Source organism: Streptomyces sp. NPDC047042, assembly GCF_040644035.1.
Lineage (GTDB): Bacteria > Actinomycetota > Actinomycetes > Streptomycetales > Streptomycetaceae > Streptomyces.
Window position 1 is genome coordinate 340,372 of record NZ_JBEYVP010000001.1, and the last position, 43,114, is coordinate 383,485.

Annotated in this window: 33 protein-coding genes (1 of these 33 cut by a window edge); 21 read left to right on the top strand and 12 right to left on the bottom strand. The window is 70.7% G+C overall.

The annotated features are described in order from the left end of the window. A protein-coding gene (locus ABZ855_RS01645) for a hypothetical protein (RefSeq protein ID WP_360799145.1) crosses the window boundary here: on the top strand, positions 1 to 3,357 show its 3' portion. 795 nt of this gene lie to the left of the window's left edge; only the last 3,357 of its 4,152 coding nucleotides appear in the window; its start codon lies beyond the left edge, outside the window; its stop codon occupies positions 3,355 to 3,357. A 182-nt stretch (positions 3,358 to 3,539) separates the two neighbouring features. Beyond that, positions 3,540 to 7,355 (top strand): hypothetical protein, encoded by a 3,816-nt coding sequence (locus tag ABZ855_RS01650; RefSeq protein ID WP_360799148.1) that lies wholly within the window; start codon positions 3,540 to 3,542, stop codon positions 7,353 to 7,355. 49 nt (positions 7,356 to 7,404) lie between these two features. On the opposite strand, the gene ABZ855_RS01655 is transcribed toward ABZ855_RS01650, so the two are convergent. Beyond that, entirely contained in the window at positions 7,405 to 7,953 is a 549-nt protein-coding gene (locus ABZ855_RS01655) for a hypothetical protein (protein ID WP_360799151.1), read from the bottom strand. Between the two features lie 191 nt (positions 7,954 to 8,144). Here ABZ855_RS01655 and ABZ855_RS01660 point away from each other — a divergent pair, with 191 nt between their 5' ends. Next, on the top strand, positions 8,145 to 9,242 hold the full coding sequence (locus tag ABZ855_RS01660) for a helix-turn-helix transcriptional regulator (RefSeq protein ID WP_360799154.1): 1,098 nt from the start codon (positions 8,145 to 8,147) through the stop codon (positions 9,240 to 9,242). A gap of 85 nt (positions 9,243 to 9,327) precedes the next feature. On the opposite strand, the gene helR is transcribed toward ABZ855_RS01660, so the two are convergent. The 3 genes from helR to ABZ855_RS01675 all read right to left on the bottom strand — a co-directional run bounded on the left by helR (position 9,328) and on the right by ABZ855_RS01675 (position 13,356). Further along, positions 9,328 to 11,547 (bottom strand): RNA polymerase recycling motor ATPase HelR, encoded by a 2,220-nt coding sequence (helR, locus tag ABZ855_RS01665; protein ID WP_360799157.1) that lies wholly within the window; start codon positions 11,545 to 11,547, stop codon positions 9,328 to 9,330. After that, positions 11,544 to 12,869 carry a glycosyltransferase gene (locus ABZ855_RS01670; RefSeq protein ID WP_360799160.1) on the bottom strand — a complete coding sequence of 442 codons (1,326 nt, stop codon included), beginning with the start codon at positions 12,867 to 12,869 and terminating at the stop codon, positions 11,544 to 11,546. The genes helR and ABZ855_RS01670 overlap by 4 nt, the downstream gene beginning before the upstream one ends. A 247-nt stretch (positions 12,870 to 13,116) precedes the next feature. Continuing rightward, the gene (locus ABZ855_RS01675) at positions 13,117 to 13,356 is read right to left on the bottom strand and encodes a hypothetical protein (RefSeq protein ID WP_360799163.1); all 240 of its coding nucleotides are present in this window, start codon (positions 13,354 to 13,356) and stop codon (positions 13,117 to 13,119) included. Between the two features lie 212 nt (positions 13,357 to 13,568). Here ABZ855_RS01675 and ABZ855_RS01680 point away from each other — a divergent pair, with 212 nt between their 5' ends. The 6 genes from ABZ855_RS01680 (at position 13,569) to ABZ855_RS01705 (ending at position 20,375) form a co-directional block, all read left to right on the top strand. After that, positions 13,569 to 15,119: a cytosine permease gene (locus tag ABZ855_RS01680; protein ID WP_360799167.1), complete on the top strand. Its 1,551-nt coding sequence runs from the start codon at positions 13,569 to 13,571 to the stop codon at positions 15,117 to 15,119. A 119-nt stretch (positions 15,120 to 15,238) separates the two neighbouring features. Continuing rightward, entirely contained in the window at positions 15,239 to 15,799 is a 561-nt protein-coding gene (locus ABZ855_RS01685) for a Uma2 family endonuclease (RefSeq protein ID WP_360799170.1), read from the top strand. A 294-nt stretch (positions 15,800 to 16,093) separates the two neighbouring features. Then, positions 16,094 to 17,437, top strand: a complete 1,344-nt coding sequence (locus tag ABZ855_RS01690; protein WP_360799178.1) for a helix-turn-helix domain-containing protein — start codon at positions 16,094 to 16,096, stop codon at positions 17,435 to 17,437. A 51-nt stretch (positions 17,438 to 17,488) separates the two neighbouring features. Then, positions 17,489 to 18,094 (top strand): sigma-70 family RNA polymerase sigma factor, encoded by a 606-nt coding sequence (locus ABZ855_RS01695; RefSeq protein WP_360799181.1) that lies wholly within the window; start codon positions 17,489 to 17,491, stop codon positions 18,092 to 18,094. After that, entirely contained in the window at positions 18,091 to 18,768 is a 678-nt protein-coding gene (locus ABZ855_RS01700; RefSeq protein WP_360799184.1) for a hypothetical protein, read from the top strand. The genes ABZ855_RS01695 and ABZ855_RS01700 overlap by 4 nt, the downstream gene beginning before the upstream one ends. A gap of 65 nt (positions 18,769 to 18,833) precedes the next feature. After that, positions 18,834 to 20,375, top strand: coding sequence for a hypothetical protein (locus ABZ855_RS01705; RefSeq protein WP_360799187.1), 1,542 nt, complete (start codon positions 18,834 to 18,836; stop codon positions 20,373 to 20,375). Positions 20,376 to 20,381: 6 nt separating this feature from the next. Here ABZ855_RS01705 and ABZ855_RS01710 read toward each other — a convergent pair whose 3' ends face one another. After that, a complete protein-coding gene (locus ABZ855_RS01710) occupies positions 20,382 to 21,020 on the bottom strand; it encodes a hypothetical protein (protein ID WP_360799289.1) in 639 nt (212 codons plus the stop codon). A 337-nt stretch (positions 21,021 to 21,357) separates the two neighbouring features. Here ABZ855_RS01710 and ABZ855_RS01715 point away from each other — a divergent pair, with 337 nt between their 5' ends. Further along, positions 21,358 to 22,062 (top strand): ANTAR domain-containing protein, encoded by a 705-nt coding sequence (locus ABZ855_RS01715; protein WP_360799190.1) that lies wholly within the window; start codon positions 21,358 to 21,360, stop codon positions 22,060 to 22,062. A 229-nt stretch (positions 22,063 to 22,291) separates the two neighbouring features. On the opposite strand, the gene ABZ855_RS01720 is transcribed toward ABZ855_RS01715, so the two are convergent. Further along, complete coding sequence (locus tag ABZ855_RS01720) at positions 22,292 to 23,290, bottom strand: hypothetical protein (RefSeq protein WP_360799192.1); 999 nt, start codon at positions 23,288 to 23,290, stop codon at positions 22,292 to 22,294. 165 nt (positions 23,291 to 23,455) lie between these two features. Here ABZ855_RS01720 and ABZ855_RS01725 point away from each other — a divergent pair, with 165 nt between their 5' ends. Continuing rightward, on the top strand, positions 23,456 to 24,451 hold the full coding sequence (locus tag ABZ855_RS01725; protein ID WP_360799195.1) for a nucleoside hydrolase: 996 nt from the start codon (positions 23,456 to 23,458) through the stop codon (positions 24,449 to 24,451). 72 nt (positions 24,452 to 24,523) lie between these two features. On the opposite strand, the gene ABZ855_RS01730 is transcribed toward ABZ855_RS01725, so the two are convergent. Further along, positions 24,524 to 25,489 carry an LAETG motif-containing sortase-dependent surface protein gene (locus tag ABZ855_RS01730; protein ID WP_360799198.1) on the bottom strand — a complete coding sequence of 322 codons (966 nt, stop codon included), beginning with the start codon at positions 25,487 to 25,489 and terminating at the stop codon, positions 24,524 to 24,526. A 331-nt stretch (positions 25,490 to 25,820) separates the two neighbouring features. Here ABZ855_RS01730 and ABZ855_RS01735 point away from each other — a divergent pair, with 331 nt between their 5' ends. Continuing rightward, positions 25,821 to 27,509 (top strand): glycoside hydrolase family 13 protein, encoded by a 1,689-nt coding sequence (locus tag ABZ855_RS01735; RefSeq protein WP_360799201.1) that lies wholly within the window; start codon positions 25,821 to 25,823, stop codon positions 27,507 to 27,509. A 20-nt stretch (positions 27,510 to 27,529) separates the two neighbouring features. On the opposite strand, the gene ABZ855_RS01740 is transcribed toward ABZ855_RS01735, so the two are convergent. Both ABZ855_RS01740 and ABZ855_RS01745 read right to left on the bottom strand, forming a co-directional pair. Then, positions 27,530 to 29,161: an IS200/IS605 family accessory protein TnpB-related protein gene (locus tag ABZ855_RS01740; protein WP_360799204.1), complete on the bottom strand. Its 1,632-nt coding sequence runs from the start codon at positions 29,159 to 29,161 to the stop codon at positions 27,530 to 27,532. A gap of 191 nt (positions 29,162 to 29,352) precedes the next feature. Beyond that, positions 29,353 to 30,099 (bottom strand): DUF4142 domain-containing protein, encoded by a 747-nt coding sequence (locus ABZ855_RS01745; RefSeq protein ID WP_319205960.1) that lies wholly within the window; start codon positions 30,097 to 30,099, stop codon positions 29,353 to 29,355. A gap of 231 nt (positions 30,100 to 30,330) precedes the next feature. Here ABZ855_RS01745 and ABZ855_RS01750 point away from each other — a divergent pair, with 231 nt between their 5' ends. The 4 genes from ABZ855_RS01750 to ABZ855_RS01765 all read left to right on the top strand — a co-directional run bounded on the left by ABZ855_RS01750 (position 30,331) and on the right by ABZ855_RS01765 (position 33,200). Further along, on the top strand, positions 30,331 to 31,542 hold the full coding sequence (locus ABZ855_RS01750; protein ID WP_360799292.1) for a helix-turn-helix transcriptional regulator: 1,212 nt from the start codon (positions 30,331 to 30,333) through the stop codon (positions 31,540 to 31,542). A gap of 104 nt (positions 31,543 to 31,646) precedes the next feature. Continuing rightward, entirely contained in the window at positions 31,647 to 32,186 is a 540-nt protein-coding gene (locus ABZ855_RS01755; RefSeq protein WP_360799207.1) for a hypothetical protein, read from the top strand. A 17-nt stretch (positions 32,187 to 32,203) separates the two neighbouring features. Further along, positions 32,204 to 32,734 (top strand): hypothetical protein, encoded by a 531-nt coding sequence (locus ABZ855_RS01760; protein WP_360799210.1) that lies wholly within the window; start codon positions 32,204 to 32,206, stop codon positions 32,732 to 32,734. Positions 32,735 to 32,738: 4 nt separating this feature from the next. Continuing rightward, a complete protein-coding gene (locus ABZ855_RS01765; protein WP_360799213.1) occupies positions 32,739 to 33,200 on the top strand; it encodes a hypothetical protein in 462 nt (153 codons plus the stop codon). A gap of 192 nt (positions 33,201 to 33,392) precedes the next feature. Here ABZ855_RS01765 and ABZ855_RS01770 read toward each other — a convergent pair whose 3' ends face one another. The 3 genes from ABZ855_RS01770 to ABZ855_RS01780 all read right to left on the bottom strand — a co-directional run bounded on the left by ABZ855_RS01770 (position 33,393) and on the right by ABZ855_RS01780 (position 38,854). Then, positions 33,393 to 36,746, bottom strand: a complete 3,354-nt coding sequence (locus ABZ855_RS01770) for an NACHT domain-containing protein (RefSeq protein ID WP_360799216.1) — start codon at positions 36,744 to 36,746, stop codon at positions 33,393 to 33,395. Positions 36,747 to 37,006: 260 nt separating this feature from the next. Further along, positions 37,007 to 37,759 (bottom strand): ABC transporter permease, encoded by a 753-nt coding sequence (locus ABZ855_RS01775; RefSeq protein WP_360799295.1) that lies wholly within the window; start codon positions 37,757 to 37,759, stop codon positions 37,007 to 37,009. A 183-nt stretch (positions 37,760 to 37,942) separates the two neighbouring features. Then, positions 37,943 to 38,854, bottom strand: a complete 912-nt coding sequence (locus tag ABZ855_RS01780; RefSeq protein ID WP_360799219.1) for an ATP-binding cassette domain-containing protein — start codon at positions 38,852 to 38,854, stop codon at positions 37,943 to 37,945. Between the two features lie 175 nt (positions 38,855 to 39,029). On the opposite strand from ABZ855_RS01780, the gene ABZ855_RS01785 reads away from it, so the two are divergent. From ABZ855_RS01785 to ABZ855_RS01805, 5 genes are all read left to right on the top strand, one after another. Beyond that, the gene (locus ABZ855_RS01785; protein WP_360799222.1) at positions 39,030 to 39,716 is read left to right on the top strand and encodes a TetR/AcrR family transcriptional regulator C-terminal domain-containing protein; all 687 of its coding nucleotides are present in this window, start codon (positions 39,030 to 39,032) and stop codon (positions 39,714 to 39,716) included. A gap of 120 nt (positions 39,717 to 39,836) precedes the next feature. Further along, complete coding sequence (locus ABZ855_RS01790) at positions 39,837 to 40,031, top strand: hypothetical protein (protein WP_360799225.1); 195 nt, start codon at positions 39,837 to 39,839, stop codon at positions 40,029 to 40,031. A 337-nt stretch (positions 40,032 to 40,368) separates the two neighbouring features. Next, positions 40,369 to 40,572: a cold-shock protein gene (locus ABZ855_RS01795; protein WP_006373337.1), complete on the top strand. Its 204-nt coding sequence runs from the start codon at positions 40,369 to 40,371 to the stop codon at positions 40,570 to 40,572. A 310-nt stretch (positions 40,573 to 40,882) separates the two neighbouring features. Then, positions 40,883 to 42,544, top strand: coding sequence for a DEAD/DEAH box helicase (locus ABZ855_RS01800; RefSeq protein ID WP_360799230.1), 1,662 nt, complete (start codon positions 40,883 to 40,885; stop codon positions 42,542 to 42,544). A 120-nt stretch (positions 42,545 to 42,664) separates the two neighbouring features. After that, positions 42,665 to 42,952 (top strand): SCO5918 family protein, encoded by a 288-nt coding sequence (locus ABZ855_RS01805; protein ID WP_360799233.1) that lies wholly within the window; start codon positions 42,665 to 42,667, stop codon positions 42,950 to 42,952. Positions 42,953 to 43,114 lie beyond the last annotated feature (162 nt).

Genomic DNA, 43,114 nt, shown 5'->3' on the forward strand with positions numbered 1-43,114 from the left:
GTGCTCGCCTCGGCCGGGCTGCTGGTCGGGGCGATGACGGCGGACGAGCTGCGGGAGGCGGTGACCCGGCCGGCGGCGGCCGTCGGGCTCCTGGTCGAACGGGAGCTGACCGCGCGGATCGTCGAGGAGGTCCTCGACCGGCCGGGCGCGCTGCCGATGCTGTCGCATGTGCTGCTGGAGACCTGGCGCCGCCGCCGGGGCCGACTGCTGACCCTGGCCGCGTACGAGGCGGCGGGCGGGGTGCGCGGGGCCATCGCGGCGAGCGCGGAGGAGGTGTACGGGCAGCTGACGCACGCGCAGGCGCGCAGCGCACGCCGGTTGCTGCTGAGGATGGTCGAGCCGGGGCAGGGCGGCGCCGACACCCGGCGTCCGCTGACCCGGGCCGAACTGGCCGAGTCGACGACCGACGACCATGTGCCCGTGGTGGTGGAGCGCCTGGCCCGCGCCCGGCTCCTCACTGTCGACGAGGACGGTGTCCAGCTCGCCCACGAGGCGCTGATCACCTGCTGGCCGAGGCTGCGGGACTGGATCGAGGCGGACCGGGAGTGGCTGCGCCACCATCGACGGCTGGCCGAGGAGACCCGGCTCTGGCTGGAGCACGACCGCGACCCGGGCGCGCTGGTGCGGGGCAGCAGGCTGGCCCGGGCGGAGGAACTGTTCGCCGGTGAGCCGGCCGGGGAGGGGGGCCGGCTCACCCTGCCGGAGCGGGAGTTCCTCGAGGCCGCGCTCGCGGCCCGCGCGGCGGAGTCCCGGGCCGCCGCCGATGTCACCCGGCGCTCCCGTATGCAGGTGGTCGCGCTGTCCGCCGTACTGGCGCTGGCCCTGATCGGCGGGCTGGCCTCCTGGCATCTGGGCGTCGACAACGCGCGTCGGCGCACGGACGCCGCCGCGCGCCGGGTCGCGGACATCGCCGACGCGATGCGGACGACGGATCCGCGTACGGCGATGCTGCTGGGCGTCGCCGCCTGGCGGATCTCCCCGCTGCCCGAGGCCCGCCGTGCCCTGCTCGGCTCCCTCGCCCAACCGGAACACGCCGTCTTCACCGACCCGGCCCCGGGCAACGGCCCGACCCGCTTCCTCACCGACTCCGGCCGCACACTCCTCAGCATCGACGCCAGAACCTGGCGAACCTGGGATGTCACGGGCGCCGGCCCGGTAGCTCCCGAGGGATCCATGACCGGTGAGGCGATCGCCGTCGAACCCGAGGCAACGACGAGCCCTCGGGACACGACAGGCGGCCGCCCGGCCGGTTCCGGCCGACTTCCGTCTGACGGGGTACTCGGGTCCGGGCCCGATGCCGGGACTCCTGCGGTCGCCGGTGAGGACGGCGTGCGTCGGTCCGACCCGGTCACTGTGAGGTCTGGGGACGGGGGCGGTGTCCGTCCCGTCGTGTCCGGGGGGCATGCGGCGGGAGGGGTGCTTGGGCCCGATGCCGGGGCTCTCGCGGTCGCCGGGGAAGACGGTCTGCGGACGGCGGAGCCCGTCGCCGGGAAAGGCGGGGGTGGTGTCCGGCTCATTGGCTCCGGGCCGCTTCCTGTTGGGCGGGTGGTTGGGGCCGGGCCCGGGGGTCGGGTTCTCGTGGTTGTCGGGGGAGACGGTGTTCGGCTCTGGGACACGGTCGGTGGGCGTTGGACCGGGGGGCCGGGGCCCCTTCCCCTCGACTCCGTCGTCCGTGTCGTGGACGGCGGTTATCTCGTCAGCGTGCCCGGTGACGACCGGGTGCGGTTGCGGTCGGTCAGCGACGGCCGGGTGTTGTTCGAGGTTCGGGTGGCGGGTGGGACCGTGGTTCCGGCCGTGAGTGCGGACGGGCGGCTGGTCGCCGTCTGTGCTGCGGGGCGCTCTCCGCAGGTCTGGGATGTCGCCCGTCGATCCATTCGTGCCGGGGCCTGGAGCGGGGGCCGCGGTCTGTGTGACACGACGGAACGTTCCGCCTTCGTTTTCGGTGGCGGCAGCGGCGGCGACCGGCTCGCCGGGCTCTCCGCCGCGTCCGGCGTGACCGTGTGGGACACCGGGTCCGGGCGCGAGGTCGCCCGCTTCGGTGAACGCGGCGCGCAGCAGGCCGCGTTCACTCCGGACGGCGGGTTCCTCGCCACGGCCGGCGGTACGGAGATCCGGGTGTGGCGCCTCACCGACCCGGCGGCCCCCGTGTTCCGGCATCCCCTCAACAACCAGCACCTGTACGGCCTTTACTGGGACCCCCTCCGCCCGACCGCCCTGCGCTACCTCGAGGGCGGCGCCGTCCACTGTCTGGAGCTGGGACCGGCGGTCACCCCTTCCTGGCGTCCGCACCCGATGGCCGTCGTACGGATGAGCCCCGACGCCCGTACCTTCGCCACCGCCGAACTCCTCGCCGACGGCTATCGGTTCGCGCTTCGCGCCACCTCCGACGGGCGCCTCCTGCGTACCCTCCCCGCCCCGCCCGTGCCCGTGCCGGCGGGCGACACGACTGCCCTCCTCGCGTTCAGCCCCGACGGCGAGGCGCTCTCGTACGGTGTCTCGGCGCCCGGCGGCAAGGCGTCCCCGCAGCCCGTCACCGTCTGGGACCTGCGCCGGGACCGGGTCCGGGCGACCCTGGAACTCGCGACGCCCGAGTCCGCCGCCTCGGTGGTCGCCCTGGCGTTGGGGCCCGGCGGCGCCCTGTTGTACGCGGCCCGGGTGCCGGCGGACCAGAGCGAGGTGAGCGACGAGGTGTGGGACACCGGCACCGGACGCCGGGTGGGTGTCCTCGCCGGTATGGCCAGCACCCACCTGGCTGTCCGTCCCGACGGAGGCCTCCTCGTCGGCGACAACCGCACCGCGAACCTCCGCCCCGCGGATCTCCGCGCCGGGAAGGCCTCGGGCACGGTCACCGGCAAGGGGCTCGTCCAGGGCGAGCAGATCGGTGCCCTCGCCTTCGCCGCCGACGGCTCACACCTCGCCGCCGGTGACCTGACCGGCCGAGTCGCCCTGTGGGACGGGGAGTTGAAGGACCGTACGAGCGTCCTGCGCAACGTCTTCCCCGCTCCCCTGGGCGAGGAACCCGAAGCGGTCAGTGCCCTGGCCGTCAGTCCCGACGGCGCCACCCTGGCCGTCGGGGGCGCCTCCGGCACGCTCCAGCTCTGGGACATCGCCACCCAGCAGCGCCTCGGCGGCCCGCTGACCACACCCGGCGAGGCGATCGACACCCTCGTCTTCAGCGCCGACAGCGGCACCCTGTACGCGGGCAGCGCCCATGTCCCCCTCCAGCGGTACGCGGTGCACCCGCAGCAGGTCGCCGCCCAGGTGTGCGCCCGGGCCGGCGCGGGGGCGGACCTCACACGGGAGCAGTGGCGGACGTACGTGCCGGAGGTCGCGTACCGGAAGGTGTGCACGGGCTGAACGGGCCGGTGCGGGCAGGTGAACGGGCCGGGTACGGCCGGTCGGTTGCGTCCCGGCGCTGTCATTAACGCCACATCCGGGACGGTTTACGCCCCCCGCGTCGCAAACGTAAATTGGCGTTCCTGAACATCGTTTTCACCCGCTGTGTCCGCACACGACGGGACAAGGGATGGTGATGGTCCGTGGGGCGTCCCGAGAGACCGCTGGACCCCGGCGCCGGCCCCGTGCAGCGACTCGCCCATGATCTGCGCGAGCTGCGCCGGGCCGCGGGCGGACCCTCGTACCGGGCGATGACCGAGACGGCCGGCTGTTCGGTGAGCTCGCTGTCCGAGGCGGCGGCCGGGCGGAAACTGCCCTCGCTGGCCGTCTTCCAGGGCTATGTACGGGCGTGCGGCGGCGACCTCGGCGAGTGGGAACCCCGGTGGAAGGACGCCGACGCGGAGGCCACCGGGACCGTCCGCGAGGAGGCGGTGGAGGACGCCCCGCCGCCGTACCGGGGTCTTGCCCGCTTCGAGCCCGACGACCACGCCCTGTTCTTCGGCCGGGACCGGCTCGTGGACGAGGTACGGGAACTGGTGTGCACCCACCGGTTCGCCGTGCTGTTCGGCGCCTCGGGCAGCGGCAAGTCGTCGCTGCTGCGGGCCGGCCTGATCCCCCACCTGCGCGACGAGATCGCCCGCGGCGGCTGCCCCGCCGTACTGCGGATCCTCACCCCGGGGGCCCGGCCGGCGCAGACGTACGGGCAGCTGCTGGCCCCGAAGGAGGGGGAGCCGGAGAGCTGGGTGGTGGTCGACCAGTTCGAGGAGGTCTTCACCCTGTGCCGGGATCTCCGGGAGCGCTCCCGCTTCCTCGACCTGCTGCTCGCCGCCCGCGACCCGGAAAGCCGGCTGAGGGTGGTCATCGCCGTACGCGCCGACTTCTACGCCCGCTGCACCGAGCACCGCGAACTGGCCCACGCCCTGCGCGGCGCCGGTCTGCCGGTCGGCCCGATGAACGCGGACGAGCTGCGCGAGGCGGTCGTCGGACCGGCCCAGGCCGCAGGACTGCTCGTCGAACGGGAACTGACCGCGCGGATCGTCGACGAGGTCCTCGACCAGCCCGGCGCGCTGCCCATGCTGTCGCACGCCCTCCTGGAGACCTGGCGGCGCCGCCGCAGCCGTCTGCTGACCCTGGCCGCATACGAGTCGGTCGGCGGTGTCCTCGGCGCCATCGCCGCGACCGCCGAGGACGTGTACGGGGAGCTCTCCGCGACGCAGGCCGGCACCGCACGCCAGCTGCTGCTGCGCCTGATCGAGCCAGGTCAGGGCAACGTCGACACCCGGCGCCCGCTCCTGCGCGCCGAACTCGACGAGTGGGACCGCGAGGACGTGCCCGTGGTGGTGGACCGGCTGGCCCGCGCCCGCCTCCTCACCGCCGACGAGGACGGCGTCCAGCTCGCCCACGAGGCGCTGATCACCTGCTGGCCGAGACTGCGCGGCTGGATCGAGGAGGACCGCGAGCGGCTGCGCCACCACCGGCGCCTGACCGACGCCACCCGTGTCTGGCTCGACGACCGCGACCCCGGCGCCCTCTACCGGGGCAGCCGGCTGGCCCGCGCCGAGGAACTGTTCGCGGACGAGTGCAGCGGGCTGACGGTCCCGGAGCGGGCGTTTCTGACCGCCGCCGTGGAGGCCCGCGAGGCGGAACGCCGGGCCGCGACCCGCAGCGTCCGCCGCTCCCGCACTCTCGTCGGCGCGCTGTCCGCCGTACTGGCGGTGGCGCTCGTCGTCGGCCTCGCGGCCTGGACCCAGCACACGGACAACGAGGAGCGGCGCACCGACGACGCGGCCCGCCGGGTCGCCGAGGTCGCCGACGGCCTCCGTACGACCGACCCGCGCACCGCGATGCTGCTGGGCGTCGCCGCCTGGCGCGTCTCCCCGCTGCCCGAGGCCCGGCGTGCCCTGCTCGCCTCCCTCACCCAGTCCGAACGGGGCACCTTCACCGACCCCGCGACCGCCGAGTCCACTGAGCGGTTCCTTCTCGACTCCGGCCGTACGCTGCTCAGTTCGGACGGCCGTGACTGGCGGACCTGGGACGTGGCGACGGGCCGGCGCGTCGCCTCCGGCCGGCTGCCCGAGAACGACGATCTCGTCTCCGCCGGGCCGGGCGCCCGGATGCTCGCCCTCGGCGGTACGCACGGAGTCAGGCTGTGGGACACGGTCGCCGGGCGCTGGATGGGCGGCCTCGACCGGGAGCCGGAATTCGTGGCGAACGTGAGCGTCAGCCCCGACGGCACCACCTTCCTCCTCGGTGACGCCGACGACCGGGTGCAGCTGCGGTCGGTGACCGACGGCCGCCTCCTCTTCACGACGCGCGGCTCCGCCGACATGACCGACGTGGCCACGGGCCCCGGCGGCCGACTGGTGGCGGTCTGCGCCGCCGGAGAGGCTCCGCGCGTGTGGGACGTCCGTGCCGGACGTGCTGTGCACGGATCATGGGAGCGCTCCCTGAAGCTGTGCGACGAGGACTCGGCGGTGGTGTTCGGAGGCGGCCAGGGCACGCGCGGTGGTGGTGGAGGCCGGTTCGCCGTCATCTCCGGCACCGGTCGGCGGGTCGAGGGCACCGGGACCACGGGCAGCAGCGGGAACACCGGTGTCCGTGTCTGGGACGTGGACACCGGGCGCCAGGTCGCGGACATCCGCTCGCTGGGCGTGGACTCCGTCGCGTTCAGCCCGGACGGCACGATGCTGGCGACGGCCGACGACAGCGAGATCCGGATCTGGCGCCTCGACGACCTGACGAACCCGGTGTTCCGGCACCCCCTGAACAACCAGACCATCTCCGTCTCGGGCAGCCTCGCCTGGGCCCCGGGCCCGCACCCGGCCCTGCGCTATCTGGAGGGCGCCACCGTCCACACCCTCGACATCGGCCCCGTCGCCACCTCCGCCTGGCGCACGCACACCGTGGAGAACGTCCTGCTCAGCCCGGACGGCCACACCCTCGCCACCGTCGAACGCACCACCGGCACCCACTACCGCTTCCGCCTCCTCGACACCCGCGACGGCCACACCCTGGGCACCCTGCCGTCCCCGCCCGACCCGGTCTCCGACGACCCCTCCTCACCGCTGCACCAGCTCGACACGTTCTCCGTGGCCTCGTTCAGCCCGGACGGCACGGCGTTCGCGTACGGGGTCGCCGCGCCCCCCGTGCAGAAGACAGCGCAGCGCTACACGGTCTGGGACATCGCACGCCACCGCGCCCGGGCCGTCCTCCGCCTGCGCAACTCCGACAAGGTCGGAGCGGTCGACGGACTGGCCCTGGGCCCGGCGGGTCACCGCCTCCACGTCGCACGCCTCATCGGCATCGGCACAACGGACGAGGAGATCTGGGACGTCGCCCGGCACCGCAGAACCGGCGTGCTCGAGGGACTGGAGAGCACGGTCCTGGCCGTCCGCCCCGACGGCCGCCTCCTGGTCGGCGACAACCGTGCCGGCCGCCTCCCCTCCGGCCGCGTCACAACGACCCCCCTCGTTCAGGGAGCCGAGATCGGCGCCCTGGCCTTCTCCCCCGACGGCTCCCTGCTGGCCGTGGGCGACTGGGCCGGCCGAGTCGCCCTGTGGGACGGCGACCTGCGCCGCGACACGGGCGTGATGCGCAGCGTCTTCCCCACGCCTCTCTCAGGGCGACCCGAAAGCGTCGGCGCCCTGGCCGTCAGCCCCGACCTCCGCACTCTGGCCGTCGCCGGGACCGAGGGCACCCTCCAACTGTGGGACATCCCGACCCGCCAGCCCCTTGGCGGCGCCCTCACCACCCCCGGCGACCCGATCAGGACGCTCGCCTTCGGTCCCGACAGCACGACGCTGTACGCGGGCAGCGCCCACGTCCCGCTCCAGCGGTACTCGATCGACCCGGCGGGAGCGGTGAAAGCGGTGTGCGGACGGGCGGGGGGTGCGCTCAGCAGGGACCAGTGGCGGACGTACATCCCGGACACAGGGTTCAGGAGGGTGTGCGGGAGGTGAGGACGACGGGTTGCTGTGTCGCCCGGGTCATGGCGACCTACCCCTGCTGTCAGCGGGCGCTCGTGGTCTCGATGGCGGAGATGTGGTTGTACCGCTCCAGCAGCACGAAGAGCTTGATCTTCTGCGTCGTTTCCCCGCTGCCGAAGGTCAGGGTGACAACGACCTCATGGCTGTGCCCCATGCTGCCGTTGTCGGTCACCGTCCACCGCGCCGGGACGTTCTGGGCCCGCAGGACGCCGTCCGCCCCGTTCTTCTTCTCCCAGGCCGCCAGGCGCTTGGCGAAGTCGGGCGTCAGGTAGTGCTTGCGGAGCGCCGTGGCCAGAGCGGCGTCCGGGTCCGTGTAGTCGCCCTTCGCGTCGATGTACGCGCCGTAGAAGTCGGCGACCCGGGTCACCGCCTTGCCGGGTGTGCCGCTGACCGACTGCGGTGCGGCGGTGGCCGCCTTCGCGGGGGCAGGGACGGACGCCTGTGCCGACACCTGGGTCGACACACCGAGTCCGACAGCCAGCACGAGGCCGGCGGCGACGGCCGCGCGGCGTCCCCGGCGCCGACGACGGGTCTCGGAGGACTTCTTGTTCATGTTGTTCATGTCGTTCATGTGCGTGTTCCTTTTCGCGGTCATGGAGTTCGGCCCTGTGGCCGTGGTCGGTGCGACACCCAGAGCATCAGCGGTCACCGGAGCGCGGGACAACGACCGCCGACGGTGGAACCATCCCGGCCCCTTTGACGTGCAGGGACATGAGTGCCTGGGATACGGGAACGCGGGCGGACGACGGAGGAACGGTGCCGATGCGGGACGAGATCGAGGAGGTCGAGGAGTTCGCGGCGCTCCTGCGCGTGCTGAAGGACCGCACGGACCGGAGCTACGGCTCGCTGGCCCGCCGCGTCAACATGAACACCTCCACGCTGCACCGGTACTGCGCGGGCGAGGCGGTGCCGCAGGACTTCGCGCCCGTGGAGCGGCTCGCGGCGTTCTGCGAGGCGACCCCGGACGAGCGGCTCGAACTGCACCGGCTGTGGTTGTCGGCGGTGGCGGCTCGGCAGCGGGTGAGTTCGGCCGGGCCGGCCCGGGCGGCGATTCCGGCACCGGCACCGGAACCGGAACCGGACGAGCCCGCACCCTCTCCCGCTCCCCGCCCCTGGTTCCGCCGCCGACGGGTCCTGGCGCCCACCGCCGTCGCCTGCGCGCTGCTCGCCACTCTGGGCAGTGTGTCCGCCCTGTCGGGCGACCGCTCCCCCGCCCGGAACTCCGCGTTGCCCAGCCCCCTCGCCTGGAGCACCGACTCCGTCGTCTGGGACAAGGGCTGCGACCACGACTACGTCATCGGCAAGCCGCCCGCACAAGTGCCTCCGCCCCCGGTGGAGCAGGACGCCGGGGCGTGGGTGGCGACTCAGAGTGCGGTGCAGGGGCGGCAGACGAGGGTGCGGATCTCGGTGCAGGGGCGGTCGTCCACGGCCGTGGTCCTGACGGCACTCCACGTCCGCGTCGTCGGCCGCGGTACCCCGGCCGTCGGGAGCGCGTACGCCATGGACCAGGGCTGCGGCGGCGACCTCAGGCCCCGCAGCTTCACCGTGAACCTGGATGTCGACCGCCCCACCGCCCGCCCGAAGGACGGCGCCGACATCGAACACACCATCCCGGCCGTGCACTTCCCCTACCGCGTCTCCGCAGAGGACCCGGAGGTGCTGCTGGTCGACGCGACGACACAGGCGTACGACGCCCACTGGTACCTCGAACTCGACTGGTCCTCACAGGGCCGCACCGGCACGATCCGCATCGACGACCACGGCCGCCCGTTCCGCACGACCAGCATCAAGGGAATGCCGCACTACTGGTTCGGCACGAACGCCGCGGGCGAGCGGGCCTGGGTGCCCTACGACAGCTAGTTCTCCAGGAGTCCACGCCCACGTTCCTCATCCACAGCTGTGGAAGACTTCGGGCCCCGCCGTTCCGTGTCGGTGGCCGCGTTCGTCAACTGGCGCCGCTGAGGATCACGAGTTGCCGCGTCGCGCGCGTCATCGCGACGTAGCGATCCACCGCCCCCTCGACCCCCTCCCCGAACCGTTCCGGGTCGACGACGACCACGAGGTCGAATTCGAGCCCCTTGGACAGTTCCGGGGTGAGTGACCGTACCCGGGACGTCGGACGGAACCCGGGACGGCCGATGACGCACGCGATGCCGTCCGCGTGCGAGGCGAGCCACGTGTCGAGGACGTCGTCCAGGTCGGACACCGCACCGTGGCCGACAGGAACCCCGCCGCTGCGGATGGACGTCGGGACGTTGGCGTCGGGCAGAGCGGCCCGGATGACCGGCGCGGCCTCTGCCATGATCTCCTCAGGCGTCCGGTAGTTGATGGTGAGGGATGCCATGGTGACCCGGTCAAGACCGACCCTCGCCAGCCGTTCCTCCCAGGACTCCGTGAACCCGTGCCGGGCCTGGGCGCGGTCCCCGACGATGGTGAAACTCCGCGACGGGCACCGCAGCAGCAGCATCTGCCACTCCGCGTCGGTCAGTTCCTGGGCCTCGTCCACGACGATGTGGGCGAAGGGGCCGGCGAGCAGGTCGGGGTCGGCGGTGAGCAGTTCCGACTCGTCGACGAGGCTGACCTTGGCGTCCTGGCCGCGCAACATCCGTACCAAACCGACCCCTTCGTCACCGTCGGCGCCGGAGGCGGACGCGGCGTCGATGAGGTTGTCGACGACCTGATCCATCCGCTCGCGCTGGGCGGCGAGGACGGTGTCGTGCCGACGCTTGCGCCGGGCCGCCTCGGGGTCGCCGAGGCGCTGACGGGCCGCGTCGAGGTACGGCAGGTCGGACACGGTCCAGGCGGTGGCGTCCGCGCGCTGGAGCAGCCGTACGTCATCACGGCTGAGCCAGGGCGCGCACATCCGCAGATAGGCGGGGACGGACCACAGGTCTCCGACCACGTCGGTCGCTTCGAGGAGCGGCCAGGCACGATTGAACGCGGCGAGCAACTCACCGTCCCGGGCAAGGGACTTGCGGAGTCGGTCGGGCGAGACACCGAGGTCGTTGTCGGGGTCGGCGCCCTCGTATGTGCTCTCGTGCTTCTCGGCGAGGATGGTGATGATCTCCTCCCAGACCTGGTCGCGGGCCTCGTTGTGCGGCACACCGGGGGCGGACTCGAAGGCGACGGCCCAGTCACCGGCGGTCAGCCGTACGTCGGACCAGGGGGTGGAGACCGTCATCCCCCGGGTAGGCGGCTCCTCGTAGAACGCGACGGCCTTCTCGATCGCCCGCACCAGCGCCGCCGACGACTTCAGCCGGGCCACCTCCGGGTCGGCCTCGACGGCCGCCGAGGCACCCTCGTCGACGAGGTCCCGCAGGGTGCAGGTCTGCACGCCCTCCTCGCCGAGGCTGGGGAGGACATCGGCGACGTACGCGAGGTAGGGCCGGTGCGGACCGACGAACAGCACGCCGCCGCCACGGCGATGGTGACCGAGGCGGGGGTCGGCGTAGAGGAGGTAGGCGGAGCGGTGCAGGGCGACCACGGTCTTGCCCGTGCCAGGGCCGCCGTCGACGACGAGCGCGCCGCGCGATCCGGCACGGATGATGGCGTCCTGGTCGGCCTGGATGGTGCCGAGGACGTCCCGCATGCGCGGCGAACGGTTGGTGCCCAGGCTGGCGATGAAGGCGGACTGGTCGTCGAGGGCCGCCGCGTGCCCGTCGAACCCGTCCGAGGCGAACACCTCGTCCCAGTAGTCGCTGATCAGGCCGTCGGTCCAGCGGTAGCGGCGGCGGCTCGTCAGGCCCATCGGGTTGCCGTGGGTGGCCCCGAAGAACGGCTCGGCGGCGGGGGAACGCCAGTCGAGCAGCAGTCGGCGGCCCGTGCTGTCGGTGAGGCCGAGGCGTCCGACGTACACGGGCTGCTCGGGATCGTCGGCACTGACCATGTGGCCGAGACACAGGTCGAGTCCGAAGCGGCGAAGCGCGCGCAGGCGGGCGGTCAGCCGGTGGATCTCGGTGTCCCGGTCCATCGCCTCGCGGCCGGTGCCGCCGGGGGCCCTGCGCTCGGCGTCGAGACGGTCGGACAGCTCGGCGATCGACTGCTCCAGACACTCCCCGATGGCGGCGAAGTGCCGCTCGTCGCGCGCGATCAGCTTCGGGTCGGCCTTGGCGGAGAGACGGTCGGGGAGGGCGAACGCGCTGGTGGCGGTGGTCCGGATGTTCACGGCATCGGCTCCGAGCGGGGGTGGGAATGCGGGGAGGGGGCAGGCCTGTTGCCTGCGTCTTTTCGGGCGACCGTGTCGAGCAGCAGCCTCGCGGCGATCGTCGCGCCGTCCGTGCGGATCGTGGCGGCGACGGTGGCGGCTCGTTCGCGGGTCCCGGGGGACAGGGCGATGTCGAGTACGGCGGACAGTGAGTCGAAGGTCGGCGTCGGGCCGTCGTGGGCCGCGCCGATGCCCAACTCGGCCACCCGGGCTGCCCAGTAGGGCTGGTCGACGATCTGCGGCACGACCACCTGCGGTGCCCCGGCCCGGGCGACGGTCGTCGTCGTGCCCGCGCCGCCGTGATGCACGACGGCGGCCACGCGCGGGAACAGCGCCTGGTGGTTGACGTCGCCGACTGCGAGGCAGTCGTCCTGGTCGTCGATCAGCGCGAGGTCGGCCCAGCCGCGCCCGACGAGGACGCGCCGGCCCTGCGCGCGCACCGCCTCGACGGCCACCCGGGCGACGTCCGCCGACTCCCGCATGGGCATGCTGCCGAAGCCCACGTACACCGGCGGCTCACCGGCGTCCAGGAACGCCGACACCTCGGCGGGCAGCGGCCGTTCGTCGGGCAGGATCCAGGCGCCGGTCTGTACGACGGCCGGCCCCGCCCCCGCGTCCGAGGGATACGGCGGCTCCTTCGGCTTGGTCGGCCCCGTCGGCCAGGGACCCAGGACCGGGTCGGCCGCCAGCAGCGGCCGGTCGGTGAAGACATGGCGCAGGGTGTCGTCCACGACCGGCTGGCCGATCGACGTCCGGTGGGCGTTGACACCCGGCCCGTACAGGAGGTCGAAGCTCTCGCGGGTCAGGTCCCACAGCACCCGGTTGTCGGTCTCGTCCGGCGGGAGCGGACGGCCGGGGAGGGCGTGCGGCCTGTGGTGGGGCGAGGGCAGCATGGTCGGGAAGTAGGCCACGTACCGGAACGGGACGCCCAGCTTCTCGGCCACCGAGCGGGCCGCGGCGACCGCCGGTACGAGCCCGGTCGCCACCACCGCATCGCATCCCTCGGCCGCCGCCACGACCGCCTCGTACTGCGCGGCCGTCAGCGCGGCGGCCCGCTGGGGCAGGGCCTCCGGTGTCATCGGGGCCGCCCCGGTCACCACCGCGCGCACCGGCTCGGCGGCCGGCACGAACTCCACGCCGACCCCGGCCAGCAGCCTCGCGAATTCCTCGTCCGACGGCGCGCACACCCGCACCCGCACACCGAGCTCCCGCAACGCCACCGCGAGAGCGGCCATGGGCTGGACATCGCCGCGCGACCCGTAGGTCGTCAACAGAACACGCACTTCCAAGCTCCCCGTTTCCGCAGATTCCGGCCTCAGGCCGGAGATTCTGCGGCACGACGGGGGCCTTGCCGCAAGCCCCCCGGTGCGCTATACATTGAATATGGCAAGGAGTTGCGAAACTCCCTGCCTTTTGTTTTTGCCGCGCGAACTTCCCCGCGCGAACTTCCCCGCGCGAACTTCCCCGCGCGAACTTCCCCGTTCGGACTTCCGCCGGGCGACCTTCCGCCGCCCGCCCGAACGCCGAGGCTCAGCCCTGAGCTCGCCGGCGCCTCCTTCTCTCCCTGACCCAGAAGACGCCCACGGCGAGCGCGGTGATGACCGCCGTGCGGACGGCCAGTTCCACCAGCGCGCCGATCAGGTTGTCGACGGAGTGGTGGAAGACCACGGTGGCCAGGAAGTGAGTGAGGCCGACGGCGTAGAGCGTGAGGACGACGTGGGTCAGCGAAATCCCGCGCTTGCCCCTGGTCTCGCCGGTCTCTTCGGTCATCCCGGTCACCTCCTGGGGGCAGATTCGCACATCCGCCTTTTGGGCCATACATGGGGGCGATCGGTACGGCCTCGTTTCGTTCAGCGGAAGAAAACTTCCATTGACGAGGCAGTTACGTGTCCGGCATTTGGCGGAAACCTCCGGGCCGTTCCCTTTACGCCAACCGGCGCCAACCGGCGCCATCGTGGCGACCCGCACAGGAAGAGAACGCGATGACGGAAGCGGACAGAGGCTCGGAAGTGGAAAGAGGCTCGGAGGCCACAGGCCCCGAGGGCTACTCCCCCCGCCTCTACAACGAGGACCTCGCCCCGGCCACCGAGCGCCGATGGGGCGCGTTCAGCATCTTCAACGTGTGGACCTCCGACGTACACAGTCTGTACGGCTACTTCCTCGCCGCCAGCCTGTTCCTGGTCGCCGGAAACACCTTCAAGTTCCTGATCGGCATCGGTGTCGGATCGCTGATCATCTACTACCTGATGACGCTGATCGGCAAGGCGGGCGTACGGACGGGCGTCCCCTACCCCGTCCTGGCCCGCGCCTCGTTCGGCACCTTCGGCGCCAACGTCCCCGCACTCGTACGGGCCGTGGTCGCCACCTTCTGGTACGGCGCCCAGACCAGTGCGGCGGCCGGCGCGATCGTGGCCTTCCTGATCCGCTACGACGGCCCGAAGCACCTGCACGAGACGACCCACCTCTTCGACCACAGCGGGCTCGAGGTCATCTGCTACCTCGCCGTCTGGGCGGCCCAACTGCTCATCATCAGCAAGGGCATGGAGACGGTCCGCCGCTTCCAGGACTTCGCCGGCCCGGCGGTCTGGCTGATGATGCTGGTGCTGGCGGTGGCCCTGTCGGTGAAGGCGGGCACGCTCTCCTTCTCCGTGGACATGCCGGCCAAGGACCTGGCCGCGCTGGCGAAGAACGCGACCGGCCTGGACGTGACGCCGGGTTCCTTCGCCGCGATCGCGGCCATCGCGGCGACCTGGGTGACGTACTTCGCGGCGCTGTTCCTGAACTTCGGCGACTTCGCCCGCTTCACGCCGGACGAGAAGACCCTGAAGAAGGGCAACGTCTGGGGCCTGCCGGTCAACCTGATCCTGTTCTCGCTGGTCGCGGCGATGACGACGGCCTCCGCCAGCAAGGTGTACGGCGAGGTCATCCTCGAACCGGCGGCGATCTCGGCGAAGTTCGACAGCGCGTTCCTCGTGCTCCTGGCCGCCCTGACCTTCGCGGTCGCGACCCTCGGCATCAACGTCGTCGCCAACTTCGTCAGCCCGGCCTTCGACTTCGCCAACGTGGCCCCGAAGCACATCACGTTCAAGCGGGGTGGCCTGATCGCCGCCGTCATCGCGCTGCTCCTCTACCCCCTGCACCCCTGGGACAACGCCCCGAGCTTCGTCAACGCCATCGGCTCGACGATGGGCCCGATCTTCGGCGTGGTCGTCGTCGACTACTACCTTCTGCGCAGGGCCCAGCTGAACGTCCCCGACCTCTACCGGGAGGACGGCGAGTTCCGCTTCCAGGGCGGCTGGAACGTACGCGCCTTCGTGGCGGCGGCGATCGGCGCGGTCTTCTCCAGCATCCTGCCGACCTACGGCCCGACGGGGTACGGGGCGACGCTGGGCCCGTACTCGTGGTTCATCGGGGTACTGGTCGCGGGCGCGATCTACTTCGGCGTGAGCGGAGGGAAGAGCCCGCTAACGGGACGGACAGGGGCTACGGCGACTCCGGAGGCCGCGGAGGCTTCGGAGACACCTGCGGCCTGACAGGGGGACGGGCGGCCTGCGGAAACGTAACAGCACACTCGTTCGAAGGAATGGCTCAGGGTTCCGTATCCGGGCTGCCCGTCTACTCTGATTCTGTCGCGCTGAGCGAAGGAGGTCGTATGCGTGAGTACCTGGGTGGCGCGAGCGTCGAGCAGGCCTTCGATGTGTTCAGTGCGACTGCCCCTGAGGGCTGGCGCGTGGAGCTGGTCGAGGGGGAGATCTACGTGGTGCCACCGGCGAGCGGGGAACACGAGGAAATCGTGTCGGAAGTCGCGGATCAGGTGACCGTGCGCCGCACGGACCGTGCCCTGCGCAATTACACAGGCATCGGCCTGAACGTTCCCGGAGCCTCCGAGACCGGCCATGTCGTCCCTGACCTCGTGGTCGCCCCCAAGGGCAGCTTCGACGACGAGGAGGAGTGGCACGACTCGGCCCCCGTGCTCATGGTCGCCGAGGTGACCTCCTCCTCGACCGCCGCGCGTGACCGTGACAAGAAGATCCGCGGCTACGCCCGGGCCGGTATCCCCGTCTATCTGCTGATCGACCGGGAGGAGGGCGAGGTGCTGGTGCACTCCGAGCCGTCGGGCGACGACTACGCCACGAGCCTCAAGCACAAGCTGGGCCTGACCGTGTCCCTGCCCGCACCCCTGGGGTTCGAGCTGGACACGGCGGAGTTCTGACCTGCCCTGACCTGACCTGCCCGACCGACCCCGCGCCTGCCCCGGTTCCTACCTCGAGCCCTGCCCCAGTTCCTGGCTCAGTGGCCCGGCATGATGCGGCTCCGCCGCTCTCGCCGGGCCGGTGTTCGCTGCGATGATGAGTGTGGCGGCGGCGATGATCGCCGCGCAGACCGCTCTGAAGTGTGAGAGCACGGCAACCTCGCAACAACAGCGACGTATTAAGCACGCTTAACCCGTGGCTTAACGTAGAGGTTGACGGACCTCAACGGCAAGTGGGCACAGGGGAGTTGGCCGATGGCGGAGCGGGACGACCCGGAAGTCATCGGGCGCAGGGTGCAGCGGCTGCGCGTCGAGCGGGGGCTGACACAGCGGCAGTTGGCGGAGCCCGCCTACACCCCCGCGTACGTCTCCACCGTGGAGGCTGGCCGCGTACGGGCCTCCGACGAGGCGCTGCGGCACATCGCCGAGCAACTCGGGGTGGAGTACGAGGAGTTGGTGACCGGCCGACCGGCCCATCTGGCGACGGACGTCCGACTGCGCCTCACCGACGCCCAGCGCACCCTCGCCACCGGCGAGACCGAGGCGGCGGCCAAGCAGTACGCGGAGCTGCGGGCGGAGTCCGCGCGGCTCGGGCTGGTCGCGGAGGAGGCGACCGCGCTGCTCGGGCTCGGGGAGTGCGGGGTGGAGACCGGCGATCTCACGGCCGCCCAGGAGTACTTCGAACTCGCCGAACGACGTCTCGCCGACGAACCGCTGACCGGCCGGGTTCCGGCCCTGCGCGGCCGGGCCGTCACGCACTATCTCGCCGGTGAACTCCGCTACTCCGTCTACCTTTTCGAGTCCACGATCGACGAGCTGAACCGCAGCGGGCTGCACGATCCCGACGCTCTCGTCCTCCTCTACGCCAGCTCCATCGGCCCCTACATGGACATGGGCGCCCACGCCCGCGCGGCCCAGGCGGCCGAACTCGCCCTCGCCCTCGCGCCGCAGGTGCGCGATCCGGCGCTGGTCGCCCGGATGCACCGCCAGGTGGCCCGCACGATGCTCGCCGAGGGCCGGTACACGGAGGCCGACGCCTCGCTGGCGAAGGCCTCCGAGCTCTACCGCCAGCTCCAGATCCGTACCGAGCTGGCCAACTGCCACTGGATGCGCGGTTACCTCCACGCCCAGCAGAACGAACTCGCCCTCGCCGAAGCCGAGTTGCGGGAAGCGCAGGCCATGCTGTCCGCCAAGCGCGCCGCCCTCTACAGCAGTCAGGTCACCGTCGAGCTGGCCGACGTACTGCACCGGCGCGGCAAGTCGGAAGAGGCGGCTGCCCTGCTGCACGACGTACTCGGCGACCTGTCCTCGGAACGCGGTGCCGTGCACTCGGCCGCCGCGCACCGGCTGCTCGGCATCATCGCCGAGGACGCCCGCGACACGGACCGGGCGGAGGAGCACTACGTACGTGCCCTCAGTGTCCTGGAGCGCGCGGGCGCCGCCGGTGACCTCGCCGACCTGTGCCGGCTGCTCGGCGACCTGCTGCGCCGGACGGGCCGGGTGGAGGCCGCGCTCGACGCCTACCGGACGGGGCTGGGGCATCGCACGGCCCCCGGCACCACGACACTCGGCCCGGCACCCGCCCAGCCTCCTCTTTGAGCGTGAGTGAAAGGATCCCCGCGGTGCCGGACAGGGCAGGTCGTGGAATCCATGACGGAAAAGAGGGCCGCCCCGGATCAGCGGGCCCGCTTCGAGGCGCTGGCGCGCATTGTGGTGGACCCCCTGCACCGCTATCTCTTGCGGCGCGCGGAGCCGGACCAGGTCGACGACGTCCTCTCGGAGACACTGCTGGTGCTGTGGCGCCGTATCGACGACGTCCCCGGGCTTGACACGGAGGACATCCCCGACCCCGACGCCGTACTGCCCTGGTGCTACGGCGTGGCCCGCGGCTGCCTCGCCAACGCCCGCCGCGCGGACCGACGCAGACGCTCGCTCCTGGAACGCCTGTCGACATGGCGGACGGAGTCGCCGGAGCCGGCGGACCCCGACCACACCGCCCTGCACGCGGCGCTCGCCCAACTCCGGTCGCTGGACCGGGAGATCGTCCTCCTCTGGGCGTACGAGGAACTCACCCCGAGCCGGATCGCCGAGGTGACCGGTCTCAGCGCGAACGCCGTGAGCATCCGGCTGCACCGGGCGAAGAAGAAGCTGGCGGCGCGACTGGAACGAAAGACCGGCGCACCCCCAGGACATGAGACGACCGAAGGAACCCAAGGAACCCAAGGAACCGAAGGAAACGGAAGGAGCAGTCGGTGAACGACGAAGAGCTGCTGGCCCGCCTCAAGGCCACGGACCCGGCACTGACCTCGAAGGCTCCGCGACCTGACGTCCCCCGTCTCGTGGAGGCCACGATGAACACGCCCACGACCACGACCACCACCACGACCACCACCGCGACTACGCCCGGGGCGGCGCCGCGCCACCGCCTCGTACCGGCACTGGTGTTCACGGCGTTGCTCTTGGTGGCCGGCGGGGGCATCACCTGGGGAGTGGCGCGGGGCGGAGAGGAAGCGAAGGCGCAGGCCGCCCCACCAGCGACGACGACAACCCCTGGCGTCCACCCCCAGCCCCAAGCCGAGCCCAAGCCCCTGACGCTGACTTTCCCGGACAGCGGCGCGATGGCGGCGAAGTGCGTGGAACCCTCCCCCGATCTCCTGCGCCGGCACCAACTCGCCTTCGAGGGCACGGTGATCGCCGAGCAGGACGACCGGGTGGACCTCAGGGTCGACCACTGGTACCGCGCCACCACCGACCCCGCCGACCGCCCCACCGAGGTCCGCCTCACCAACGACGAGGCCTACTCGGAGGCCCCGGCATTCGAGATCGGCGGCCACTACCTGGTGACCGCAGAGAACGGCACCGTCCCGATGTGCGGCGGCACCACCGAGGCCACGGACGAGGCGCGGGCCATGTTCGACGAGGCCTTCTGACCTTTTCGGCCGTGTCGGGTTTTTATCGGTCGCGCAGGTGGGCCGGGTTACATATTTTCGTGATCATGTCATCCCCAACTGGCGTGCTGCGGCGCCGATTACACGTCTGGCTGATCCCGTTGATCCCGATGATGTGGACTGTCGGCCTCGGCCTGTGGGGACTGTCGCGGCAGGACAGTGTGTGGCGGGACGAGGCCGCGACCTGGCAGGTGGCCGAGCGTTCCACGGCGGAGATCTGCCACTTGCTGGAGAACGTGGACGTCGTGCACGGCTGCTACTACCTGCTGATGCACGGCCTGTTCATCACCTTCGGGCCCGGCACCACCACCCTCCGGCTGCCCTCGGTGCTGGCCATGGCGGTGGCGGCGGGCTGCGTGACGGTGATCGGCCACCGGCTGGCCGGCAGCTGGGCGGGCCTCGCGGGCGGAATGGCGCTCGGGCTGCTCCCGGCCGTGCAGTTCTACCTTCAGGAGGGCCGCCCGTACGCCCTGGTCGCAGCCGGGGCGGGGATCGCCACCTGGCTGCTGGTGCACCTCCTGGACGGGCGTGACAACCGTCCGGCGTACGGGACCTGGGCCGCGTACGGCGGCACCCTTCTGCTGAGCGCTCTGCTGAACTGGCTCGCCCTGCTGATCCTTCCGGCGCATCTGGCGACTCTGCTCTGGACGCGAGCCGGACGCGGGGTGTGGACCCGCTGGGCGGTGTCCTCCGCCGCCGCCACGGCGGGGGTGCTGCCGCTGATCCTCTTCAGCCGGGGCCAGTCCGAACAGGTGTCATGGATACCGCCGTTGACCTGGCACATGCTGATCGGCCCGGCCATCCTTCTCCTGATCGGTGGCGTGGGCGCCTTACTGGACCGTCCCCGGGCGGGCAGCCGCCGACTGTCGGTGACGGCCGTCGCGTTACCGCTGCTCACGGTGCCGCACCTCGCCCTCCTGGGCCTCTCCCTGATCCAGCCGCTGTTCCTGGACCGGTACATCCTCTTCAGCCTGCTCGGTCTGGCGCTGCTGATCGGCACACTCATCGGCTCGGCGGTACGGGCCGCCCGACCCCGGCTCCCACGGGCGTCGACGTGGATTGTCCCCACGGTGATCGTCATGGCGACGGCTGCCCTGCTCCCCCAGTCACTGGCCAAACGGTCCCCGGGAAGCCGGGTGGACGACGTCCTGGCGATCACATCGGACATACGACGCCTGAAGGAGCCAGGCAACGCGGTGCTCTTCATCCCGGCGGCCCGCAGGGACACCGAGTCCGTCTCCCCCGACTCCTTCACCGGCCTGCGCGACATAGCCCTGGCCAGGACCCCGAAGGAATCCGGAACCCTGAAGGGCGTGGAGTCGACCCCGGCCCGCATACGCACAGCGATGCTCACCCAACAACGAATCCTGCTGGTGACGGACGCCCCCGGGGCGGCGAAACCCCCGACAGCAGCCCGCGACAGAACAAAACTCTCGGTCCTGAAGAAGCACTTCACCGCGACAGCCGACAAACAGGTCAGGGGCCGCCGGGTCACGGTGTACGAACGCCGGCCTGCGTCGGCGCCACACACCGAGGCGCCCGACTTGGCAGGCGGGCGCCGTGATGGTCGTACGGGGGAACGCCGTTGAGGTGGTTCAGGTCTTCTTCGTGCCGCTGCGGTACGTAGAGATGCCCAGGGCCAGCAGCCAGTAGCTGAGGATCGCGCCCACCGAGGCCGTCGTGCCCCAGCCGTTCGCCGCGTAGAAGTCGGCCGGGGTGTTGCCGAAGAACAGGGACGGCACGAAGGCCAGGTTGATGCCCGCCAGGACATAGGCCGAGCGGGACGTCCAGCGGGGGAGGAGGTTCGTGCGGGCGATCGTGCGGCCGGTCGCCGCCAGGAAGAGGGCGAGCAGGACGCGGCTGATCGAGCCGTAGAGGATGTACGTGCCGTTCACCTCGATCGTCGGGTCGATCGAGTGGTCGGTGGCGATCACCGCGCCCGCCTCCAGGCCCATGGAGACCAGGGTGATCGTCGCGTAGACGAGGCCCGTCGAGTAGGCGAGCGAGGCGGCCCACTCGTATGCCGGGTTCACCCGCCTCACCAGCTCCCGGAAGCTCGTCACGAAGACGATCAGGAAGGCGAGCGCGAAGATCCCGACCAGGAGGCGGGCCAGGACGTTCGCGTCCGGGGGCGGGCCCGAGTAGACGAAGTACAGGGGCACTTCGACGATCAGGGCGACCGCGGTGGCGATACCCGCGACGCCGGTCAGTCGGCGGATGGTCGTCTCGCTCATACCGGTCGTCTCGCTCATGGCGGTCGGGTGGGTGGAGTCGGTGGCGTTGTCCGGGGTGGTCGTGCGCTGCGTGTTCGTCGTTTCGTTGGTCATGTAAGGGATCGTGCCGGGCGCGGCGTTCTTCGTCCCTGGGCCTGAGTGGCCGATGTGGGGGTGGTGTCAGGTACACCCCACCCCTGCGCCCAACCCCTGCGCCTACCCCGCTGTGCCGGACGGAGAGTGACCAGTTAGTTGCTGTGTGTGCATGCGTGAACGGGGTGATCGGGGTACTCGGGACATCCGGAGAACGCGGAGAACGCGGAGAGCCCGGAGGCCTGAAAGGGGTCCTAGGGAGGCGATGACCGTGCGGTTCGGCGACCGGCCGGGCGACGAGCGGATGGTCGACGTGATCGCCGAGCGGGTGCGGGGCACCCGGCCCGGTGAGATTCCCGCGCGTCTCTGTGATGTCGCCGTCGAGCTGTTGCCGGTGATCGGCGCGAGCGTCTCGCTGCGCGCCCGCGGTGTGCCCGTCCGGCTGTCCTCGACCGACGACCGAGCCGCCCAACTCGCCGAGATCCAGGCGACCTTGGGGGACGGGCCCTGTCAGTCCGCCGGTGCCTCGGGCATTCCGGTCCTCGCGTCCGACCTGACGTCCGGCCTGGACGCGCGCCGCTGGCCCGTCTTCGCCCAGGAGGCGACGGCGGTGGGCATACGGGCGGTGTACGCGTTGCCGCTCGGCACCGACCGGGTGTGCGTGGGCACGCTGGACCTGTACCGCGAGACCGTCGGTCGGCTGACACCCGGCGAGCTGTACACCGCCGGATGCGTGGCGAGGGTCATGACGGTGTCGCTGACGGACCTGTCCAGGATGGCCGGGCTGGGGGGACTGGTCGCGGATCACGACGAGATCAACCAGGCCACCGGGATGATCATGGCCCAGCTCCGTGTCAGTGCGAACGAGGCCCTGGCCCGCCTGCGCGCCCACGCCTTCGCCCAGGGCCGCACGGTGCTGGCGGCGGCACGGGAGGTGGTGGGGCGCCGGAAGCGGTTGGACAGACCCTAGGGCCGGGGCGTGCTAGAATTGATCTTGAGCTGGTCGCCACAACTCGGGGCGCCTGGTTACGCGTTGGTGGTCCAAGGAAAGACGCCCCGCTTCCTGCGGGGAAATGCAGGTGCAAGGCCTGCCCGGCGCTCGATGGATAGATGCATGGGGCCCGTCCGTACGTCGGACGGGCCCCGTTCGTTTGCCACTTGCCACCTCCGGTGGGAGGTCGTCAGCGTCAGCGCCAGCGTCAGTACGTGTTCTCGTCCTGGTAGTCGTCCTGCCCCTGATCCTGTTCCTGGTCCTGTGCCTGCTCCCAGTCCTGCCCCTGCCCTTCCTGCTGCTGAGGTTGCTGGGGTCGCTGCGGCTGAGGCCGCGCCGGCACACGGGTCGGGCTCGGACTCGTCGTCGGGCTCTGGCTCGCGTCCCGTACCGGGGTCTGCGGCGGGGCCGCCGGATCCTCTCTGGTCTGCTTCAGGCGGTCGGCGCCCACCTCGAGCGCACGGACCGTGTAGTCGGTGCGGGGCTCCTTCAGACCGCCGTTGGTGAGGACGATCGCGTCGTCGCCGACCCGTACCGCGGCGAGGTCCAGGGTGAGCGTCGCCCGGGCGCCGTCCAGCTTGCCCCGCGTCGACAGCCGTAGACCCTGTCTGGCGTCCCCCGCCGCGGGCAGACCCACCTCCTTCACCCGCACCTCCTGTTTGGTGCCGCCCGGCCCGACCGCCGTGAACCGGGCGCACTTCTTCGGCATCGTCCTCAGCCAGGCCAGCCGCTTGTCCACGTCGGCGCGGTGGCCGGCGCTGACCTGGTAGTGGAGCTGGCCGCCCTGGTCGTAGTCGTCGAAACCGGCGGCGGCCCGGGCGCCGGACGGTTCGCCCAGCAGCTCCTCCGTGTACACGGCGTCGAGGAGGCGCCCGCAGTCGGCGTCGTCCGCCTTCGCCTTGAGCAGCGCGTCCCGCCAGAGCGCGGCGCCCTCGGTGGGGGCCCACGGCGCCCCGAGGTCGCCGCCGGTGAGGAGCGCGCCCCGGGCCTGGGCGTCGGTGAGGGCGGCCGGGGCGGCGGAGGCCTGCTGTGCGGCGGGCGCGGCCGATGCGGTGGGGGAGGCGGCGGACCCGTCCGGCCGGCGTTGCGAGGAGTTCCCGGTGTCGCCGTTCCCGCCGAGCGAGCACGCGGCCGTCGTCAGCAGGGTGACCGTCCCGAGGGCCGAGGCCAGCAGCCTTACCGCGCGGGGAGAGGGCCGACGGGTCATCAAGGGGTTCCTCCAGAGGTGCCGGTACGTCAGATCTCTCCTCGACGGCATCATCGGCCGCGCGATCCCACCAGCGGGCCGGGCCCGTACGGGTGAGCGGGGCCGGTGGTCGGGTGAGAGGGAGGGCGTGGGACTCTGTGCGGCCCCGGAAAAGGAGCCCTCACCGTGACGACCGCCAAGTCCACCGCCGGCGACCCGATCCCCGTGATCATCGACTGCGACACCGGCGTCGACGACGCCCTGGCCCTGCTGTTCGCCGTACGCCACCCGGGAATCGACCTCCGCGCGGTCACCTGTGTCGCCGGGAACACGGACGTCGACCAGGTCGTACGCAACACCCTCACCGTCCTCGACCAGGCCGGCGCCCCCGATCTGCCCGTCGCGCGCGGCGCCGAGCGACCGCTGATCGAACCCGCGCGGCCCGCCACCCATGTGCACGGCCGGGACGGCCTGGGCGACCTCGGCCTGCCCGAACCCACCACCCGCACGCCCGTCGACGTGGACGCGGTGACCCTGCTGCGCCGCGAGATACTCGGCTCGCCCCGCCCGGTCACCCTCATACCGATGGCGCCGCTCACCAACATCGCCCTGCTGCTGCGTACGCACCCCGAGGTGACCCGCAACATCGAGCGGATCGTCTTCATGGGCGGCGCGGTGGAGGTCGGGAACGCCACGCCCGTCGCCGAGTTCAACGTGTGGCACGACCCGGAGGCCGCCGCGGTCCTGCTCACCGCCGGCGTCCCGATCACGATGTACGGCCTGGACGTCTTCCGGCGCGTCATCGTGCCGGCGGCGGACGTACAGAGACTGCGGACGAGCGCGGAACCCGGCGCTCGGCTCGCCGGCGAGCTTCTCGCCCACCGCGATCCGGCCGTCACCGGAGACCCCACCCCCACCGGCGGGCTCGGCGACGCGGGCGCCGTCTGCGCGGTCGCCGACCCGGCGGGACTGACCACCAGCCTGCTGCCGGTCGAGGTCTCCCTCGCCCCCGGCCCGACCCGGGGCCAGACGATCGTCGACCGCCGACCGCGCCCCGGCGAGTCCGAGATCCACCACGGCGCACGGGCCCAGCCCCTGGTGGACGTGGCGTTGGACGTCGACGTGCAGCGGTATGTGCGGCTGTACCTCGGGGCGGTCGAGGAGCGGCGGCAGAGCGCCTGAAAACGACGTCCGCCCCGGTGACGCTCACAGGGAGCGCCACCGGGGCGGGGCCGACCTACATCTGTACGTGGATCACGAACCGGCGCGAGTGGCCTTGCGTCGCTTCGTCGCCACCACGATCGCCGCGCCGCCGATCAGCAGTGCGGCGGCGCCGCCCGCGATCGGGCCGGTGGCGCTGCCGCCGCCGGTCTCGGCCAGCGGAGGCTGGCTGCTGTCCGGGCTCACCGGCGTGGTCGGCGTGGCCGGCGGGGTGGACTCCGGGGTCGACTCGGAGGGCGTCGGCGTCGGGGTCGACGGCGTCTCGGAGGCGGGCGGGGTCGTCTCCGACACGGGCTCGGAGGGAGTCGGCGTACCCGGGGTCTCCTCGGCCGGCGGAGGCGGCGTCGCGGACGGGGTGCCCGGGGTCTCGCCGGCCGGCGGAGGCGTGGTCGCGCAGTCCTTCGTACCGCCGTTCCAGGCGGCGATCAGCTTGTCCTTGATGACCGGGCGGTCCGGGCCCTTGGGCACGTCACCGTGCTCGAAGCCGTCGTTGGCGTCGAGGTCCCCGTCGAACTTGACCTTGCCGCGGTAGAGGTCGATCTGCGCGAAGCAGCCCGCGTCCGGCACCGCGATGTCGAGCGAGTCGGTCTGGCCCTGCATGACCGTGACGGTGTCGAAGTCGACGAAGACCTGCTCGCCCGAGGTGGCGAAGGTGGCGCCGTGGGCGAGGTAGGAGGCGAGGGAGGCGGTGCAGGTGCTGGCGTCACCGGCGGTGCGGACCTGGATGTGCACCTTGCCGTCGGCAGTGACCTTGAGGTTCTGGTCGTCGACACGGACCGAGTCGAAGAAGTTCTTCCCGTCGAGGGAGAACTGGCAGCGGTCGGTCTCGGTCTTGGTGCCCGCGCCGGCGCCGGGCTTGTAGCCGCCGGTCTTGGAGCCCCAGCCGTCACCGCCGGGCCCGGTGGCCCAGGCACCCGAGGCGGAGGCCGCGCAGAGCGCGAGCGTGGCCACGCCCGTCCCCAGCAGGTGCAGTGCGGTGACACGACTCAGTATGGACATGCGGATCCCATCATTCGCGTGTGCGAGAACCCGGGTACGGCGGGAGGGCAGCGCGTTGCTGCCGGGCCGTGCCGGGGAGTTTGTCGAAGGAACGCCGGGCCCATCTGGTCATATGCGCCACAGCGTCCGGACATCGTGAATCGTGCGGGACCGGGGTGTCAACCTGGGGAAACGCAAAGGGGGTTCGCGGATCGACGCAATTCCCCCACAGGGGGAAGGGTGTGTTCCGGGGGCGCGTACGTTCACTTTCCCGGCCAAGTGGACAGAGCAACGTGGAACGACCACAGCGCCCGGCAGGACAACGCGGGCGACGACAGCCAGGAGACAACGAGTGCCCGAACCGACTCCGGACCTTTCCTCCCCGGACCCCGACTGGTGGCGTCAGGCGGTCTTCTACCAGGTGTATCCGCGCAGTTTCGCCGACGCCGACGGCGACGGACTGGGCGACCTCAAGGGCATCACCCAGCGCCTGACGCATCTGAGCACCCTGGGCGTGGACGCCCTGTGGCTCTCCCCCTTCTACCCCTCCGAGCTCGCCGACGGCGGCTACGACGTCGCCGACTACCGTGACGTCGATCCTCGCCTCGGCACCCTCGACGACTTCGACGCCATGGTCGCCGAGGCCCACCGCCTCGGCCTCAAGGTCATGGTCGACATCGTCCCCAACCACACCTCGCGCCGGCATGTGTGGTTCGAGGAGGCGCTGCGTTCGGCGCCCGGTTCCCCGGCCCGCGACCGCTACGTCTTCCGCGACGGACGCGGCGAGCACGGCGAACTCCCGCCCACGGACTGGCAGTCGGTGTTCGGCGGCAGTGCCTGGCAACGGCTCACCGGGGACCACGCGCTGGACGGCCAGTGGTACCTGCACCTCTTCACGCCCGAACAGCCCGACCTCAACTGGGCCAACGAGGAGGTCCGCGCCGACTTCCGCACCACGCTGCGCTTCTGGTCCGACCGGGGCGTGGACGGCTTCCGTATCGACGTCGCCCACGCCCTGGCGAAGGACCTCGACGTGCCGCTGCGCGACCTCGGCGCCCCGGAACTCAGCGGTGAACAGGGCCTCGCCGCCCTCCCGCCGGGCACCCACCCCTTCTTCGACCGCGACGAGGTCCACGAGATCTACCGAGACTGGCGCAAGATCCTCGACGCCTACACCCCGCCCCGGATGGCGGTCGCCGAGGCCTGGGTCCCGGGCGCCCGCCGCGCCCTGTACGCCCGCCCGGACGAACTCGGCCAGGCCTTCAACTTCGAGTACCTGCAGGCGGGTTGGGACGCTGATGAACTCCGCCAGGTCATCACCGACTCCCTCGCCACGGCCCGCTCGGCGGGCGCCTCGGCGACCTGGGTCCTCTCCAACCATGACGTCGTACGCCACACTTCCCGCCTGGCGCTCCCCCCGGGCACCGACCTGAACGCCTGGCTCCTGTCCGACGGCACCGCCCCGCCGGTCGACGAGGCGGCGGGCCTGCGCCGGGCCCGCGCGGCGACGCTCCTGATGCTGGCGCTGCCGGGTTCGTCGTACGTCTACCAGGGCGAGGAACTCGGCCTCCCCGAGGTGGCCGACCTGCCGGCCTCGGCCCTCCAGGACCCGATCTGGGAACAGACGGCCCACACCGGCAAGGGCCGCGACGGATGCCGGGTGCCCCTGCCGTGGACGACGAGCGGCCCGTCGTACGGCTTCGGCGCGGGCGGGGCCTGGCTGCCGCAGCCGGCCGCCTTCGCGTCGTACGCCGTCGACGCACAGGACGGGGCCGAGGGTTCGACCCTGGAGCTCTACCGCACGGCCCTCGCCCTGCGCCGCCGCCTGCTCGACGGCGAGGACCTGACCTGGGCGGCGGAATCCGCCCCGGGCGTCCTCGACCTCACGCGCAGCGACAGCTGGCGCTGCGTGACGAACCTGTCGGCCGCCCCCGTCGAACTGCCGCCAGGGAACGTCCTGTTGAGCAGCGCACCGCTGGACGCGGACGGCCGACTGGGCCCGGACACGACGGCCTGGCTCGAGAACCGTAAGGGCCTGTAGGCGGAGGGGACTCACCGTTCCTAGGGACTGAGCGGGAGTGAGTCCTGTTGCCAGGTCTCGTGCTCGGCCGAACGCCCCGGACGGTGTTGGGCGTTCTGGTTGCCCGCGTTCGTTCCGCGTCCGGGCGGCATGGATCGTGTCCGTGGTCCGGGGATGCGGGGGCGGGTTCCCTCACGCCCAGGAACATCCGTTCTGGCCTGGACGGTCCGATGCCCCGCACGATCACTCCGGTCGTGTGGGGGCGGTGCCGTCCGTCGCCGGATCGGGTATCCCTGGGCGCGCCTTCCGATCGCCACAGCAGCAGCATCATGGCGAGTCGTCTTACGAGTGGTACTGGTGAGGGGTTTTTGCCAGTGCTGCCCGCCCCACTTCGAGGTGTAGGCCGGATCGACAGCGATGATGGCGATGCCTGTTTGGTCGGCCATCGAGGCCAGCCGGGCGCGGAGTTTCCCGGTGGGCATTCCGGAGATCAGTTGGCGGAAGCGTTTGCGGCGGTCGTGCTTCTCCCGGGTCTTCTCGGCAGCGAAGTCCAGGTCCTCGACTGCGATGGCTTTGACGCCGCACGATTGTGCCCAGTGCAGGAGGCGGGTCAGGGCGTGACGGACCTGCGCGTCACGATGCTCGGCGGTACCGGTCAGGTCGTAGGAGAAGCGGCGCGGGGTGCCGGTGGGGTTGCCGTGGGTGTCCAGGTGCCAGGCGGCGAGGTGGTCTGCGTTCGTGTCGACGCCGATCACGCCGTGGGCGAGCGCCGCTTCGATCGGGATGCTCGGGGTGGGCGAGATCTGCCAGGACGCGGTCATGTACCAGCGTTCCCGGCCGGTATCGAGGTGGATGCGGTAGGCGATGGCCCGGTTGGCCACGACACGATCCGCCCACTCCTGCCCCCGGTGGGCGAACATGATCCGGCTGGCCAGGACGTACCGGCCGTGCGCGGCGTTGGCGAGATACGCGAGCGGCGCAGGGAGTTTGATGCCGACCTCGCCGTCAGGGCTGACGCGGATCGTCTCGTTGCCGTACCGCTTCCCGGACTCACCGTCCGCCTGACAGAACCAGCGCTCCGCCTCCCAATGCCCACGCCACCCCGACTCGGTCAGCTGGGCCGCCTCCAGGTGATGCCGGGTACGGGCCAGCCGTTTGCCGCCCCGCACGACGTGCACCACACCGGCCTCGCGGTCGGCCCGCGCGGCAGTCAGCCGGTCCTGGAGTACGCGCAGCCGCCGGGACTTCGCATGCCATTCCCGCCGGGACCGGTAACCCCCGGGCGCCCTCTTCGTCCCCTTCTGCCCGACTGGCAGCGCCAGCCGGGCTTCGATGGCGTGGATACCCGCTTCCAGGTTGTGGAGGTGCGCCAGCTGGCAGCGGCGGGCCAGCGCCCACTGATCATGCGTGGCCTTGGTGATCGACCCGGCCCACCGCGACGACGAGGCAGGTGTCAGTTCCCGCTTCCGCACAGCCCACGCCTCACCTGAATGCTCCAGGCCGTCCCGGCAGCGCGCCTTGAGATCCCGCGAAGCCAACGACCCCAGATGCGCGCCGACCAGTCGCAGCACCTTCTCATCGCTGGGTGTCAGTTGCTTGAGGCGGGTCCGGACGGCCACACCGGACGGACCCGACACGACGAACGGCGCCGCGATGCTCCTCAGCTCACCCACCCCGCCACTCCCACCCGAAGATCCCGTCACGGTGGGAAACGAGCACCACCCGGAAAGGTCACGCATTCGATGCAAGAACGTCAGTTCTCCCCTGAAATCGGCCCCACGAGCGAGACGAGCAACACGACCGAGACCAGCAGCACTCACTCCCGCTCACCAGAACGCCTTTGAACGCACTCCAGCGGCAGCAGCTACCCCGCCGTGGGAGCGGTCGGGGTCGGGGCCGGAGCGGCGCCGAAGACCGGCGGCGGCGGGGTGAGGACGACGGTCGGGGCGCCCGGTTGCGGGACGGGCGGGGTGACGTCGGAGGCGGGCAGCTTCGGCGGGGTCGTCTCCTGGAAGAGCACGGTGTCGAAGTTGACGAGTCCGGTCTTCTCCATGACCGTGATGTGGTCGAGGACGGTGGTGTTGGCCTGGTCGGCGAGGGCGCGGACCAGCGTGTTCTTGGTGGTCGACCGGATCTTGGCGACGGTGTTGAAGATCGAGCCGTGGGTGATGCGCAGGATGTTCGCGAAGTCGCTGTCGAACTGGTTGCCCCTGCTGTCCGCGGTGAGGGTAGAGATGAACCCCTGCTGCTGCGGACTGGGCAGGTTGGGAATGGTGATCCCGAGCCTGGGCGCGATGCTCCGCACGGTCGCGTCGAGCGCCGCGTGCCCGGCGACCAGATGCTGTCCGGCGGTGATGACGGCCGGAGAGGTGCCCTTCGCGATGGCCATCTGGCCGACCGGGTACTCCCAGAGCCCGGCTGCCCGCACCTTCACCACGAAGTCGCGGTCGGCCTCCGTCAACGGCCCGGCGGAGGTCTGCGCGACGATCCGGGTGGGCGAACTGGACACGTTCTGGACACCGAGCATGGCGGGATAGGCGAGCGCGGCCAGCGTCAGGCCCAGCGCGCCACCCACGAAGAGGGTGCCGGTCGAGCTCCGGGAGAAACGCACCTTGCCTCCTGATGCGACGGGGAGTCGTCGGGGAGGGATACGGATACGGGTGATGGCCGGAACCTTTCGTCTCCTTAAGGCCTCCGTAAAAGGTGCACCATGAACGCGGGTGTTGCGGGTGGGGTCGAACTGCCCTTGATTGCCGGCTGTTCCGTTCACCCAGGGTTCCTCGGCGGCAGGCCCTACCATCGAAGTGAAGCCACTGAGCCTGAGCTACCCACCGAGGTGATCGTGAGCAACTGGGCCGACCTTACGAACGGTAAGCGCATCAAGCACCTGCGGGGTTCCGATCTGACGCAGCAGGAGCTCGCCGACGCGGCGGGTGTCTCGCTGGCTCTGGTGCAGAAGGCCGAGCAGGATCGTGGAGAGCTGTCAGTGGGTTCGCTGCTCAAGCTGGCGAGCGCGCTCAAGACAGACGTCGCGGTGATCCTTGGTCAGCAGGCTCCGCGCCGAGGCATGAACCGGGACGATCGCGCGGCACTGCGCCACCTGTCAGACGCCGTACACGAGAGCGCGCTCGGCGAGTGGGACGGCATCGATGATCCGAGCACGCTCGACGAGTTGACCGAGGCACGCGACCTTGCATGGGCCGCGTACTGGGCCAGCGATACGGCGAAGGTGAGCAGTCTCGCCGCGAAGGTCCTCATGGAAGGGCAGGTTCGCTACGGCAGCGCCACAGGCGGTGAGCGCGCGCGCCTTGCGTTGGTCCTTGCGAGCACCTACCGGGTCGCGGCATCATGCGCGACCGGCTTCGGGCAGCGCGACCTCGCGTTGAGCGCGCTCACGTCCGCGAAACTCCTAGCCAATGAGGCCGGCGATCCGGTGATGTCGGCGCTGCTCGAATCCACGCTGTCCTGGATCTACCTGCGCGGTGCCAAGACGCCCCGGGCCGTGGCCGTGGCCGAGCGTGCGGCGATGGCGATCGAACCCTCGTTCAGCAGGGCGCCCCGCTCCGAACTGGTCGCGTACGGACGCCTGATGATCTCCGCAGCCGTCGCGGCATCGCGGAGCGAGGACGAGCGCGCGGCGGACGACTTCATCTCACAGGCGCACGCCGCTGCGGCCAGGCTCGGCCGCGAGGAGAAACTGTACGGAACCAGCTTTGGCCCAACAGCGACGAAAACAGAGGCGGTTGGGATCCATGTCGCGCTCAAGAACTACGGGCGGGCGCTCAAGCTGGCCAATCAGCCCGACATGCGGACGCTACCCAAGAGCATGTCGAAGGTGGCCCGCAACCGCTACAAACTCGACGTAGCCCTCGCCCAATGTGCGACCGGCCTGCACGATCAGGCCGGGGACACACTGATCGAGGTCGGTCTCGATGCTCCCGAGTGGGTCAAGCATCAGGCATTGCCCGGAGTCATCGGCAAGCGCCTCGCGAAGGTGTCCACGGCGCGCGTGCGAAACATCAGCGAGCTGATCGGCGTCCCCCTCATCGCGTAAGTCTTTACAACTCATACGGAGCGTACGAGTTGGTGGCCTACAACCTTGCCGAGTCGTACGCTTCGTCACTTCACTATGTGTGACTGCTCCGACACGATTGATGAATGGTCAGTAGCGAGAGCGGGGAGCGGCAGGGGCCGACCACGGCCCGTCGAACCGAGGGGGACCTGGCACGGCGCCGGGCACTGGCGGACGCGGCGTCGGGCGTCCTTCCGGGCGAGGCCGAGGTGGCGGCCGGGACCGCGCGGATACAGCGCTTCCGCTGTGTGATCTATCTGTGCGGTGCCCCCAACGCCGACATCGGAGCGCCCCGTAAGGAGTGCACCGAATACGCAGAAGCGTTCGGGTGGGAGATCACGGGCGTGATCGAGGACCGCGCGGGACTGTTGCCACCCGACGGCCGCGAGGGGTTGGTACGGGCCATCGACAGCGTCAAGGGCGGTGAGGCCGGCGCGGTGCTCACGGCTTGGCGCTCGATGATCTCGCCGGTACCGCAGGAGTACGACCAGATCGCGGGCGAGATCGAGAAGGCGGGCGGTTTCCTCCACGTCAAGGACTCGGACCGGGCGATGCCGCCGGGTTCCGGGCAGATCGAGCCCACGGAGCCGAAGGCCGCGGACAACTGCGCCGGACAGACCCGGTGAACGCGCCGGGTGATGGTATGAGCCGTCCGCCTGTCCCCGCTCCGGGGTGTGCGACATGTACGGATCTCGCCGGGCGGCGTGAGGCGGCGCGGGCGCGGTTCGACCACAGCGCGGAGACCGACGCCAACGTCTTGATGCGTCAGCACCAGGGAAGGGAACACCTGGAGACACTGCGAAAGACCCGCCGGGTATTCCGGTACGTGCCGTTCACGATCGTGCAGGACGCCACCGCGGAGCCGGAGTACGCGACCCGGTGCGTCTCGGGGGACGAGTCCGAGTGCGGTGCCGAGTCGGGTGCGCGGAGCCACCCTGCGGACGTAGAGGAGTGGCAGCGCAAGCACACGCAGGACACCCGGCACACCCGCTACCGCCGGACGTTCGCGGACTATGCGGTGATGGAGCCCCCGGACGGGATCGCGGCCGGCCTACCGACCGGGCCCGACCTGGCGTTGGCCTCCAACAGGCGGCAGGGCCTTACCACGCCACAAGGAACCCCCCGAGACGGCGCGCACTTCCGGATGCGTGGCCATCAACCCCAGGAGGCATGACGACATGCACGACCGTCTCGCGGCTGTGCTGAACCGGGCCCTGTGTCCGCCGGCGCTGCTGTTTCTCTGCCTGCTCCTGCCCGCCACCGGCAGACGGCGCAAGGCCTCGGCAGCGCCGTTGACGGCGATTCGCATCAGCGAGGCCAAGGAAGGAACAGAGCGGCGTGCGCACCGAGTTGTCCAGGGTCCCATTCCACGCCGGTCCCCGTACAGCACCGACCTCGGACCTCTCGACGGTGCCTCCTCCCCCCTGTCACGCCCGTACCTGCCCGCTCTCGCGGAGCAAGCCCCGGCGGAAATGGCCGCAGTGGCGCCCCGCTCGACCCGGGTACGGCCGTACTGGACGGCCCGCGAGAGGGCGGCGCAGTTGCGACGGCGTACCGCCCTCATGTTGCGCGCGGACTTGCGTAGCAGCCTCGACACCCGAGACATCCACGCCGGTTTGGCAAGGGTGAGGTTCGGGTGACCGAGACGACGACCACCCACTGATGTGGGGCGGTATGTACGTGCCTGCCTCTCTGCCGTACCGGGCGCCGATCTTCAGCGATTCGTCGTCGTGGCAGGTCGGGCATGCTGGGGACCGCCAGGGCGCACGCGGTGCTACCAGTACCTGATCCCGCTGATCACCTGCTCTGCCGACGACGTGAATGACCACCAGCTAGGGCAAGGTGCGGACAAGGAGGAGGATCTGGTTGGGGCGGGAGCCGTTTGAGGAGGTGTCCAGAGCGGCCAGGCTTTGCCAGACCATGTACATGTCGCCGTTTCTGTCGTAGCCGCGCTGGCGCCAACGTGGCTGCTCCTCCAGGTCGATCATCGCGGCGATGAGGGCCGTGCGGGTGGCAGAGAGCGCTCGCGCGTCGCAGGGGATAGTTCGGTCGCGTATCTCCGCGAGCAGTTCCGTGGCGACCTCCACCAGCCACCGTGCTCCATGCGCCGGAAACCAGGCGACTGTTGACCGGAGGAAGTCGTAGTGAAGGCGTAGTGCGCGTGTCGGATCCTCTGGTGGCCGTGGAATGGAATGGCTTGCAGCCAGCCTTCCTTCAGTTGCTTGCGCCACCAAGAGGTCGTCCAGGACGGAGAGTTTGGGGGGCTCCGCGTCGTTGGCGGCGGATAGCGGCCAGTCGGACAACTGGTGGCTGAACAGGGAGTGGAAGGCCTTGACGGAGAGCGTCAACACCTGGGCGCGGGTGTCGCGGGTGAGGCTGAGAGCGAGGTCGAGGGCGAGAGTGAGATCGCGGACGAAAGGGTGGGGCAGGGAGATCGAGAGGGCGTCGTCAAGGGCGCGGACGAGGCCGGGGATGGGGGCGAAGACTTCGGTGGCGTCGAAGGCGAGGTCGAGGGTACGGATCAGGGCTTCGTCGAGGCCCTGGGCGTGTTCGAGGGCGCGGTCGAGGTCGAGGTCGTAGAAATGTCGGACCGCTCGGCTGAGGGTGGGAGCGATGCCGAGATTCCGGGCGAGGTTGTGAACGCGGTCGAGGCTGACGTTGGGATCGAGGATTTCGGTGGCTTGGGCGACGACGACCGAGCGGGCGTGTTCGAGGGCGCGGGCCAGAACGGGGTCGACATTGAGAGAGAGCTCTTGGACAGGAACGGTGTCGACGGCGCGAGTGAAGGCGTGGGCGAGGTCAAATGCTCGCAGGAAAGGGAGTGCGAGTTCGCGGTTGTCGGTGAAGGCCTCGGCACACAAACGGACGTGATCAATGGCGATCGCCATGGCCAAGATGAGAGGGAGTTTCAGTGCAGACAGGGCAGGGGCCCTGCGGAGCGCTGAAGCGTGTGTGAGCGCGGTGGTAAAAACCCTGATCCAGGCCTTCACTTGGGCGCGCTGTGGCTCCTGCGTGGCCATGAACCGCAAATAGCGGGTGATCTGTTCCCGGTCGGCGGCGACGATGGAACTGACCTGCTCGGCTGGGTAGATGTAGGGCCAGTCGACTCCCTGTGGCTGATGAAGGACCGTCTCGGTGCCGTCATGAGCCCAGATGGTGTGGCGGGTGAGGTCAGCGGGCAGGGCGGCGGGGTCACCGAGCTCCGCTGGGGTCGGCAGCCGGTAGGCCGTCTCGCTGTCTCCGGTGAGTGTGTTGATCCAGTCGACGAAGCGTTCGGCGTCACCGGCCTGCATGCCTACCGCCACGCCGCTGTCGCCCCCTGACGAGTCCAGGAGGACGGGATGATGACGGCCCGCCGCTTCCTCCTCGTTGACGAACGCCATGTACAGGGCATAAGGGACAGGCTGCGCGCACAACGCGGTCGTGTCGTCGATCCGGATGGTCTCGCGCAGGGCCCGCGTGGCCAGGATCCCGGCCACGAGGCGTGCGCGGGCAGCATCGCGAGGTTGGCCGGGGGCGGCCGGGGCGAGCAAGGCTTCCAGCTGGGCCCGAGTGTCTGGGTCGACGGTTCTTGCCTCGTCGGCACAGTCGAAGGCCAGGGCCAGGGCGGGGACCGTGCCGCTGTTGAGGCAGGCGGTGATGACGGGCGTGGCGTCGTTGCCGGCGGACCAGAGCAGGACCGTCTCGCGCCACCATGGGTCGTCGACGTTCGCCGTCAGTACGGTGGTGTCGGCGTGCGGGGCGCTGAGCTGGGCGGCGGCCAGGTACTCCTGCAGCGTGAGGTGGGCGAAGCCGTACACATCATGTTCGCGTTCGACCAGCAGGCCGCTCTTTCGGGCCTCCCCCAGGAACACCTCGGCGGACACCTGTCCCGGGACCTGCCGAAGGGCCAGCCGGATCGCCCTTGCGGCGTCACGCACCGGCCAGTCACGGACCCTGGCCTTCATCATGGCCAGGGCCAGGTGCTGGGCGACGTGTTGCTTGTGCGGGCCGGCAAGGCCCGTGGCGTCGGTCAGACCTCGGGCCTCGGCGCGGCGGTGGAGCAGTACGTCGCACATCTCGGCGTACAACCCGGCGCGACTGCCCGGCAGTTGTCCTCGATAGCGGTGCACGTTCGCCGTCATAGTCAATAGCAAAGGGTTCGCCGCCAGGTCGTACAGGGCTGGTTGTCTGCGCAGGCGGGCCAGGAGGTCCGTGGCGGTCCTGATAGCGGCGGCTCGTACCTCGTGACCGGTAGCCCCCCGGGCGCGGCTCTCCGTCGCGTACGACCACTGGCGCAGGAAGCGCTCGATCTGTTGCCAGGTGAAGCGGCGTACCTGGAGAACCTCCGCGCCCGGCAGGGGATTCGACTCGTAGCCGTGGGGCCGGGACGTCACCACATACGTGTTGTGCGGATGCCGCTGGATCTGACGAGCGACCCAGGCCACCACCCCGCCTCGTTCCACCGGGTCGGCGACCTCGTCCAGCCCGTCCAGCAGGACCACGCAGCCGCCGCGGTCGAGGCGGCGGGCCAGCCAGCGTGCCGAGACCTTGCCGTCCAGCCAACCTGCCGAGACCGCCACCGTTTCCAACGTCGGGGATTCGGTTGCCAGGAGGGCACTGGCGTGGTCACGGAGGTAAAGCAGTACTGGCAGGCGTCTCTTCCACGGGCGCCAGCGGCGTGCGCACAACTCCAGAGCCGTGTTGCGGGCCAGCGTCGTCTTGCCGGAGCCCGGACCGCCGATGACCACCAGGACCCGGGACGCATCCTCGCGTTCGGCATCCCGGAGCACCGATGCCAGGCTTCTGCGTTCTCCGCCGCCCACGGATCCGAGGTACGGCTCCCTGGCCGCCGCGTGCAATACCTGTGGTACGACGCTGACATCGACGTATACCTGACGCATCCGGAACACGAACTCGCTCTGTGTTGCGATGCCGACGGTCTCCATGTCCTGGACGCTCGCCCGCAGTTGCCGCAGATAAACCCGGCGACCGCCGTGTGCGGTACCGGTGTTCTCGCCCTCCGCGGGGGTAGAGGCGGTTCCTGACTCCGAGAAGACGAGGCTCAGTGCCGATACGCAGAGTGAGGCGTACAGCCAGGTCCAGCTGAGTCTGCCGTCGTTGAGGACCTGGTTCGTCGCCACGCCGACCGTGACCAACAGACCCGCCCCCGCCACGATGCGCAACGCACCGCGAACCCCCGCCATCCCGTACCCCCTGATTTCGTGTGTCGAACAGCCAGCCAAGCGTGTGAGAGCCCTTGCTGGAAGCACGGTTGACAGATTCGAGATCTTCCAGATCGGCCACTCAGCGCTCCTGACACGCACGGGCGACGGGCACGTACGGGTACAGCATGACGATCGATGCCGGCCGTCCAGCGCACGGCGGGACCAGCGCGTGCGCGCCAAGCGGCGGCGGGCCGGTCGAGGTGACCGGCCCGCCGCCGTCGCACTGCCGTTCATGACTGTTACCGCCGTACACCCCGCCGGAAGGCCGACCGCGCCCACAGGTACCCCGCCGCGCCCAGGCCGACGCACCAGGCCAGGGCGAGCCACGCGTCGTTGCCGATCTCCGTGCCGAGGAGCAGGCCGCGCAGGGTCTCGTTGATCGGGGTGAAGGGCTGGTACTCGGCGAACCAGCGCAGCGCCGTCGGCATCGAGTCGGGGGTGACGACCGCGCTGCCGAGGAAGGGCAGGAAGGTCAGCGGCGTCGGCGCGTTGCTCGCGGCCTCGACGGTCTTGGCGCGCAGGCCCATCGCGGCCGACAGCCAGCTGAGCCCGAAGGCGAGCAGCAGCATCAGCCCGAGCGCGGCGGCCCACTCGACGGGCGTCGCGTTCGGCCGGAAACCGACCGCCAGTGCGATACCGGTGATCAGCACCAGGATGATCAGTACCTGGACCATGTTGCCGAGCACATGCCCGGTGAGTACGGAGGACCGGGAGATGGACATCGTCCGGAAGCGGTTGACGATTCCCTCGGTCATGTCGCTGCACACGGACACCGCCACCGAGATGGTGCCCGAGGTGACCGCCATCAGGATGATTCCGGGGACCACGTAGTTGGTGTAGTCGCCCCGGCCGTCGGCGCCGATCCCGTCCCCGATCGCCCCGCCGAACACGTACACGAACAGCAGCAGCATCAGTACGGGCATCGCGACGATCCCGATGGTCATCGACGGATAGCGCCGCATGCGGGTGAGGTTGCGCCGCAGCATGGTCATCGAGTCCCGGAGGGCGTACGAGCGGACGGGGGCGGCGGCCTTGGCCCGAGGGCTCTGGGGGCGGGCCTGGTGCTGCGCGACGGTGCTCATGGCGAGGTTCTCCGTTTTCTGTACGCGGTTACGCGGTTACGTGGCTATGCGGTTACGTGGCTGTGCGGGCGCCGGTCAGGTGGTTCGGCTGCGTCAGGTGAGCGCGAGGAACACGTCGTCGAGGTCGGGTGTGTGCACGGTGAGGGCCTCGGCGTGGAGGCGGGAGGCGTCCAGCCGGTCGAGCACGGCACGCAGGCCGGGCAGCTCGCCGTCGCTGGGAATCCGCAGCGCGAGTTCGTCGGCCTCGCGGCTGCCCGTGCCGAACACCCGGGCGGCGGCGTCGAGTTGGTGCTCGTCGGCGAACCGGATCCGGATGTGGCCGCCCGGGACGCGGCGCTTCAGCTCCGCCGCCGTCCCCTCGGCGACGAGCCGCCCGCTGCTGAGCACGGCGATCCGGTCGGCGAGCTGGTCGGCCTCCTCCAGGTACTGCGTGGTGAGGAAGACCGTGACGCCCTCGTCGGTGACGAGGCCCCGGATGATCTCCCACATGGTGCGCCGGCTGCGCGGGTCGAGCCCGGTCGTCGGCTCGTCGAGGAAGATGATCCGCGGATCGCCGACCAGCGTCATCGCGAGGTCCAGCTTGCGCCGCATACCGCCGGAGAACGTGGCGGTCGGCCTGCGCGCGGCCTCGGTGAGGTCGAAGCGCTCGAGCAGCTCGGCCGCCCGCCTGCGCCCCTCTTTCCTCTCCAAGTGATGCAGGTCGGCCATGAGCAGCAGGTTCTCCTCGGCGTTCAGCAGCCCGTCGACGGCGGCGAACTGCCCGGTGACCCCGATGGCCCGCCGTACGTCGTCGGCCCGCGTCCCCAGGTCGTACCCGGCGACCAGCGCCTCGCCGCCGTCAGCGTCGATCAGCGTGGACAGGATCTGGACGGTGGTGGTCTTGCCGGCCCCGTTCGGCCCGAGCAGCGCGAACACCGACCCTTCGGCGATCTCCAGGTCGACCCCGTCGAGGACGACCTTCTCCCCGTACGACTTGCGCAGACCGGTTGCCGAGATGGCGGCCATGAGTCTCTCCTCTTCCCGTCGGCTGACTTTTACGCCGTGCAACTGCTTGGACTCGCACACCGTAAAAGAGAATTTGTACGGTGTGCAAGTGGGTCGTCGAAAAAAACTTTTACGGCGTGCAAGACGCAGCTGGTAGCCGTTGTACGGCGTGCAAGTGGCGGGCTAGGCTGCGGGCATGGCACGCGAGACCCTGACCCGAGAACAGATCGTGCGAGCCGCGATCGAACTGCTGGACGCCGAAGGCATCGAGGGCCTGAGCATGCGCAAGCTCGGCCAGCGGCTGGGCTCGGCGGCGACGGCCATGTACTGGCACGTCGGCAACAAGGAGAACCTCGTCGTCCTCGCGGCGGACGAGGCCTGGAGCGAGATCGCCGAGCCCGACCTGGCCGGGATCGGCTGGCGCGCGGCGGCCCGGCAACTGGTCCACGACACATACGCGCTCTCGCGCCGCCACCCGTGGCTGATCCCGGCAGTCGGCCAGTACTTCGTCTACGGCCACGGCATGGCACGCATGCAGGACCTGTCGTACGCCGTGTACGAGGCGGCCGGCTTCACCGGCTGGGACCTCGACTGGGCCGTCAACACTGCCTACACGTTCGTCTCGGGCGCGGCCCTGGACGACGCGACCACGGCGGCGATGGAACGGGCCCGGATCCGGCCGGGACGCGGAGCGGAGGGGGAGACGGAGGAGGACGTCGTCGCCTGGGCGACGGGCATCGCCTCGCAGTACCCGCGGCTGAGGGCCCGCCTGGAGGCGCAGGCCGGGGGTGATCCGGCGGCGCTGACCCGGGAGAAGTTCGAGTTCGGGGTGGAGGCGATCCTGGACGGCCTGGAGGCACGGCTCGGGCACCGGATGTCATGAACTTGATGTCATGAACTGACAGGATGACGCGCGAGCAGGAGCAACAAGAGCAACGAGAGCGGCAAGAGCCACAAGAGCAACGAGAGCGGCAAGAGCCACAAGAGCAAAGGGGGGAAGGGCGTGGAGATACTCGTCCTGGTCGGCATTCTCGTGCTGGTCGTCGGAGGGTGCGTCTGTGTCGTGTGGGCGTCGCGGGGCGGACCGCTCTGGGTGCGCGGGGTGGCCCGGCTGACGCTGGCGGCGGGCGAGGCGGTACGCAAGTCGTCCCGTTCCGGCGGCCGTTCGGACAGCCAGGACTCCTCGGGCGACGACTAGGCCGTCCCGGGTGTTTGCCGTTGGACATCCCGTGGGTTTCCCCGAAGATCGGGACGCTACGGTGGGGGTCCGGTCGAGTGAACCGGCGGGCGCCGTTACGCTTGGCTCCCGCGCGGACGCCCCGAGGGTCGTGGGACCCCGGTGAGCTGCGGAAACTATTCCCGCCCGACGTGTGACATTGCTGCACGTCCCCGTGGGCGGGTTCTGTGCTAGCGTGGTTTTCAGTTGCAGTTGTGGTTCCCAAAGATTTCCGGTGTGAATTCCGGCGGGGCAATCATTGCGGCGACGCGGGGTCCGCACGGTGCGGGCCCCCGAGCATGCCCCAAGGAGATTTGACATGGCCACCGGTACCGTGAAGTGGTTCAACGCGGAAAAGGGCTTCGGCTTCATCGAGCAGGACGGCGGCGGCGCCGACGTCTTCGCCCACTACTCGAACATCGCCACCCAGGGCTTCCGTGAGCTCCACGAGGGCCAGAAGGTGACGTTCGACGTCACGCAGGGCCAGAAGGGCCCGCAGGCGGAGAACATCCTCCCCGCCTGATCCGCGTGAACCTGGCGATCCACTAGTGGGTCGACAACACACGTGATTGTGGCCGGGGCCCGCACCTAGGGGTGTGGGCCCCGGCTCACGGTTTTTTCGGGACGGTTCAGTACCGGAGCGGTTCAGTACCGGACACCGGTCGCCGTCCCTGATTCTTGGGGTCACCCCCTCTTCGGGTCATCCCCTCTCACCGCTCGTTTCCTTCCGGCCCGTCCCCACGGCCTCCTTGTCCTGTGTGCCGCCTCTGTCGCGGCGGACGCTGAGCGCTGCCGTGCACTGTGTCGACGTGCCGCATTGAGGAAGGTTCTGCATGAACCGGTCGTTCACCGACCTGGGCCTGCCGCCCTCGCTGCTGGCCTCCCTCACCGCCGAGGGCATCACCGTCCCCTTCCCGATCCAGGCGGCCACGCTGCCGGACACCCTCGCGGGCCACGACGTCATGGGCCGCGGCCAGACCGGCTCGGGCAAGACCCTGGCCTTCGGCCTGGCCATGCTGGCCCGCATCGCCGGACAGCGCGCCGAAGCGGGACGCCCGCTGGCCCTGGTCCTCGTACCGACCCGTGAGCTCGCCCAGCAGGTCGTCGACGCGCTCACCCCGCACGCCCGCGCCATGAACCTGCGGATGACGACGATCGTCGGCGGGCTGCCCATCGCGCGGCAGGCCCGTGCGCTGGGCGCCGGCACCGAGGTCGTCATCGCGACGCCCGGCCGGCTCCGCGACCTCGTCGACCGCGGTGACTGCCGCCTCGACCGGGTCACCGTCACCGTCCTCGACGAAGCCGACCAGATGGTCGACATGGGCTTCCTGCCGCAGGTCACCTATCTGCTCGACCAGGTGCCGCGCCGGGGCCAGCGCATGCTGTTCTCCGCCACGCTCGACGCGGACGTCGGCCGGCTCGCCCGCCGCTATCTGCACCAGCCCCTGGTGCACGAGACCGACCCGCACGCCGGTGCCGTCACGACGATGGAGCACCACGTCCTCTACGTCGACGACGTCGACAAGAAGACGGTCGCCACCGAGATCGCCGCGCGCGACGGGCGCGTGCTCATGTTCATGGACACCCGGCGCAGCGTCGACCGTCTCACCAAGCACCTGCTGAAGAGCGGCGTCCGCGCGGCAGCCCTGCACGGCGGCCGTTCCCAGCCCCAACGCACGCGCACACTCGCCCAGTTCAAGACCGGCGAGGTCACCGTGCTGGTCGCCTCCGACGTCGCCGCCCGTGGCATCCACATCGACGACCTCGACCTGGTCGTCAACGTGGACCCGCCCGGCGGCGCCAAGGAGTACCTCCACCGCGGCGGCCGTACGGCACGTGCGGGGGCCTCCGGCAGTGTGGTCACGCTGGTGCTGCCCGAGCAGCGGCGCGAGATGCGCAGTCTGACCCGGGCAGCGGGCGTCGACCCGAACACGGCCAAGGTGTCCCCCGGGGCCGCCGAACTGACCCGAATCACCGGGGCGCGTACTCCGTCCGGCATACCGGTGGTCATCCCGGTGCCGGCGCCGACTCCGCCGGCCGCGACCAAGACCGAGGGTTCGCGGGGGCGGTCCAGGTCCTCGCGAGGGCGAGCCGGGTCGGGATCGGCATCGGGATCAGGAGCGGGATCGCGGTCAGGAGCGGGATCGCGGTCAGGGGCGGGGTCGCGGGCAGGATCGGGGTCCGCTTCCGGTTCCTCGTCCGCTTCCCGTTCTGGTTCCGCTTCCGGTTCCGGTTCCGGTTCTGGTTCCGGGGGTGGGGCGCGTTCCCGGCGGGGGGCCGTCGAAGGCGGTACGGCTGCCGCGCGTACGCCGGGTGGCGGGGGCAACGCCAAGAAGGCGTCCCGTCCGACCGGGGGTGGCGCCAAGCCGCCGCGGGTGTCGGGCGGCAATCCGTCCCCCCGTACGGAGCAGGACTCCGCCGGCGAGCCACGCGGCCGTCGGCGCCGGGCGCCCCGGAACAGGCGCCCGGGTTCCGACGCACGTCAAGCCGGCTGAGCCCCACTGCGGCTTCAGCCCCAGCGCCACTCGTCCCAGCGCCACTCGTCCCGGTTCCACCTCGGCCGGCCGGTTTCAGGCCGGCCGGTGTCCGACCCTTCTATGACCTGCGGAGGCACCATGCGTTGTGTGATCGCCCGATTCCCGTTCGACCTGATCATGAGCGAGGTCACGCACAAGATGGACGGGGTCGCCCCGGAGCCCATCACCAGTGCGGCGGTCGTTATCGGTGGCGTGGACTACCCCGTGAAGCAGGTGGGGGCGGTCATTACGCGTCTTGATCGGCGGGACTTCACCGAGAAGGAGATGATCGCTGCGCTTACTCGGTTGGGGTTCACTTGTCGGGCTGCGGCGGCTGTGGCTCCGGTGCGGCCGGCGGTTATTGATCCTTGGGCCGATATGCAGTAGCGATCCTCTGGGTGCGGTGTTGGGTGCGCGTGCGTTGTGGCTTGTCGCGCAGTTCCCCGCGCCCCTAAGAGGTCCTAACAGAAGTTGTTGATCATGTGACTGTCGGCGTGGTTCCTCGTTGGTCTTGCCGTGGGGAAAAGGGAGTCGCGGCCGTGGATCGTC

Bases quoted from the DNA above. Each gene is read 5' to 3' on its own strand.
- ABZ855_RS01655 (WP_360799151.1), bottom strand. From the start codon at position 7,953: ATGAACGACATGAACAACATGAACAAGAAGTCCTCCGAGACCCGTCGT.
- ABZ855_RS01660 (WP_360799154.1), top strand. From the start codon at position 8,145: ATGCGGGACGAGATCGAGGAGGTCGAGGAGTTCGCGGCGCTCCTGCGC.
- ABZ855_RS01675 (WP_360799163.1), bottom strand. From the start codon at position 13,356: ATGACCGAAGAGACCGGCGAGACCAGGGGCAAGCGCGGGATTTCGCTG.
- ABZ855_RS01680 (WP_360799167.1), top strand. From the start codon at position 13,569: ATGACGGAAGCGGACAGAGGCTCGGAAGTGGAAAGAGGCTCGGAGGCC.
- ABZ855_RS01685 (WP_360799170.1), top strand. From the start codon at position 15,239: ATGCGTGAGTACCTGGGTGGCGCGAGCGTCGAGCAGGCCTTCGATGTG.
- ABZ855_RS01690 (WP_360799178.1), top strand. From the start codon at position 16,094: ATGGCGGAGCGGGACGACCCGGAAGTCATCGGGCGCAGGGTGCAGCGG.
- ABZ855_RS01695 (WP_360799181.1), top strand. From the start codon at position 17,489: ATGACGGAAAAGAGGGCCGCCCCGGATCAGCGGGCCCGCTTCGAGGCG.
- ABZ855_RS01705 (WP_360799187.1), top strand. From the start codon at position 18,834: ATGTCATCCCCAACTGGCGTGCTGCGGCGCCGATTACACGTCTGGCTG.
- ABZ855_RS01710 (WP_360799289.1), bottom strand. From the start codon at position 21,020: ATGAGCGAGACGACCATCCGCCGACTGACCGGCGTCGCGGGTATCGCC.
- ABZ855_RS01715 (WP_360799190.1), top strand. From the start codon at position 21,358: ATGACCGTGCGGTTCGGCGACCGGCCGGGCGACGAGCGGATGGTCGAC.
- ABZ855_RS01720 (WP_360799192.1), bottom strand. From the start codon at position 23,290: ATGACCCGTCGGCCCTCTCCCCGCGCGGTAAGGCTGCTGGCCTCGGCC.
- ABZ855_RS01730 (WP_360799198.1), bottom strand. From the start codon at position 25,489: ATGTCCATACTGAGTCGTGTCACCGCACTGCACCTGCTGGGGACGGGC.
- ABZ855_RS01755 (WP_360799207.1), top strand. From the start codon at position 31,647: ATGGTCAGTAGCGAGAGCGGGGAGCGGCAGGGGCCGACCACGGCCCGT.
- ABZ855_RS01760 (WP_360799210.1), top strand. From the start codon at position 32,204: ATGAGCCGTCCGCCTGTCCCCGCTCCGGGGTGTGCGACATGTACGGAT.
- ABZ855_RS01765 (WP_360799213.1), top strand. From the start codon at position 32,739: ATGCACGACCGTCTCGCGGCTGTGCTGAACCGGGCCCTGTGTCCGCCG.
- ABZ855_RS01770 (WP_360799216.1), bottom strand. From the start codon at position 36,746: ATGGCGGGGGTTCGCGGTGCGTTGCGCATCGTGGCGGGGGCGGGTCTG.
- ABZ855_RS01775 (WP_360799295.1), bottom strand. From the start codon at position 37,759: ATGACCATGCTGCGGCGCAACCTCACCCGCATGCGGCGCTATCCGTCG.
- ABZ855_RS01780 (WP_360799219.1), bottom strand. From the start codon at position 38,854: ATGGCCGCCATCTCGGCAACCGGTCTGCGCAAGTCGTACGGGGAGAAG.
- ABZ855_RS01785 (WP_360799222.1), top strand. From the start codon at position 39,030: ATGGCACGCGAGACCCTGACCCGAGAACAGATCGTGCGAGCCGCGATC.
- ABZ855_RS01795 (WP_006373337.1), top strand. From the start codon at position 40,369: ATGGCCACCGGTACCGTGAAGTGGTTCAACGCGGAAAAGGGCTTCGGC.
- ABZ855_RS01800 (WP_360799230.1), top strand. From the start codon at position 40,883: ATGAACCGGTCGTTCACCGACCTGGGCCTGCCGCCCTCGCTGCTGGCC.
- ABZ855_RS01805 (WP_360799233.1), top strand. From the start codon at position 42,665: ATGCGTTGTGTGATCGCCCGATTCCCGTTCGACCTGATCATGAGCGAG.